The following is a 57,671-nucleotide window of genomic DNA, read 5'->3' as shown; positions in this document are numbered from 1 at the left end:
CACGGTGTAGTACTTGAAAGGGTGGACGCTTAAAAATGGAATATGTTGTTGCATTCGTTGTTGGTGGAACTATTTGTATTATTGGTCAATTATTAATGGATCTTTTTAAGCTAACACCAGCGCATGTAATGAGTAGTTTCGTAGTTGCTGGTGCTGTATTAGACGTATTTGGCCTGTACGATCGATTAATTGATTTTGCTGGAGCGGGGGCTACTGTTCCAATTACAAGCTTTGGACATTCACTACTACATGGAGCTATGGAACAAGCCGAAAAACATGGCTTTATTGGAATAGGTATCGGAATTTTTGAGTTAACATCCGCAGGTATTTCAGCTGCAATTCTGTTTGCATTTATTGTCGCACTTATTTTTCAACCGAAAGGATAATCTTATATGGGAAAACGAAGGGTCATACTCGTAACAGATGGAGATGAATATGCAAAAAAAACAATTCAATACGTTGCGAAATTTTATGGGGGACGATGTATTTCGAGCTCATTCGGTAATCCGACGAAGTTATGTGGAGAAGAAATCGTTACGTTAATCCATCAAGCTCCATATGACCCTGTGTTTGTTATGTTTGATGATAGTGGTTTTTTAGGTGAGGGATTTGGTGAAAAAGCGTTGAAATATGTCGCTAATGATCCTTCTATTGAAGTGTTAGGTATTATAGCTGTTGCATCAAAAACACATGATTCAGAGTGGGCTAAAGTTGATATAACGGTAGATAGATTTGGAGAAGTAAGTCCTTATGGTGTAGATAAAAGTGGTATACAAGAAATGGATATTGGAAGAATAAATGGTGATACAATTTACTGTTTAGATGAATTAAATGTTCCGATTATCGTTGGAGTTGGAGATATTGGAAAAATGGCTCGAATTGATGATGTGAAGAATGGGGCACCAGTAACGAAAAAGGCAGTAGAAATTATTCTAGAGAGGAGTGGCTACGATGTCTCAAAATGGAACAAACATGAAGCCGATATCACCGACACTTTCTGAAAATGAGCAGTTTTTTAAAGAACGAGTAGGTCTTGGTGACAGCTTTGACTTAGGCATGCGTAAAATACATATTTTAAATAAAGAAATAAATATTTATTATGTAAATGGGCTGTGTGATACACAATTTATTATTGAGATAATGGAATCGTTACTTCATCTCAACGATGTGGAACGTAAGTCTTCAAAAGTTCCAGCATTAATAGAGAATCGATTAGTTCATCAACAAGTTGAAAATATAGAAAAATTAGATGAAGCTATCGATCAAGTATTAAGTGGCCTAATTGTCATTTTTGTTGAGGGTGAAGACACAGCTTTTGTTGTAGATACACGTTCTTATCCAGGTCGTAATCCTGAAGAACCGGACACAGAAAAGGTTGTTCGTGGAGCTAGGGACGGTTATGTTGAAAATATTATCGTTAACACAGCGTTAACTAGACGTAGAATTAGAGATGAGCGACTCCGTAATGAAATTTTACAAATAGGCGAGCGTTCCAAAACAGATATTTGTATTTCGTACATAAAAGATATTGCGGATCCGGATTTAATTGATATAGTCCGTAAAGAAATAAAGGCCATTGATATTGATGGAATTACGATGGCGGATAAAACGGTAGAAGAATTTCTTGTTAAACAGGGGTACAATCCATTCCCGTTAGTTAGATATACAGAGAGACCGGATATCGCTGCTACTCACTTATTAGAAGGACATGTATTAATTATGGTAGATACTTCACCGAGTGTTATTATTACTCCTACTACTTTTTTTCATCATGTTCAACACGTTGAAGAGTATCGTCAATCACCAACAGTCGGTACATTTGTTCGTTGGGTAAGGTTTTTAGGTATTTTAGCATCGATCTTTTTGCTACCTTTTTGGTTCTTACTTGTATTAGAACCAACACTCTTACCAGACCCATTAGCATTTATAGGACCTTCTGAACAATCGAACATCCCAATTATTGTACAAATTTTTGCAGCAGATATAGGTATTGAATTTTTGCGAATGGCAGCAATTCATACCCCGACCGCACTATCAACCGCAATGGGTTTAATTGCAGCCGTATTAATTGGTCAAATTGCTATAGATGTTGGACTATTTGTACCTGAAGTTATTTTATATGTATCATTAGCTGCTGTTGGATCGTTTACAACACCTAGCTATGAATTAAGTGTAGCCAATAAAATTGCAAGACTCGTTTTATTAATATTAGTAGCTATATTCCATACTGTAGGATTTGTAGTCGGTTCAACTATATTTATAATTATTTTAGCTGGTATAAGATCACTAAACACACCATACTTATGGCCGTTTATTCCGTTTAGCCCTAAAGCGTTAATGATGATATTAGTAAGAAGAGCAGTCCCTGGCTCAAAAGTTAGACCAAATATCACTCATCCCCGTAATCGCCAACGCCAAACATAATTGGTGAGAATAGACCTTGATACATGTGCTTTAGTATGATAAATTTATTTTAATTTAAAAAGAACAAGCGTGATAATACTCTAATTAGTAGAATAGGGGAATAAAGTATGTTTTTTCATGGTACTAGTACAGTAAACAATCAAGGTCATTTAGTTATTGGTGGAGTTGATACAATTGAACTCGCTAAACAATATGGAACGCCTCTATATGTTTATGATGTCGAGCTTATTCGTTCAAGAGCGCGCCAATTCCGTAATACATTTCAAAATTTAGGAGTTAAAGCACAAGTAGCTTATGCGAGTAAAGCTTTTTCATCCATTGCAATGGTTCAATTAGCTGCAGAAGAAAATTTATCATTAGATGTTGTTTCTAATGGGGAACTATACACAGCTTTACAAGCAGGTTTTCCTGTTGAACGCATTCATTTCCACGGGAATAATAAAAGTTATGAAGAGTTAGTAATGGCTGTAGAAAATAAAATAGGGTGTGTAGTAGTGGATAATTTTTATGAACTTTCCTTACTACAAACAATTTGTCGGGAACATTCTTATTCCATGCCTATATTGTTACGAGTGACGCCTGGAATCGAGGCGCACACTCATGATTATATTTTAACTGGGCAGGAAGATTCTAAGTTTGGATTCGATATCCAGAGCGGACAGGCATTCGAAGCGATGAAGCAAGCTGAAGAAGCAGAAAACTTAGAACTATTAGGGATTCATTGTCATATCGGTTCGCAAATTTTTGAAACTACTGGATTTAAGCTTGCTGCTGAAAAACTGTTCGCAACATTGAAAGAGTGGAAAGAGCTAACAGGTTTTATGGCAAGTGTTGTAAATCTTGGTGGTGGATTTGGCATCCGTTATACAAGTGAAGATGACCCAATCCCTGTTTCTGTTTATGTAGAAGAAATAATTGCTGATGTACAGCAACATGTAAAAAATTTCAATTTGGAAATGCCTGAAATCTGGATTGAACCTGGACGTTCTCTTGTAGGAGATGCTGGGACAACTATTTATTCTGTAGGTTCAAAAAAAGAAATTCCTAACGTTCGAAATTACTTGTCCATTGATGGTGGTATGAGTGATAATATACGCCCAGCATTGTACCAAGCGAAGTATGAGGGAGTTCTAGCTAACAGAGTAAAGGATGAAGTGGAAGAAACAGTTTCCATTGCAGGTAAATGCTGTGAATCAGGTGATATGCTAATTTGGGACTTACCTTTACCGAGAGCGAATCATGAAGACTATTTGGCTGTATTTTGTACAGGAGCTTACGGTTATGCGATGGCGAATAATTACAATAGAATTACAAAGCCAGCAGTAGTTTTTGTGGAAAATGGCAATGCTCAACTAGTTGTGAAACGTGAAACGTTAGAAGACTTAACCCGTTTAGACTTACCTTTAAAATAAGTGCAAAAAGCCTCATTCATGATTAATGGATGAGGCTTTATTGTCGTTTGGGAAATTATACAAGTGGAAAGTTGTGGGTAACTACTAACTTTGAGTTGCTACGTCTAGCTCCTTTGGAAAAGGCCCTCGAGACATAAGTCAGTCACTTCCGGTGGACAAAGAGCGTCCACCTGCAGCGCCGCACCTTTCTTGTCGGGCCAGAGCGAGCCGCCTCCGCTTTTGTGTCTAGCTTTGGCGCTTAGGCCCTATCAAACTTCCTGTTCCGTCCGTACGATAAGTCAACATCGGCTCCTCCGTCGCCGTGTTTCCTTTATCACAACCGTAACAGTCCAGTTTGTACGGGCCTGAACGAAGCGCCTCCGCTTTTGTTCTGTGCGTTAAATCTAAAACCTGCGCTTTTGGAACGTCTAGCTTCGGGCGCTAGCGGCTCGAGGTCACAAGTCAATCCGTCCAGAAGGCCTTCTAGCCGGCTCGCCTTGTGCTTGTCGCCGCTGAACGAGCGCCCTCCGCATTTGTTTAACGTCGATGTTCGTATAAATCAATGGCACCTAAAACGATGTGTGCTAAACCGAAACCAAATATAGTATTTGCAACCATTTTGTTAGACCCTCGTCTCTGCTTTAAGGCATAACCAGTAGCTGTTACTGCTGAACCTAACACAGTCGGAATTAAACCTTCGCGAACATTCATCATAGAAAGCCCTCCACATCGAAGTTAGTTGGTGTAGAAGCCACCAATACTTAATATCTCCCCATATTCATCACCTATGTATCAAAATCGTTTAAGAATGTTGGATTATCATACTCAAATATAGTAAAATAAGACCGTTACGTACTTAAAAAGAAATTTAGGAGGCTTATACATATGAAAAAAGCTAGTATTTTAATGGAAAATGGTGAAACGATTAAAATTGATCTTTTCCCAAATGAGGCACCAAAAACTGTCGAAAATTTTGAAAAGCTTGCAAAGGAAGGCTATTATGATGGATTAACATTTCACCGTGTAATTCCTGGTTTCGTTTCTCAAGGTGGTTGCCCACATGGTACTGGTACAGGTGGTCCTGGTTATACTATTCCTTGTGAGACAGAAGGGAACCCTCATAAACACGCACCAGGTTCATTATCTATGGCGCATGCTGGAAAAAATACAGGTGGAAGTCAATTTTTCATCGTACATGAATCTCAACCTCATTTAGATGGAGTGCATACTGTTTTCGGTCAAGTGACAGAAGGTTTAGAAACAGCACTTAAAATGAGAAATGGCGATGTAATGAAAGAAGTTAAAGTTTGGGACGAGGAATAAAGCTTTAACCATTTTCGGAGGTAAAATAGTGCAAAGAGCAAATTGGATATTGTTTTGGACTCTTCTTCTATTAGGACTTGGATGGGGATTTATTTACTGGTTATTTATTGTGTAACAAAAAAGGCGGCTTTGAGTCGCTTTTTTGTTTACATAAAAATATCAGAAATAATTGTTTTAATAAACTATTTTGAAAAGATTTTTTTAAACAGGACTAATTTGTTTTCATTTCAAAGTAATTTATGCTAATATAATAATAATTTCATATTAATATCCTTCGGGGGTGGGTGGAAATCCCTACCGGCGGTGATGAAACCTATTTGTTTCTTAGTCCGTGACCCGATTTTTTCTTGAAAAAATTGGTGGATCTGGTGAAAATCCAGAGCCGACAGTTAAAGTCTGGATGGGAGAAGGATGATGGACATTTCAGTTAAGTGAAAAAAATAGCACTTTAACTGATCTATTAGTCATGGACATTTTTATCTCTCTCAACATTTCGCCCTCTTGGATTTTATTCCAAGAGGGCTTTATTTTTTTAAAAAAATAGGTGGTGTTCTGATGAACGATGTACATTATATGAAGCTTGCCATATCTTTAGCTTCATCAGCGAAAGGGCAAACATCACCAAATCCTATTGTAGGTTCCGTCGTTGTAAAAAATGGTGAAATTGTTGGATTTGGTGCTCATTTAAAAGCAGGAGAGCCGCATGCAGAAGTACACGCATTAAAAATGGCAGGTGATAAAGCGGAAGGTGCGACTGTATATGTAACGTTAGAGCCTTGTAGCCATTACGGTAAAACGCCTCCATGTGCTGAACTATTAATCGAAAAAAAAGTTAGTCGCGTTGTGATTGCGAGTGTAGATCCTAACCCACTTGTAGCAGGTAAAGGGATTAAAATGTTGAAGGACGCTGGGATTATTGTTGAAGCAGGTGTCGAGGAAGAGAGTGCTCTTGCCTTAAATGAAGTATTCTTTCACTATATCCAAACAAACCGTCCCTTCGTCACATTAAAAACTGGCGTAAGTTTAGATGGTAAAACGGCGACTGTTACCGGTGAAAGTAAATGGATTACAAGTCCAGAAGCAAGATTAGATGCTCACGAGTACCGTCACCAGCATGATGCTATTTTAGTAGGAGTTGGGACAGTTAAAGGGGATGACCCGAGTTTAACAACCCGTCTACCTGCTGGTGGTAAAAATCCAATTAGGATTATACTGGATAATCATTTGAATACTCCTCTAAGCGCTAAAGTTGTTAATGATAAGGAAGCACCTACGTGGATAGTGACAAGTAACAATGTTGCAAAAGAGAAATTAGAACTTTTTCAAAACAAGCCAGTTGAAATTATTTCGTTGCCTACCGAGAAGGTTGAAATAGGCTTGCTACTCGAGGAGCTTGGGTCTCGGAAAATAACTTCCCTGTTCGTAGAAGGGGGAGCAACGGTAAATGGTAGCTTTGTTCAAGCGAATGCCGTAAATCAATTTGTAGCATATATAGCACCAAAACTTATTGGCGGTAAGTTGGCACCAACTTCTGTTGGGGGACTAGGAATAGAGTCAATGGACGATATTGTTCAATTACAAATAAATGAAGTAAAACAAATTGGATCAGATGTAAAGATAGTTGCCGTACCGCTTCGTAATAAGGAGGTCTAACTTATGTTTACTGGAATAATTGAAGAGATAGGCACAATTAAAAAAATGACCCGCGGTCAAGAAGCGATCGTCCTTTCCATAGAGGCGAAAAAAATACTAGAAGATGTCCAACTAGGAGACAGTATTAGTGTAAACGGTGTATGTTTAACAGTAACTTCTTTCCAAACGAACGAATTTACTGTAGATGTAATGCCAGAAACAGTTCGTGCAACATCACTACAAAAACTAGGAAATGGTTCAAAGGTTAACTTAGAAAGGGCCATGCAAGCAAAAGGCCGTTTCGGTGGACATTTTGTAAGTGGGCATGTCGATGGTTTAGGAACAATTATAAAAAAAGAACCTGTTTCTAATGCCGTATATTACACAATTGAAGTCAATGAAAATTTGCATTCATACATGATGTTAAAAGGGTCCGTAACGGTTGATGGAACGAGCTTGACGATATTTGATGTTGGAACTAACACATTTACGATATCATTGATTCCACATACGTTAAGTGAAACAATTATTGGTGCAAAAGGTAAGGGAGATATCGTTAATATAGAGTGCGATATGCTCGCAAAATATATAGAACATTTTCTTCATAATAGAAATAGTTATAACGTACGAAAAAGCAATATAACTACTTCGTTTTTAGAGGAGCACGGCTATAAATAGGAGGTTCGTATGTATGAGTGAAAATTTCCATTCTATTGAAGAGGCATTAGAAGATTTAAAAAATGGAAAAGTTATCATCGTAGTAGATGATGAAGACCGTGAAAATGAAGGTGATTTTGTGTCTCTGGCAGAGTACACAACACCAGAAGTTATTAACTTTATGGCTACGCACGGTCGTGGATTAATCTGTGTTCCAGTATCAGAAGAAATAGCGGAAAAGTTAAATTTAGTACCGATGGTGACTCATAATACAGATCCGCACGGGACAGCATTTACTGTTAGTATTGATCATAAAACAACAACAACTGGAATTAGCGCGTTTGAACGATCTACCACCGTGTTAGAAATTCTTTCACCAGAGGCAAAAGCTTCTGATTTTAAACGTCCCGGTCATATATTTCCATTAGTAGCTAAAAGTGGTGGAGTTCTTCGACGTGCTGGTCATACGGAAGCTGCCGTAGATTTAGCGCTATTATGTGGTAGCCAACCTGCTGGAGTTATTTGTGAAATCATGAATGAAGATGGTACGATGGCTAGAGTACCTGAGTTACAAAAGATTTCTAAAGCATACGATTTGAAAATGATCACGATTAAAGATTTAATCCAATATCGCAATCAAAAAGATAAATTAATTAAAAGAGAAGTAGAAATAAATTTACCTACCGAGTTTGGTGATTTCAAAGCAATCGGGTACTCCAACATTATTGACGGTAAAGAGCATGTAGCGCTAGTAAAAGGTGAAATTAGTGCAGATGAACCTACTATGGTGCGTGTTCACTCTGAATGCTTAACTGGTGATGTTTTCGGTTCAAACCGTTGTGATTGTGGCCCTCAATTGCATGCAGCACTTTCACAAATTGAAAAAGAAGGAAAAGGAATTCTTCTTTATATGAGGCAAGAAGGAAGAGGCATCGGCTTATTAAATAAACTGCGTGCTTACAAATTGCAAGAAGAAGGATACGACACAGTTGAAGCGAATGAAAAACTAGGGTTCGCTCCGGACCTTCGTGATTATGGTATTGGAGCCCAAATATTACGAGACTTAGGTGTAGTGAAAATGAATTTATTAACTAACAACCCTCGTAAAATAACGGGATTAAAAGGATACGGGTTAGAAGTTGTAGAAAGAATACCAATTCAAATCCAAACTAACAACGATAATGAAAATTACTTGAAAACGAAGCATAGCAAACTAGGTCATATGCTTCATTTTTAAACATGGTATTTGAAAGATGTACTAGTAAATAAATTAAAATTTAATAACTATTTGGAGGAATATAAAATGAGTAAAATTTTTGAAGGAAATGTAGTAGGATCAGGCTTAAAAATTGCGATCGTTGTAGGGAGATTCAATGAGTTTATTACGGGCAAGTTATTAGACGGTGCTCAAGATGCTTTAAAAAGACACGGAGTAGCACAAGAAGATGTAGATGTTGCTTGGGTACCTGGAGCATTCGAAATCCCTTTAGTAGCAAAAAAATTAGCAGATTCTAAAAAATATGATGCGGTAATTACGCTCGGTACTGTCATTCGTGGTGCTACTCCTCACTTTGATTTCGTATGTAATGAAACTGCAAAAGGAGTTGCCGCTGCATCATTACAATCTGGTATACCAGTAATCTTTGGTGTCATTACGACAGAAACTATTGAACAAGCGATTGAGAGAGCTGGTACGAAAGCTGGAAATAAAGGATGGGAAGCTGCTGCATCTGCAATTGAGATGGCTAATTTATTAAGACAAATATAGTAAATTGTTAAAAAGGGTATACAATACCTCTTTAATTGGTTAAAATGTATATTTAGTAGTGTACATGTAAAATAATATGGCATATACTATAACCAATAACTGGATATTCACATAAAATGGAAGCTAACCAATAAAGAGGGATATTTTATGTTAATTAAATATAAGAAAACATATGAAAAAATTGCAATGGGGCTAATGTCTTTTATGCCAACAGAAAAAGACTTGAAGCAGCTTCAGCAAACAATGAAAGAATATGAAGAAAATGATGATTGGCAACTCTATCTTTGGAAAGAAGAGGATGTTATCGGTGTTATTGGCACGGTAGATAAAGAAGATATAATGGAAATACAGCATATTAGTGTTAACCCATCACACCGACATCAAGGTATAGGCAAAAAAATGGTTCATGCCCTTAAAGAGGCATGCCCTTTGAAACAAGTAAAAGCAAATGAGCACACAGCAGCTTTTATCGAACGTTGTGACTTAGATTAATAAGTAGGAATAAAACAGATTAGGTGTATAGTAAAAAGGTTCCTTTCCATCGGAGAGGAACCTTTTCTTTCTTAACTATTGTTTTTTCGTTTGTTTAATTCTTCTTTCCTAGTTTCTATCACATCTGAACGATCTCTTAAAGTATGCTTATTTACTAAAAATTCGTTTGATAAATCGCTTGCTCTACCCCAACTAAGGTTTTGTTTTTCCGCCATCTCGTTACAAATTTGCAATAAATTATCGTCTTTAATAGGTAAGTTAATGCTCTCGTATTGAATTTTATTTTCTATTTTTTGTAAATGTTCTCGTAAAGTTTCTATTAATAGCTTACTGTCGAGCCCGAGTTTTTCTATTTCTTTGCTTTTCTTTGATAAGTTTATAATAGCATTATTCATCATTTTTTTTGCCCCATTAAAGTTTCCGCGGCGGTGATGGTACAAAGAAACTGCAATTTGAATTAATCCCACCCAATGATCATCTCTACTATGATTTGGTTGCTCTTTCCAAAATTCTTCAAGTACTTCGTGACATTCGAAATAATCTCTTAAACAATGAAAGTAAAAAAGATATTCAGTATAATCTTTTGGATACAACTTGTTCATCTCCCTTTACATATAAAAATGGAATTTAGTGGATAAGAATACAGGTTATTCAGTACATATCCTTATATTATGTATACTTTATTTTACCATAACGGAATAATTACTATAAAATATGAATGGAATTGTTTATACTAATGTTTAGCGTACTAAGAAGACAAGGATGACAATGATGATAGAATATAATGTAAAAATTGATGCGTTTGAAGGCCCATTAGATTTATTATTACATTTAATAAATCGACTAGAAATAGATATATATGATATTCCTGTTGCGAAAATTACAGAACAATATTTACTATACATCCATGCGATGAAGGAATTACAGCTGGATGTAGCTAGTGAATATTTAGTTATGGCTGCAACATTGTTAGAAATAAAAAGTAAAATGCTTCTTCCGAAAAAAGAGGAAGAATTATTTGATAACGGCGAAGAGTTTACGGACTATGAAGAAGATCCTCGTGATGAGCTAATGAATAAACTAATTGAGTATAGAAAATATAAAGAAGCTGCGGAGGAGTTGAAGGAATTAGAGCAAGAACGGAATTATTATTATACAAAACCACCGAGTGATTTAAGCGAATTTACAAAATCAATAAGTACCGACGATATTAAACTAGATGTGTCTCTATACGATATGCTAGGTGCATTTCAAAAGCTATTAAAAAGAAAGAAATTGCAAAAACCGTTACAAACTAGAGTGACAAGACAGGAAATTCCAATAGAAAGACGTATGAGTGAATTACTTAATAACTTAAAGCGTGTTAAAGGAAAAACACATTTTTTTGATTTATTTCCTGAACCGAATAAAGAATACATCGTCGTTACTTTTTTAGCGATATTAGAATTGTTGAAAAAGAACGAGATTATTTTAGAACAACAAAATAACTTTGAAGATATTTATGTTTCGTACAATGAAAGAGGAAGTGGAATAATTGGAACTTATTAATTGGAAAGCGATATTAGAAGGCTTATTATTTGCTGCGGGAGATGAAGGACTTACGCTAAAACAAATAATGACTGTGTTAGAAGTGGATGAAGTAGTTGCTCAAAATATCATTCTAGAATTAAAGGATGAATATGAGAAGGAAAACAGAGGAATCCATTTAACAGTGTTGGCTGGAACGTATCAATTGACAACTAAAAAAGACCATGCCCCATATTTAAAAAGGTTAGTGGAAACACCTTCATCTACAAGTTTATCGCAAGCTGCTTTAGAAACGTTAGCAATTATCGCGTATAAACAACCTATAACTAGAGCTGAAATTGAAGATCTACGTGGGGTGAAAACGGAACGTCCGTTACAAACATTAGTTGCGAAAGCATTAATTAAAGAAGTAGGACGTTCAGAAGGAACTGGTAGAGCAATCCTCTACGGTACTACAAAGGAATTTTTAGAACATTTTGGACTAAAGGATTTGAAAGAATTACCAGAATTAAAATCACTGTCTGAAGAGGATGCAGAAATAGAAGCAGATCTTTTCTTCGAGAAGTTTCAAGAAACTTTCGATTCATGATTAAACTTATTGAAAATTATGATAAAATGATTATAATGTAAGATTTGACATAAGTTTAGGAGTGAAAACATGATTATTAAGGAATGTCGAGGTTTTGAATTAGAAAAAGCTAAGCCAAACACATCTGAAGATTTTTTTAATCAATCCGAGATAACGTTTATAGAAAACGGAACAGAAAAGAAGTTTAACGTATTGTATGTTCGTTATTTTGAAGAATCATTTTCACAAATCCTCTCTTTAGGGTATGAAAATAACCCTCTGTTTAAAGTTGGTGATAGAGAGGTCGAATTAAAAGATATTGTAGCTTTAACATGTTTAATTAAAAACCCTAGCTTTAAAGAGAGAAAAAGATTGTATATTAATACGAAGGAAGATTTTGCATCCTATTTTGAACAAGTTAATGTTCAAAAATTAAAAGAAGTGATAGAAGCAATTGAATTAAACGGTTCTTATACTGTTAAGTCTCCGTTATATTTTATTAATGAAGCAGTTTCATAATAAAAAAAGATTCATAGAAAGTATATTACATAAGTAAATATTACTATTATACTGTTTTGGAGGGTTTATATAAATGGCGAACTCGATAGTTAAGTCTCAAACACAACAGGTGGAGCGTTTCTTAATGGAAACAGTAGAAAACTTAAACACATTTTTAAATAATACAACAGTTCCTACGTTGCTAAAAGAAACGGAAGCTTCTCAACCATATGTGGAACTACTTTTGGCAAATATGAGACGTCTTGCTGTGTTTTGTGATGAAGGGCATCAAGCGTGTCGGGTCATAATAAAAGAAAATCCGTTTCGTAAGGCTGCAGCTGAAAAGATTTTATACTCGATTTATCATCAATGTATTGAAGAGTTCTTCTCTCCGAAAAATGATGCTTGGTACGAGGATAGTCGTGCTGCCTATACTGGAAAGAATGCGATAAAATTTCATGAAGCACCACCTGAATCAATCCAAAAGCTAGTACAAACATTAGAAAGTGGATTTCAAGCGATAAGAGAGGAATTAGAATACTACGAAACCGACTATCGAACAAAAATGATACAGAGTCAATAAATGCTAAAACACTTCTGCAGATTTGGGTAGAAGTGTTTTTTTACAGTTAAATAGATATTGATAGGTAGTATTGCTAAATGCAATCGTTTAATTAAATGGAATACATCTACGCTTTTGTAACGAGGCGAGGCTTTTTATTGTGCATGTAAAGATAGTTATGTAGTTATTAAAGGAGTGTTAGATTTATGGATAGACTGAAACAAATGGAAAAAGTGGAGGTAGTGGAACAACTTAGTGTACTATTTTTTTTCGTTTTCATATTAGCTCTGAATTGGTACATAATTAAAAAAATGAAAGGTAAAAAGCAGTTCATATTATCTGGGGTGGCAATAATGCTATTATTAACTCCATTCATATATTTTTCATCAGCCATTACAATTGGAGTACTAGTGGGAGACGGATTTGCAGGTGGTGCAGGAGGCCTTTTATTTGGCTTAATTACTTTCATTAACGGGGCTGCATACCTTGTTAAAGGATTAATACAAAAAACGTAAAAACTTTTTAGCAATAAATTAATTTATGAATAGCTTACCAATTTTCAACACTTAGAGCCTAGCCAATGCATAGTATATCGAGATGATGTTATTGGGAGGGGTAGCGTTGGATAAACAAATCCAAGAAACATATTTTCAATACCTAGATGATATTAAAGACTGGTGCAAAGAAATATTATTTACGAACGATGCAGCTAGAACGTGGTGGAGATCCGAAACCGAAAGATTATTAGACACCGTTCAAGAGCTACAGTATAAAGACATGATTTTCAGTGATGATATAGCATTAATCGAACATAAAGTAGAAGAAATTACGAATCAACTTCAATTAAATGTACAAGAAAGAAGAAGAAGTGACCAAGTACCAATAGGCGGACATAAATTGCCACCACTACCGTACAGCTATAACGCATTAGAACCTTATATTTCTAGAGAGATAATGGAACTTCATCATACAAAACACCATAAAAGCTATGTTGATGGTTTAAATAAAGCGGAATTAAAAATGAAAGAAGCCAGAGAAACAAATGATTTTGAATTAATAAAGCACTGGGAAAGAGAAGCTGCCTTCCATGGATCTGGACATTATTTACACACAATGTTTTGGGATAATATGTCCCCTAGAGGTGGAGGTCAACCGAGTGGCCCATTAATGAGAAAGATTACCGAGGATTTTGGTAGTTTTGAAAAGTTTAAAAAACATTTCACCGAAGCTGCTGACAAAGTGGAAGGCGTAGGTTGGGCTATTTTAGTGTGGGCACCAAGGCCAAAAAGATTAGAAATATTACAAACTGAAAAACAACAACTATTTACCCAGTGGGACACAATACCATTACTAGGCTTAGATGTATGGGAACATGCATACTACCTACAATATAAGGCTGATCGAAAGGATTATATTAATAATTGGTGGAATATCGTTAATTGGAAAGATGTGGAGAGACGATATCAAGAAGCATCAAAAATACGTTGGTAAAAAGAAGGGGTTACTTGACTCCTTCTTTTTTTGTCGCTCCTAATAGGTTAACCTATACTATTCTCTTTGCTTTCACCTAATGGAATATTACATTATTCCTCTATGTTTTGTGTAAAAAATGTTCATATTGGGACATGTTATGCATAAACTTTGCTAGTAAGAAGACATTTCCTGTGGTGCGAAGCTAACAAAGTTTTGTTGTTTTAAACGAAAGGTAATTGAAGTGATCAACATACAATCTGTGCTTCCATTAGAGAACATACGTAAGGACGGGGGAACCAATATGTTTGTAGCAAAACATAAGCTCATCATTTCTATTATTTTATGCTTTTTTATAGCAAGTTATATACTTGCGGGGGTTAAAAATGTACAGGCTAATCCAATTGGGGTAAGCGCAAGAAATGCGGTGCTAATAGAACAAGAGAGTGGGAGAATTATTTTTGAAAAGGATGCTCATGATAAACAACGAATTGCCAGTATTACAAAAGTAATGACTGCGATCCTTGCTATTGAATCCGGAAAATTAGATGAAATGGTCACTGTCAGTAATAAAGCTTCAGGAACAGAAGGATCTTCGCTCTATTTACAAGTTGGGGAAAAAATGAAACTGGAAGATTTAGTATATGGACTTATGTTACGCTCTGGTAATGATGCTGCGGTTGCGATAGCAGAACATGTAGGTGGAAGTTTGGAAGGTTTTGTTTTCTTAATGAATGAGAAGGCAGCGGAGATTGGAATGAGAAATACAGAGTTTGCTAATCCACACGGTTTAGATGATCATGAAAATCATTATTCAACAGCGTATGATATGGCGTTATTAACCCGGTATGCAATGAATAGTGAAGAATTCCAACAAATAAGTGGAACTAAAGTACATCGTGCCCCTGGACCGCCGGGTGAAAGGTGGGACCGTAGTTGGACGAATAAACATCGTTTAGTTACTGGCATGTATAGTTACGCAACAGGTGGTAAGACAGGTTTTACGAAAAGAGCAAAAAGAACGTTAATAACGACAGCATCTAAAGATAACATGAATTTAATTGCGGTTACTCTTCACGGGCCAGATGATTGGAACGATCATATTTACATGTTTAATCGAGCATTCCAAGACTATGAACTATACAATCTACTATCGAAAGGTACACTGAAAACGGTTAAAGAACCGTTTTATAAAAACAAAGTTAAAATCAATCGGGATGTTTTATATCCTCTTACGTCTAAAGAACGAGAACATTTGAAATTAAATATATCGTTATTAAAACCTGAAGATACTTGGGAAAATCATGAAAATATTCCTAACATTGTTGGGGAAGTATCTATCGTTGTAGGAGATGAATTACTAGCAGAAGTGCCAATTTATATCGATAAGTCCAAATATAATAATGAGAGCTTTTGGTCAAAGTTCAAAAATATATTCACTATTTTCGTAGGAGCAAACTACTATGATTAATATTATTTGGGTGCTAATGACCGTAGTTGGTATTGTTTTTGCAATGTTTAATGGAACGATGGCTCAAGTGAATGAAGCTGTTTTTCAAGGAGCAAAAGAAGCGGTTACGATTTGTATTGGTTTCATTAGTATTCTTGTTTTTTGGCTAGGATTAATGAGAATTGCCCAAGATGCTGGGTTATTAGAAAAATTGGCATTACTCTTTAAGCCGATAGTCAAAAGGCTATTTCCAGAAGTGCCGAGTGATCATCCGGCTATGGGCTATATGCTTTCAAATATGATAGCGAACCTTTTTGGTTTAGGGAATGCAGCGACGCCGATGGGAATAAAGGCGATGGAGCAACTAAAAGTACTGAACGGTGGAAGTGTTGAAGCGAGTCGTTCGATGATAACATTTTTAGTAATTAATACGTCAAGCTTAACGTTAATACCTACCACTGTAATTGCTATTCGCATGACATACGATTCTGCAGCACCAACTGAAATAGTAGGTACAACGTTATTAGCAACACTATGTTCAACGTTAGCGGCAATCGGAATTGATCGCTTCTTTTATTATCGACGTTCAAAAAAAGGGGTGAAATAAATGGAAGTCATTTCGGTCATCTCTTTATGGTTAATACCAGGAATTATCGGTTTTATTCTTTTATATGGAACGTATAAAAAAGTTCCAACGTATGAATCATTCGTTGAAGGTGGTAAAGAAGGGATAAAAATTGCTGTATCTATCATTCCTTTTTTAGTTGGAATGCTTGTCGCTATCTCCATCTTCCGAGCATCTGGTGCGTTGGACTTTTTAATCGATATTCTTAGACCGGCGTTACAAGCGATTGGAATTCCTGCTGAAATTGTGCCGCTTGCGCTTATACGTCCAATCTCTGGAACAGCTGCTCTAGGTATGACAACAGATTTGATTGCAACCTATGGACCCGACTCTTTTATAGGTAGACTAGCTTCGACGCTACAAGGGAGTACAGACACTACCTTCTATGTACTAACTGTTTATTTCGGAGCCGTAGGTATTAAAAAGATGGGTGATGCCTTAAAAGTTGGATTATTAGCTGATATTGTTGGGATCGTCGTAGCAATAATTGTCGTAACAATATTTTTCGGAGTATTGTGATAAACCTTAGATAAAACACTAACGTTCTTCGTTAGTGTTTTTTGTCATATACCAGAATTTATAATATATAGAAGTGTGTTGTTATGTTCATCTCTGTTGCGTTTGCCATATTTAACTGCCCTTTTCACCTAATTTTATTCACCCATGGGCATGAAATTAGTTGATTATGTTTTCAAAATAATATAAGAATATTAGTTTAGAATCGTGAGTGGAACGGAGCGGAAGGTGCGAGACTCCAGCGGGAGGAAGAGGGAAGGCCGAGACCCCACAGGCGCAGCCTAGGAGGCTTGGCTCCCTCCCCGCGGAAAGCGAGTACCTGCAGCGAAGTGAAACGGACTAACTTAATCGTGTAAGCTAACTTTAGTATAATCAATCTATGGTGCCTATAATTTAATGTATTATAAAGGTGAAATAAAACACCTAACTTATAAAATATCTAAAAAGTATGTTACTTTCCATAATAGTTATAGTACGTTATAATAAAATATTGTGAAAAATGGCTATCATATAAGTAGGTAACTTAACCGATTAGGTTATGGAATATAATGAGGTGAAATAATGGAACGTTTACAAAAAGTTATTGCCCATTCGGGAATAGCGTCTAGAAGAAAAGCGGAACAATTAATTCAAGAAGGAAAAGTAACAGTTAACGGGAAAGTAGTTTCCGAACTAGGAGTAAAAGTAAATCGAAATGATAAAGTAGAAGTTGAAGGTATACCAGTACATAGAGAAGAACCAGTATACTACCTACTATATAAGCCGAGAGGTGTTATTTCGAGTGTAAGTGATGACAAAGGGAGGAAGGTAGTTACAGACTTTTTTCCTTTCATTGAGGAAAGAATTTACCCTGTAGGCCGTCTAGACTATGATACATCCGGGTTATTAATAATGACAAATGATGGAGAGTTTGCCAATAGTTTAATGCACCCTAAATATGAAGTAGATAAACTGTATATCGCAAAGGTAAAAGGTATACCTACCCGCGAAGCAATAAAAAAGTTAGAAAGAGGAATAGTCCTTGAAGACGGAAAAACTGCTCCAGCAGTTGTGAAATTAGTTTCTATGGATAAGAAAAAGCAAACAGCTATATATGAAATGACCATTCGTGAAGGAAGAAATCGTCAAGTACGACGTATGTTCGAAGCAATAGGTCATCCTGTGTTAAAACTAAGAAGAGAACGGTATGCACATTTAACATTACAAGGTTTACAACCAGGCGAATACCGAGAATTAACACCTCATGAAGTTAAACAACTTAGAGTATTAGCTACGACGAAACAAAAAAGATAATGAATTTTAACCCTTGTTCAAAAAAGCGCTTTGATTGACATACTTGCTTTGCTTATATAGTGTAAAAGGTAAGGTGGGGCAATGCTTCCCACCTTGATTTTGTTTAATCTGTCATAAAGAATTCATAATCTATCCACTATGTAAAAAGTGATAAATGTTATAATAGCGTAGAAAATTATAAGGATAGGAGATTTTTGAAGAATGAATAAGAAAAATAGATTTTTTATGCGTTCAACTATTCTAGTTCTCCTGTTAGCGGCATTAACTTATACAATTTACACTAACTTTTTTCATACGAGAGCGTTAGTTAATGTTGGGGATACAGCTCCTGATTTTGCATTAAAAGATTTAGAAGGAAATACTTTTCAGCTTTCAGACTATAGAGGGAAAGGAGTATTTCTAAATTTTTGGGGAACTTGGTGTCCACCATGTGAAAAAGAAATGCCCTACATGGAGAATCAATATCAATTCTATCAAGATAAAGGAGTGGAAATAATCGCCGTGAACATTCAAGAAACGGATGTTGCAGTGCGAAGTTTCCGCGATCGTTATGGGTTAACATTTCCTATTCCTATTGATAAAACAGGACAAGTGAGACAAGCATACGGTATAAAACCAATTCCTACTACTTTTCTTATTGATGAAAATGGTGAAGTTGTGAAAATTATTACAACTGGCATGACTGAAAGAATGGTGCAAGAGAGTATGGAGTTAATCTTACCGAACAATCAATAAGGAGAAATTCATATGAATGAAATGAAATGTGAGTGTGGACATGTAAATCCACACGGTACAATTTTATGTGAAGCTTGTGGAAAACCGACAGAAAATGAAAAAACTAAAACTAAACTTTTAGACATGACTTACGAAGGAAGTGCTAGAAGGTCCCAAACTTATAATAAAACGATTGTTGATAAAATTTGGAACTTTTTCTCTTCTGTAAAAGTTGGAGTTTGGTTAATTGTTATTACTTTAATAGCTTCATCATTCGGAACCATTTTCCCACAAGAAATGTACATACCGCCAACGATGGCTGCAAGTGAATATTACGAAATGGAACACGGTTTTTTCGGTAAATTGTATTATACGTTAGGATTTCACAATTTATATAGTTCATGGTGGTACTTAATACTTGTAGCATCTATTGGAATTTCCTTAGTCATTTGTAGTTTAGACCGTGTTATTCCACTGTATAAAGCTTTAAAAAATCAAAGAGTAACGAGGCATGATAGTTTTTTAACTAGACAACGTGTTTTCGGTAAAACTACTGTTGAAATTCATGATGATGAGATTGCTATAGTTAAAGAAGGGTTAAAAAAACGAGGATATAATATTCGTGAAGAAAACGGTAACATATTAGCAGAAAAAGGCCGTTTCTCGAGATGGGGTCCTTATGTCAACCATATTGGATTAATTATTTTTTTAGCCGCAGCAATATTAAGATCCGTCCCTGGAATGTACCTTGATGAAGTATTGTGGGTAAGAGAAGGTGAATTATTATCGATTCCTGGTACAGACGGTCAGTATTATTTAGAAAATGAAAGTTTCTTACTGGAAGTTTATGATTCGGAATCTACGGATGAAGTGTTCAATCAAGCAATTGAACGTGCCGGAAATGGTATGCTAGTTTCCAATTATCAAACAAATGCAGTATTATATGAAAGAGTAGGGGACATTGTTCACGGTGCTGAACCGGAATTAAGTGTAGTAAAAGAACATGCCATTAGAGTTAACGAACCATTAAAACATGATTCTTTCGGAATATACCAAGTAGACTTTAAATTAAATGAATTTAAAACGATGTCATTTAATCTATTGAATAAAGAAACAAATGAAAATTTTGGAACAATTACAGTAGATTTAACAAAACCTGAAACATTATATGATTTAGGTGACGGTTATTCTGTCCAAATCGTAAACTATTTTCCTGACTTCTTTTTAAACGAAGGGGAACCAGGAACTAGAACAAGAGTGCCGAATAATCCAGCATTCGTATTCCGAATGATAACTCCAGATAAACCAAAGGGAGAAATAAGCTTAGTCGCAATTCAGCAAAATTTAGAACCAGAAGGTAATAACGAATATCGCATGGCTTTTGCAGGATTAGAAACTAGAAATGCAGCTGGACTTACCGTTCGTGTTGATCATACACTTTGGATTTTTGGTCTAGGCGGAACTATATTTATGATTGGTGTTATTCAAGGGATGTATTGGAATCACCGCCGTGTATGGGTAAAACGAAATGGGAATGAAGTGTGGCTTGCCGCACATACGAATAAAAACTGGTTTGGTCTGAAGAAAGATATTTCTAAGGCGTTGGAGCATTCAAAAATTTCAATACCTATTGACCAAACAGAAGAAGAAAAGAATTCAGAAAATGATAAAACTTAATTTAAAAGGGTGATTACTATGGCACAGTTAAGTGGTAACTTGCTATATGCAGCATTTCTTCTATATCTGATAGGTACCGCTTTCTTCGGTGGAGCTTTAAAATCGAAAGAAGGAAGCAAATGGTCAAAATTAGCCATTTCTATTACGATTGTGGGATTTGTTGCTCATTTAGGATATTTTATAACAAGATGGATTGCTGGAGGACATGCTCCTGTTAGTAACTTATATGAATTTACTACATTTTTTGGGATGACGATTGTTCTTGCATTCATCGTACTTTACTTTATTTATAAAACAAGTACATTAGGATTATTTGCATTACCAATTGCTTTAATACTAATTGCATTTGCAAGTATGTTTCCGTCCGATATAACTCCATTAATTCCAGCATTGCAATCTCATTGGTTACCGATTCACGTTATTACAACGAGTTTAGGAATTGCAATACTAGGAATGAGCTTCGTAGCTGGACTAATTTATTTAATAAAAGTAGTGGATTACAGTAAAAAAGGAAAAAAACCTTTTTGGCTTGAATTTTCATTATTTACGCTTGTTGTATTTATTGGTTTTGTTGTTATTACGGTTATTTTTAGTTCGATGGATTATGAAGCAAACTTCAAATATATTGATAAACGTGGAGCAGAGGCAACGGTTGAATACGTGCTTCCTCCGTTAGTTGGTCCAAACCAAGGGGAATTACTTACAGAAGATAGAATGAACCCTCTTGTAAGTTTACCAGCTATTATTCATACACAAAAATTGAATACAGTTATTTGGTCTATTATTACAGGAGCTATTTTATATGTACTTATAAGATTATTATTTAGAAAACCTCTAGGAGTTTTACTAAAACCAGCAGTAAGAAGAGTAAACCTTGATGTTGCAGACGAAATTGGTTATCGCTCTGTTGCTATAGGTTTCCCAGTTTTTACACTAGGCGGATTAATCTTTGCTATGATTTGGGCTCAAATTGCATGGACTAGATTTTGGGGTTGGGACCCGAAGGAAGTTTGGGCATTGATCACATGGCTATTTTATGCAGCATATCTACACTTACGTATTGGAAAAGGCTGGCACGGAGAAAAATCGGCTTGGCTTGCCTTAGTTGGATTTGCTATTATTATGTTTAACTTAATTGGAGTAAACTTAATTATTGCCGGACTACACTCTTACGCGATGTAGATTAAACTGATTAGATGAATAATTTCATAAGCCTTCACATCATATGTGGAGGCTTACATTAATATAAGGATAATTTACTCAAGCACTGACTTTGCTAGACGTTGTGAAGAAATATTAGATACAATAGGAAAGAGTACTTAATGATACGGAACTAGTATGAAAATTAGGAGGATGGAAAGATGGAACAAGAGTATAAAATATTAGTAGTCGATGATGAAGAACGAATTCGTCGACTTTTGAAAATGTATCTAGAAAGAGAAAATTATGTAATCGAAGAAGCAGATAATGGTGAGGACGCATTATCGTTAGCTTTAGAGAATGATTATGACGTTATATTACTAGACCTTATGATGCCAGGAATGGACGGCATGGAAGTTTGTAAAGAATTGCGAGAGAAAAAAGCAACACCAGTAATTATGTTAACTGCTAAAGGAGAAGAAGCAAATCGTGTTCAAGGTTTTGAAGTTGGTACGGACGATTATATCGTTAAACCGTTCAGCCCACGTGAGGTAGTGCTTAGAGTTAAAGCGCTTTTACGCCGCGCGTCATCAACAAGCTTTTTAAATACAGAAACATCTTCAAAAGATATTATTGTATACCCTCATTTAACAATAGATAATGATGCACATAGAGTAAGTGCTGACGGAAAAGATGTTAACTTAACCCCTAAAGAGTACGAGCTTTTATATTTTTTAGCAAAATCACCGGACAAAGTTTTTGATCGAGAGCAACTATTAAAGGAAGTTTGGCAATATGAGTTCTTTGGTGATTTACGTACAGTAGATACTCATGTAAAGAGGTTAAGAGAAAAATTAAATAAAGTATCCGAACATGCAGCAAAAATGATTGTTACAGTTTGGGGTGTAGGTTATAAGTTTGAGGCTGGCAATGAGTCATGATTTGGAAAAGTGTTGTAGGTAAGCTTTGGCTTACCATTTTACTTCTTTTTACGTTTGTATTATTTATTTTAACAATATTGTTATTAGAGTTTTTCGAGAACTACCATGTAAATGAGGCGGAAAGAGAATTAACACAGTTAGGTAGAAAAATATCGATGATTGTAGAGGAACATGAAGATTTTGAACTGGCAAAATCAATTGCTTGGCAACTTGCGGATGATGTTTCTCGAGTAATTATTTTTTCAGACAAGGATCATTACTGGCATTCCCCAACAGATGAGACAGATGCTGTTTTACCTAGCGAATTTTTCCGAGAAGATGAGGAACTTTCCCAAGTTTTCCTTGATCATACAATTGTAACGAAAAAATCATACTCACCCGATTTAGATTCTGAATCAGAAGCTTTTGGAGAAATGATGATTGTTGGTACCCCACTTCATATTGATGGTGTAGAAGATGGCGCAGTTTATATGTACCAATCGTTAACAGCGATTAAAGAAACGACGAACCAAACAACACAACTTATTTTAATATCCGCGGGGATTGCTATTTTCCTTACAACCATTTTTGCGTTTTTCTTAATATCAAGAGTAACCTCGCCATTAAGGAAAATGAGGGAGGCTGCTTTTGAAGTAGCGAGAGGTAAGTTTGACACGAAAGTTCCGATCTTAACGTATGATGAAATCGGTGAACTTGCGATGGCGTTTAATCAAATGGGAAGACAATTAAAGTTTAACTTAAATGCACTTAATCAAGAAAAAGAACATTTGGCAAACATATTAAGTAGTATGGCAGATGGAGTAATAACGCTAAATCGTGATGGGACAATATTAATAACGAATCCGCCTGCTGAACGTTTCTTGCAAGCATGGTTTTACCAAGAAGGTAGTGATACGCGGGAACAATTACCTCATGAAATAAAAGAGATGTTTCAACGGGTCGTCAACTTTGAAAGAGAGCAAAGTATGGAACTTACCTACCAGGGGAGAACTTGGGTAATCGTCATGAGTCCTTTATATAATAATACCCACGTGCGTGGTGCAGTAGCTGTCATTCGTGATATGACGGAAGAAAGACGTTTAGATAAATTAAGAGAAGGATTTATCGCTAACGTTTCTCACGAGTTACGTACGCCAATTTCAATGCTTCAAGGATATAGTGAAGCAATAGTGGATGATATTGCTGGTAGCGAAGAAGAAAAGAAAGAACTTGCCTCCGTTATTTATGATGAGTCACTTCGTATGGGGAGGTTAGTAAATGACCTACTTGATTTAGCTAGATTAGAGTCTGGACATAGCACCGTGAACAGGGAACAAGTTGAAGTGGAAGAGTTTTTTGATAAAATGATTCGAAAGTTTCATGGTCTTGCTAAAGAGAAAATGGTAGATCTTCATTCAGAAATAATTGGGGACACGCTAGTTGATTTTGATGTAGATAAAATGGAACAAGTTTTTACTAACTTAATTGATAATGCACTACGTCACACAGATTCAGGTGGTAGTATCACGATTCGAGTTGAGCTTGGAGAGCTTGGAATGAAAGTAGATGTACAAGATACTGGACAAGGCATACCAGAAGAAGATATACCATTTGTATTTGAACGCTTCTATAAAGCGGACAAGGCTAGAACTAGAGGTAGATCTGGAACAGGTTTAGGATTGTCGATTGTTAAAAATATAATAGAGTCACATAACGGCTCAATAGGTGTACATTCTAAACTAAATGAGGGAACGACATTTTCTCTCGTTATTCCACGAACTGTGCAATAATTTGTTAAGTTGTACCGAATAATCTTGTTTATTATGAAACAATTTTTCTTGTCATTTTATACTTCTTTGTGTAAGATGGTACTGTATTCATAAACTTAATAATTATAAGTAAATTGGTGTCACACTGTGGCTTAAAAGGGAATTTGGTGCGAATCCAAAACTGTCCCCGCAACTGTAAATGTGGACGAAATGAGGTAACCACTGTATGTATGGAATGAGAGTTCGTCATACGGGAAGGCTCAAAGTAGGAAGAAGCATAAGTCAGTAGACCTGCCAATGAACTTACAAGTTTCGAAGCTTCGGGGTATGAGTAGCTGAAACGACAATATGGTATTGAACCTGCTGCAGAAGGTGAATTCCTCATTGTTGTCGTTTTATAGCTCATCCTTTAAGGATGAGCTATTTATTTTTTTTCATAATATATAAAAGGATGGGAATTACGTGATGAAAAAAATTTGGATTAGTTTATTAGTTGCAATATCTCTTATTGTGACGGGGTGTGCAGCAGACAACACAAATAATACAAATAACAACGCAAATGCTGGAGTAGAACAAAATGAAGAAGTAAACAAAGTAACGATTAAATTAGTAAAAGATAACGGGGAAGAAGTAATAAGTGAAGAGGCATTGCAGTTTGAAGAAGGAGAAACACTGATAGATGTAATGCATGAGCACTTTGAATTAACAACAGACGACAGTGGTGCATTTATTGTAGGAATTAACGGTATTGAATCGGATTACGAGAATAATTACTTTTGGATTTATACAGCAAATAATGAAGAAGTCTTAGTTGGCGCAAACGAATATGTGTTAAAAGATGGCGATGTTATTGAATTTAACTATTCAAAGTATGAAGGCTAATGAGCACAAGAAAAATTGCTTTATTAGGCTTATTAATAGCGTTATGTGTAGTAGGTAGAATGGTGTTTTCCTCGGTTCCTAATGTACAGCCTGTTACAGCAATCATTATTATTTGCTGCCTTTTGATGGGGCCTCAAAACGGTATCATACTTGCTGCTGGAACAGCATTTGTTTCTAACTTATTTTTAGGTAGTGGTACTTGGACGTTACTTCAAATAATTGCGTGGTCCATAATTGGAGTACTTTCAGGTCTCATTGGGATGAAATTTAAGAAATTGCCCATATGGTTACTTGCAACGTACGCTGGATTTTGCGGCATGCTCTTTGGTTTGATCATGTCGCTAGAACGCCTGATTATAGGTAAATTGTTTTGGCCGTATTACTTAGCGGGATTACCGTTTGACTTTAATCATGCAATTGGAAATATCGTATTCTTTATAGTGTTATATCCTATTCTATCCCCGATCATAAAAAGAGAAGCTTCGTTTATGGTGCAATCGTATAATAAACAGTAGATATAATTAGAAATTAGTTATATAGTATATATAAAAAGAAGTCATATATTATGGCTTCTTTTTTAAATTTTTAAAAAGCCAAACTATTGCTCTTTTAAAATATCTTATTAAAGCCTTCTTAAGTTTTCCAAAAAGTACTAAAAAAAATCTAGTCATTCGTAATATTTTGTAATATATTTGTAATGTAACTTTGTACGAAAAGTTTCGACTAATGTATTGAACGGAGGGTTTAGAATGCATGCCGTTTTTCAAGAGCTCTATGAAAAATATCACCAAGACGTCTATCAATTTTTATTTTATATGGTGAAAAATAAAGAACAAGCGGAAGACCTCGTTCAAGAAGTTTATATAAAAGTTCTACGCTCATACGACCGATTTGAAGGGAAAAGTAGTGAAAAAACATGGCTATTTTCGATAGCTAAACATGTAGCTATTGATTCATTTCGAAAACAAAAGGGATGGAAAAACAAACTTCTTGAAACGTTTGATTGGAATAAGCAACAAGTGAAAGATGTTGCACCATTACCGGAAGAAGTAGCTGTGAAAAATGAACAGGTTCAATTGTTGTATCGTTGCTTAGATAAATGTAAGATGGATCACCGAATTGTTCTTATTCTCCGTTACATTCAAGCTCTCTCTATTCAAGAAACTGCGCAAGTGTTAGGTTGGTCTGAAAGTAAAGTAAAAACAACTCAGCACCGTGCGGTTAAAGCCTTAAAAGCCCATATGGAAGAATTAGAGGAGAAAGGGGGAAATAGTAATGCATCGTAAAACGGACGATGAGCAAATGGAGAAGTTATTTAATCAATTACCAAAAATGACGGATGAGCGTTCAGCGGAAGAGATATATGCAAATATTCAGCAAAAGGTAGAAACTTCACCGAAACGTCGTATTAACTGGATGCCTAGCGTAGCTTTAATTGCGGCGATTCTCCTTTTTGCAATCATTTCTCCTTTCACGTTTCAAAAAATGGATAGTAATAGTAACAGTGCCTTTGATGCCCCTCAAGATAGAGGAGGATCAATGGAGATGTATGCTGATGATAGTAGTGCTGATATCGCTGTAGAGGAAGAATCGTTTAATGTAACGGACTATAAAGAAAATAGTGAAAACGAATCTTTTGACGTTCAATCAACGAATGATTTTCCGAATTATGTAGTAACGACTGTTAGTCAGTCAGAAGAATATGTAATTACTTTGGCCGTTTCCGCTGAGTTAGAAGGAACCGATGATCCACTAACATTACCGCTTTCTTTTGTTGTTCAAAAAAATAATAGAACGTATATAGAAGCATTTAACGAATTACGACAAGAATTAGGAAATTTAATTGATTTACCTTCATTTGGACTGATGAATACAATGTTAAATGATAATATTACTTTCTCTCAAGGTACGGCTACTGACGGTAATGATAGAGTCATTATGGAGATGAATGCAGGACATCGGGCATACTCTTCTACACAGATGAACGCTTTTTTCCAAGAGGTACAAGAAACGTTTAGATGGCACAACTTTACTGAAGTAGAATATTTAAATGAGGGTAAAGCTGGAGTTGAAATAGGTAACGATGTTAAAGAATTTGATTTGATTGATACGTTTAAGCGAGTAGCATATTTTAAATTTCAAAGAAATGATGATGTTAGCAAAAGCTTGTTAGTCGCCTCAAAAGAAGAATTTCAGTCTATGCAAGAGGCGGTAGAGGCGATGAGCCAAATACCGAATATTAATTACGTATTTCCATCGATTCCAGCTAGTATGAGAGTAGACCAAGTGATAACCAATGATGAAGAAATGGTAACTATTTCTTTTGATAATAGCCTTGCATTAGAAAATACAGAAGAACATTCAACAGCTCTCCAAGCATTAATGTTAACGGCGAGAGACTTTGGATTCGAGCAAATACAATTTAATTATCCTAACGCTGATATGATTGGTTCGATTCGTTTAAATGTTCCACTTTCGGTACCATTAGCTGCAAATCCTATGAACTAAAAAAAGTAGCAAACCAACCTTGGTTTGCTACTTTTTTATTCCTACATTTTACGATTATGGAAATCATTGTGTTGTAAAAGTAGTATTTTTGACACAATTAAACGAAAGCCTGTCATATTTTAGACCAAGCGTACATATCATCTAACAACTTTCTTTATTGTAGGAGGACATTATGAATAATTTAATAGAACGCTTGGCGGTCGTCATAGTAATGGCACTTTGTATCTTTCTATTGTTTATCGGTGGAACAAGTGTGAAAGCAGAAACAGAACATAATGTACTTAGAGATATAAAGACTTGGCAGTGGCCCTTACAATTAGACGAGGGTAGGTTTACTGATTACTTTGGTACAAGAGGTGGAACACATAAAGGAGTGGATATTGCTGCTCCTACTGGTACCGCTATAATGGCCGCTAATGATGGGATCGTGTATTTTTCAGGCTATAGAGGTTCATATGGTAATGTTATTATGGTGAAACATGAAAACGGATTAGAAACATTATATGCTCATTTGCATAAAAGATTTGTTGTTGAAGGGACTGAAGTAAAAAAAGGTGAAATAATTGGAACGGTTGGCTCTACAGGCAATTCAACAGGACCTCATTTGCATTTTGAGTTACATAACGGAGAATGGAACAGCAGTAGAACGAATGCGGTAAACCCGTTGGATTATTTTGTATTAGAGCAAGAAACAGATGAAAGGGAAAGAAAGATATTATTCTCACCATGGACGATGCAAGATAAGAAATTAATAGAATTTGAGGAAGTAAAACAGCAAAAAATTAAAAAAACAATTACCATTAAGAAAAATGATACACTTTGGGATATTGCACAAGTCGAGCAAGTTACAGTTGCTTCCATTATGGAATGGAATGATCTAAAGAGCGACCTTATCTTTCCTGGACAAGAAATCTTTATTTATGATGAGGATACTTATGTGGTACAAAGCGGAGAAACAATAGAAGATATTGCGGATTCATTGGATGTAGAGGTAGACTTTCTAGTTACTTTAAATGATTTATCACATGAATTCCTTTATCCAAATCAAATATTGAAAATAAAATAAACATAAAATAAATAGCTCAAGTCTTCTTCCTTCCTATTTTAGCATTATTATAGTATATTAGTATTGTATTTTAAAATATAATACGATTCATCTTCGGGGCAGGGTGTAATTCCCGACCGGCGGTGTTGAGTTAATGTTGTTAACTCTTAGTCCGTGAGCCTGTAAAAGGGCTGATTTGGTGAGATTCCAAAACCGACAGTATAGTCTGGATGGGAGAAGATGGAGGTTCAAAGCGTGCAAAAAGAAATGCTTGTACGTCTATTTGAGTTCGTCTCCCATTTATTTTCACAATAAATGGGTTTTTATTTTGGAGAAAAAATGGAATGTAAATGATACTCAGGTGCTTTGAACTTCCTTTTCAATCGAGATGGGTCTTGATGAGAGGGAGAGAAACAACGTGAAGAGAGAAAAATCAGTAAAGAAGTTTGTCTTAATTGGAATGTTAAGTGGAATTGCTTACGTGTTAATGTTTTTAAGTTTTCCGATTCCACCGCTACCAGCATATTTGTCTGTAGATTTTAGTGATATTCCGGCTATAATTGCTTCATTTATTTTCGGCCCAGTTGCCGGTATTACTGTTATTGCAATAAAAAATCTTTTAAACTATTTAGCGCAAGGAAGTATGACGGGTATTCCAATTGGACAATTCGCTAATTTTACTGCAGGAGTATTATTTGTGTTACCGACATATTTTGTATTTAATAAGGTACGGTCAATGAAAGGGTTGGCGGTAGGACTTGTAGCTGGAACATTCTCAATGGCTGTTTTTATGAGTATTCTAAACTACTTTGTCTTTTTACCTGCATACACTATTTTTATGGGGTGGCCAGCTGAACCTTCCTCCATTGTTATCCAATCAATTGTATATGGAGTACTGCCATTTAACATTATTAAAGGCATACTAGTAGGAGTTATTTTTGCTTTACTATATAAAAAATTATCTCACTGGCTAACGAAAGAGATGTATGTTAAACCTGTTTCATCTTAAGAAATGCAGGATTGACCAATAATTCAATAAATCATAAAACAGTGGGAAAACGAATCGTTTCTCCACTGTTTTGTTTGTATTCTTTTCATAAACCACAATCTAATCTATACTCATAGAAAATTTTACACTTACTACTAATTGAATTTTTAAATCATTATAAGGGTAGGGAACAAAAAAGTCCTAAAAGTCAGTTTCTACTGACTTTTAGGACATTCCCGTTTACTTATACTATTCAAATTTTAACGCGTCACCATCAAATGGCTCATCAGCAATTTTAATAGAATCAGTAGGACAACCTTCAAATGCGTCCATCATATCTTCTTCCAATACTTCTGGAATTTCAACAATTCCTTGGTTATCGTCTAATGTTACGAATGCAATGCCTTCATCGTCGTAATCATAAATGTCTGGAGCAGCAGCGCCACAAGCACCACATGCGATACAAGTTTCTTTGTCTACAATTGTGTATTTTGCCATGAAAAATAAACCTCCCAAAGTTTTCACTGTATAATGGATCCAAATAATATTTGGAAACGTATTCTCATAAACATTGTAAAACTCTTTTATAAACTTTTCAATAGAAAAGTATTGAGAATGCTTATCAAATAAGGGTTTTTGCTAATTAATACCGGTACAACCATACAACTACGTCCAAAAAAGATTATTTTTTTGATAGAATGGTGTTATAGGAAATGAAATTATAATCCGACTTATTGGATAAAGGTGTTGAAATTTTCAATATGAATACTTTTTTATTTGTTATTTTATATTGTATCCATCGTTTTCATGGAGAAAGATCTATCTCTGCTATATATCATTTACTAAAAGGAAAAAAATCTTCCCAAACAATTCAAGATGCCAAACTATATACTTTGTATCCGTTATTTGGTATTTTTCCAACAATTGCAAGAGAAGATCTTCAAGAAGCAGTTAACTATCTCCTATATCATAATTTTATTAATCAAAGTGAAGAACGTTACAGTGTTACGGAAAAAGGTGTGAACATTTTAAATGAGTGGATAAAAGCCAATCCGCTACCACATTCTTTAAACGGCTGGGAATATCGTGATAAATGGATGATCTTTTGGAAGCGATATACGCTAATTACACAAACGATATCAAATTTAATTCGCGGGAACGGAAATTTTATTCCTATTCAATATGATTTTGAAATTCAATTATTTGTAAAACAATTTTTAAAAATGTGGAGTAAGGAAGAATTAGCTCAAAAACTAAAAGTTGAAACAGAATTAATATTAAAAAATCAACCACAATTACAAGCTAATTTATTTGTTATACAATTATCGGGTTATAGTACTGCAGGAAATACAATTCAACAAGCAGCTAGAAAGTGGAATATAGACTCAATTTGGGCTTCAATCCTTTTTCAAGCTTGTATACATTCTATTTTACATACACTAAAGGCTGAACCAAGTAAATTTCCTGTGCTATCAAGTATATGTAACGATCTTATTTCACCAATGACACAATTAACAAAAACTACACAAACAACGATGCAACTTATTCAAAAAAATTATACAATTGAAGAAATCGCGGTAATACGAAATTTAAAAGAGAGTACTATTGAAGATCATATCGTTGAAATTACAATGAATTTCCCAGAATTCTCGATCGCTCCGTTTATAAACGAAGAACAAGTGAGGGAAATACAAGAAAAAATGTATCATCTACGTACAAAGCAACTTAAGAAGATAAAAGAAGCGATTAACAAAGATGATATTTCATATTTCCAAATAAGATTGGTTTTAAGCAGAATGGGTGATAATGTTGAACTTACTAGAACTAGTAAAAGATAAAGTTGGATACGCTAACTTTCGTCCAGGTCAAGAAGCAATAATAAAGGACGTGGTCTCAGAAAACGATGTTCTTGCACTGCTACCTACTGGTGGTGGAAAATCTTTATGCTATCAACTACCTGGTTTTATTTTGGACGGTACTATTATAATCGTTTCTCCACTATTAAGCCTTATGGAAGATCAAGTTCAACAAATGAGATCAAATGGTCTCAAGGATGTAATTGCAATTAATTCATTTTTAACTTTTCAAGAAAGAGAAAGGTTATTAAAGCATTCTTTAAATGTTAAGTATATTTTTATTTCTCCAGAAATGCTACAATCCACGTTATGGCAAAAAAAATTACTTCAATTAAAAATTGCTCTTTTTGTAGTAGATGAGGCTCATTGTGTGTCGCAATGGGGTCATGATTTTCGAACAGATTATTTAAAGCTTGGGTTAATCCGTGAGCAATTAGGCAGTCCACCTTGTTTAGCTCTTACTGCAACCGCTACGGAGGAAGTAATAAAAGATATAAAACATATACTACAGTTACAAAACCCAAAGGAACATATATATTCAGTTGATCGCCCTAACATAGCTATTCAAGTAGAAGCGTGCGAAAATGAATCTCATAAAGATAGTCAATTGTTAAACTATTGTCAAACTTTACAAGGGCCAGGCATCATTTATTTTTCGAGTAGAACAAAAGCGGAAGAAATGGCATTATTTCTTCAAGAAAATGGTATTGATGGTGTAGAGTTTTATCATGCTGGCATCCCACAAGAACAAAGAATATTAATTCAGCAACAATTTTTGTTAGGAAACATATCGATAATATGTAGTACGAGTGCTTTTGGGATGGGAGTGAATAAGCAAAATATTCGTTTTGTTATCCATTATCATATACCAACACAAATGGAATCGTATGTTCAGGAGATTGGTAGAGCCGGAAGGGATGGTGAAAAAAGTATTGCAATTCTTCTTCATACGGAAGAAGATCAATACTTGCCGCAATTAATCATTCAAAATGAACTACCTGATGAGGCGACTGTACAATTTGTTTTGAAGCAAATCTTTACATTATGGGGAAGCATTTCAACATTAACGAAAGACATGGAAACATTTTTTGTAGAAGAAATGAATATTAAAGAAGTTTATTGGCGCTTTCTTGCTTATCATATTACAAGTTTTATTGAAGTGGAAGGAACAATCGGTAAAGATAATGGACTAAAACTTCTTGAAAGCTTGAAAAAAAAGATTGACGGAAGAAACATTTTAAAACAAAATAAACTAAATTATTTCTTATCCTGGATTCGACAAATAGAGTGTAGAAGAAAAGCATTACTCGAATATTTTCAAGATAGCTCACATTTTGCTGCTACTCCATGCTGTGATATTTGTGGAATAAACATTACCGATTATAAGATTCAAGAAAAGGAAAAGAGTGAAAAACAAACTTTTAATTGGCGTGATAGACTAACGTACTTATTTGAAAAGGAAACTCAAAATGAATAACAAACAAGCTGAATTAGTTAAACAAATGACAGACAAAGAGCTAATCAAACATTTATACTTTTCGCAATTTCTTTTTCTATTGATAGGAATTGTTTTAGCATTTTTCTTATTTGACGGATGGAGTGATTTTTTATCCATTTGGATAATAAATATATATGACATCTTTGTTATTGGTTCTATTATAGGGATAGCCGTTGTTTTCATTGATCTTTTTTTGATGAAGTATGTACCGAAGAGCTTATTTGACGATGGTGGCATAAATGAAAAAATGTTCCAACGGAGAAGTGTACCACACATTATTTTGTTAACGTTTATAATTGCAGTGGCAGAAGAATTTTTGTTTAGGGGTGTCATTCAAACACATTTTGGATTATTGTTTGCTAGTATTTTATTTGCGCTCTTACATGTTCGGTATTTAAAAGTTTGGTTGTTGTTAGTTTCTGTCGTAGTTTTAAGTTTTTTACTTGGATATGTGTATGAAATAACAGGAAGCCTTTTCGTTACGATTTGGGCCCATTTTATTATCGATTTATTACTGGCGTTAAAAATTCGAAGCGATTATATAAAGAATAAATTAAATAATAATGGGGGTGGTTCTAATGGATAAGAAAAAGGAAACGAAGGATCAAGCTTCAGAGTTACGAGATAAGGCAAAAATAAAAAAGGCATATCCACCTCGAAGTAAGGTTCATGCTGATAAGAAGAAAAAAACAAAATGGAAAATACATTATCCTATCGTCAGATTAGTTTTTATTTCATTTTTATTAATACCAATTGTAATACTTGCGGTTACACAGCAACAAAAAGGGAATTCCATCCTTTCTAAAATACTTCCAACGGAAAATCGAATGGCAGAACAAATTCAAATTAGTAAGCCAACGAGCCAACCTTCACAAGAAGATAAAAAGGATGAAGAAAAGGATGAGGAAGTTGTTATAGTAGATAAACAGACTGATAGTTCGATAAGCAATCCGAAAGACAGTGGAAACAACTCGAATAATAATACGAAAGATCCGAAATCTGAAGCAGAGCCGAAAAAAGAAGAAAAGGTTATTGACCGACAAAAAATTGAAGACAATGTAGAAATTAAATATCACACTGTTGAAAAAGAAGAAACTTTATATCGTATTTCGATGAAATATTATAACGGCAGACATGGAGAAAAAATTATCCGAGATTATAATGGACTAATTAATAACGATATAAAAGAAGGCCAAGTGTTAAAAATACCAATTAAAAAAGAGTAGGTACTAAAATAGGTGGGACGTTCCCACCTATTTTTTGTGCTTCGTTTAGGAAATTATAAAAGTGGAAAGCTGTGGATAACTACTAACTTTGTGTTGCTACGTCTAGCTCCGGCGGCTTGGCCCTCGAGACATAAGTCAGTCACTTCCGGTGGACAAAGAGCGTCCACCTGCAGCGCCGCACCTTTCTTGTCGGGCCAGAACGAGCCGCCTCCGCTTTTGTGTCTAGCTCCGGCGCTTAGGCCCTATCAAACTTCCCTTATCCGAAGTACGATAAGTCAACACCGGCTCCTCCGTCGCCGTGTTTCCTATATCACAACCGTAACAGTCCAGTTTGTACGGGCCTGAACGAAGCGCCTGCGCTTTTGTTCTTTTAATCTTGTTTTCAGAGGAGACATCCATGCGAGTGAATTTTGCAAAAAAGTGAAAATGAAAAATAGACTTCTGTTTTGAACAGGATTAAGATTCTGCATTTCAATATTTAGAACAGAAGTAAGTGAAACGGACTAACTATAAAACGCATAATCTCAATCAATGTTTAAAGAAATGCCATTACTGAAATTCGGTATTGTTATCATAAAAATTGGACAGGCGAATAAATTTTAAGTAGAGGAATAATGAAAGAAAGTAGGTAATAATATGGAGCCTGTTATTCAAAATTTAAATGATTATACAGATAAAGCAACAAAACAAACATTACAACTATTAGTGGACAAAAAGCGAAAATTTGAGAAGTTTAAAAAAAGAGAATTGATGTGGCGAAGTGCTACATTATTGAGTGTTGGACTATTTATAGTATATATTTATTATTTTGTTATAAGCGGCGTTAGTAGCTACTCCATTGCTTTTTCTTATTTCTTTGATAGAGAAATTCATTTTTATATTGTCATGTTTATCGGTTTTCAAATTGGGATGGTGAAATATTTATTATATAAAAAGGACAAGGCCGAAAAAGAATATCAAGATCTACGAAAAGAAACGGTAAAAAGAAGTGATGATTACTGGAAGCAGAAAGAAGAATGGAAAAGCCGTCACGAAGTATTTGAAATGATGAAGAAAGAGTTTGATATAAATTTATATCATGAATCAAAATGAAGTAATCATCGCCTACCTAATCAATACATATAGTGGAAGGTAGGGGTGATATACTTTGTTGAAAAAAAATAGTGTAAAGCTTATAATTGCAACAATATGTGGTTACATTTACATAGGGGCAGTACCGCGAAATGATGAACTAACAGAAATTTTAACACAGTTTATATTTAGCCCTTCCAAACTGTTAACAATCTTACTATGCTTTTTAATTAGTTTCACTTTTTATGCAAATATCATATTCGAAATAGTTAATAAGTTACCATTTTTAGGAATAAAAAACAGAAAGTTAGACCTTTTATTATTTCGGATTATAAGTATATTATGTATTGTATTTTTGTTTATTATTGGATTTTGGGAAACAGTATTTATTGTCTGTTTTACTTACTTTTATTTTTATTTAATGGTAAAAGATAGTAGAAAACGTGCCGGAGGAGAAGTGTAATTGTATTTTTGGATAATCGGAATTCTAATATGTTTAATGATTGTAGGTATAGTTTTACTAGTATATATGTATAGATTAGCACATGAAAATAACGTAATATTCAATAGCTTTTCCTTTGTAAATTATCCTTCTTCGTTTCGTCCGCTCCAACTGTTTTTTATTTCAGATATACATAAGAGAGTGATAGATGATAAATTAATTGTGCAAGTAAAAGCTCCTGTTGATGCGGTAATTATAGGTGGAGATTTATTAGAAAAAGGAGTTCCATTTTCAAGGGTGGAGGAAAATGTGAAAAATCTACAAAAAATTGGTCCTGTATACTTCGTTTGGGGAAATAATGATTACGAAGTAGACTACCATTATTTAGATTCGTTACTACTCTCACTTAATGTAAAGATTTTAGATAATACAGCAATAAATTTTGAATCAGAAAACGGTGAAATAATATCAATATTAGGTGTCGATGATCTCTCTCAAGAACGAGATCGACTTAATGTAGCATTAAAGGAAGCTGAAAAAAATTCATTCAAGCTATTAATAGCCCACGAACCGCCGATTGTGTCAAAATTCACAACGAAAGAAAATATTTCTTTAGTGTTAGCAGGCCATACACATGGTGGGCAAATTAGGTTGTTTGGTTACGGGCCATATGAATTAGGTAAAGTTCACCATTTGGAGCACACTACATTACTCGTAAGTAACGGTTACGGAACAACAGGAGTACCGTTAAGGCTGGGAGCAAAATCAGAAACACATCTAATAACAATTAAAGGCACGGATTAGAAAAGGGGCATATGTCTCTTTTTTTGTTATATAAAAACAGAAATCCAAACTTTTTATGAAGAGGAACACACTAACTACACATTATCAATAGAAGAACCCAACCATACTAATCCATTTAAATAACAACTACTTATTACCAGGAAAAGAAATGACTATCTAGCCAAACGGAGTGTACCTTGTACAATTTATTTGAAACTAGAACCAACATAGCGGTTATTTCATAAACTGTAGAAAGCACGGCATTGTGGATGTTGGGAGGAGTCATTCATGCGGCTGGAACGAATTAACCAAAACAAAATTAAGATATTCCTCACTTTAGACGATCTAACCGATCGAGGTTTAACTAAAGAGGATATGAGGCATGATACGCATAAAGTTCATCAGCTGTTTAGAGATATGATCGATGAGGCAAGTGAAGAATTAGGGTTTCATGTTAGCGGATCGTTAGCAGTTGAAGTTTATTCATTACAGGCTCAAGGGATGGTAATAATCGTTACAGCTAATGAAGAAATGGAAGATGAAGAATTTAATGACGACTATATTGAAATGCAAGTAACTGTTGATGAAACTATCGAGATACTATATGAATTCCAAACAGTGGAAGATATAATTCAACTAGCTAAACGAATATATCCCCTAAAAATAGTTGATGGTGCTTTTTATAATTATAATAATCTCTATTATTTATTGTTGAATCAAGAGCATGTAAGTCATGTTGATATGGATACAGTGATAGCAGTACTTTCTGAATACGGAGAACCGTCAATGATTACTATTCATCGTATTCAAGAGTACGGAAAAGAAATAATGGGTAGTAATGCCTTAAGCCAACTAAATAAATATTTTCATACTTAACAGCTTCCTCTCTAGAGAAAGCTGTTTTTACATAAAAGGTGGATACTTTTACAAATTTATATACCTTTACGTTAAAGAAAATCATTTTTCAAATCATACTTTTATTATAATTAGATTTATGCCAATTATTAAAAAATAACGATAAAAATAAGTTTTATTATTAAGGGAAATATAATAAAAAGGAGCCTTTTTGTAAAGGCTTACAATTTTAAAGAAAATGTTATCTTCTATCTTGCATAAAAAATTAGAAGGTGTATACTATGTCATGAAAGCACTACAAATATAATAATTACTTTAAAGGGAACAATCTAGGAGGTTTACTAATGGTGGCCGAAAATAGCAGCGAAAAAACAGAAAAACAAGATACGAAGCTTGATGTTTTAAAATCTACACAAGTTGTGATACATAAAGCTTTAGAAAAATTGGGATATCCTGAGGAAGTTTATGAACTTTTAAAAGAACCTTTACGTATGATCACAGTTAAAATACCTGTTCGTATGGATGACGGATCTGTGAAAATTTTCACCGGGTATCGTGCTCAACATAATGACGCTGTTGGTCCGACAAAAGGTGGAATTCGCTTCCACCCGAACGTTACTGAAAAAGAAGTAAAAGCTTTATCAATTTGGATGAGTTTAAAATGTGGAATCGTTGATTTACCTTATGGTGGGGGTAAAGGTGGTATTATTTGTGACCCTCGTGAAATGTCTTTTCGTGAATTAGAAAGATTAAGTCGTGGATATGTTCGAGCAATTAGCCAAGTAGTAGGTCCAACAAAAGATATCCCTGCACCAGACGTATTTACAAATTCTCAAATTATGGCTTGGATGATGGATGAATATAGCCGTATTGATGAATTTAACTCACCAGGATTTATTACTGGGAAACCGTTAGTACTTGGTGGCTCTCACGGTCGTGAATCTGCAACTGCTAAAGGTGTAACGATTTGTATTCGCGAAGCTGCGAAAAAACGTGGTATCAATTTAGAAGGAGCGCGTGTTGTAGTTCAAGGCTTTGGGAATGCGGGTAGCTTCTTATCGAAATTCATGCACGATGCAGGTGCTAAAGTTATTGGTATTTCTGATGCATACGGTGCCCTACATGATCCGAACGGTTTAGATATCGACTATTTATTAGATCGTCGTGACAGCTTTGGAACTGTAACGAAGTTGTTTAATAATACCATTACAAATAAAGAATTGCTAGAATTAGATTGTGATATTTTAGTACCAGCAGCAATTGAAAATCAAATCACGGAAGAAAATGCTCATAATATTCGTGCTAAAATTGTAGTAGAAGCTGCTAATGGTCCTACAACGAATGAAGCAACTCAAATACTAACTGATCGTGGCATTCTATTAGTTCCAGACGTATTAGCTAGTGCAGGCGGTGTAACCGTTTCCTATTTTGAATGGGTACAGAATAACCAAGGTTACTATTGGTCAGAAGAAGAAGTCGAGGAAAAGTTAGAAAAAGTAATGGTAAAATCATTTAATGCAGTATACGATACAGCGCAAAATCGACGTGTTGATATGAGGCTTTCAGCGTACATGGTTGGAGCAAGAAAAATGGCAGAGGCATCAAGATTCAGAGGATGGATATAAAAAATTTGCATACAAAAAGAACATCCCCTATCATGATTGGTAGGGGTTTTTTATGCATTAAGTAAAATACTGTAGCTTCAAAGCGAAAAGTTGTATAAAAAGGGAAGGTATATAAAAAGTCCCTTATGTTAGGAGTGAGAAGTTTGAATAAAGAAATGGTGATTATAATCGGGGGAGGTCCGTGTGGTTTAGCAGCCGCCATTGCTCTGCAAAAAGAGGGGATTCAACCGTTAGTAATTGAAAAAGGTAATATTGTGAATGCAATCTACAACTATCCTACACACCAAACCTTTTTCAGCACTAGTGAAAAATTAGAAATTGGCGATGTAGCCTTTATTACAGAAAATAGAAAACCAGTTCGAAATCAGGCACTTACTTACTATCGAGAAGTGGTAAGGCGAAAAGATATTCGAGTTCATCCTTTTGAACGTGTACTTACTGTGAAAAAAGTCTCTTCACAAACGTTTCAAGTAGAAACAACGAAAGGACTATACGAAAGTAAATATGTAATTATAGCTACTGGTTATTATGACAATCCAAACCTTTTAAATATAGAAGGTGAAGAGCTTGAAAAAGTATCTCATTATTTTAAAGAAGCGCATCCTTATTTTGACCGAGATGTTGTTGTTATTGGTGGGAAAAACTCAAGTGTTGACGCTAGTTTAGAACTAGTTAAAGCTGGGGCTAGGGTTACTGTTATTTATAGAGGTAGTGAATATTCTCCGAGCGTAAAACCGTGGATACTTCCAGAGTTTGATTCACTAGTTAAGAATGGTACAATTTCTATGAAATTTAACTCGCATGTAGTGAAAATAACGGAAACGGAAGTTGTATATGAAGGTGAAAAAGGTGAAAGAGCTACAATTAAAAATGACTTTGTTTTTGCAATGATAGGTTATCATCCTGACCATAGCTTTCTAACGAAAATGGGTGTTCAAATTGAGGAGGAAACTGGAAGACCTCATTTCAATGTACATACGATGGAAACGAATGTTCAAGGAATATTTATTGCTGGTGTAATTGCTGCTGGAAATAATGCGAATGAGATATTTATTGAAAATGGTAGATTTCACGGTGATATGATTGCAAAACATATTGCAAGTGAAGAGAGGTAGACAAGGGAACAGTTAACTGTTCCCTTTTTAAGTTAATACTTATTTTAAAAATGATTCTTGTAAATATACTGGTTCGTTCGTAGTTTGTAGGGCAACTAATAATTTTAAACGTGCTTTTTGGCCATTTAGTCCGTTAGAGAATATGACTCCAAGTTCTTTTAACTGCTTTCCGCCTCCATCATATCCGTACGTATCTTGAACAATGCCGTTAAAACATCTTGAGACTAATACGATTGGTATCTTTTCTTTTAACAATTCTTTAATACCTTCCAATGTGGCTGGTGGCATGTTACCTTGTCCTAGTGCTTCGATTACTAAACCATCAACGTTCTTAAAGGCATTAAAAACGGATGAGTCCATACCTGAATATGCTTTTAACAAAGTAACGTTTTTATTTACAGAATCGATTTCGTATTTATCACTTCTAATTGGTCGATGATGAAAAGCGATTCCTCTTTTCGTTACAATACCAACGGGACCATACTGAGGACTTTGAAAAGTAGCGATATTACTTGTATGGGTTTTCGTAGCATTTTTAGCAGTATGAATTTCATCATTTAATACAACTAAAACTCCCATCCCTTTTGCTTCAGCAGAGGATGCAACTCTAATAGATGAAAGTAAATTATATGGACCATCAGAGCCAATCTCGTTACTGGACCTCATAGCTCCAGTTAATACAATAGGTATGTCCGATTTTACTGTTAAATCAAGAAAAAAAGCTGTTTCTTCTAGCGTATCCGTTCCGTGCGTAATAACAACCCCATCAATTTGCTCTTCCTGAACTTGCTCGTCTATGTACTTTGAGAGTTGTAGCATATGCGAAGGTGTAATATGTGGTGAAGGCAAATGAAATAATTCACTCTCTTTAATTGTTATATTTTCATCTTGGATAACTGGAAATGCTAATAAAGGGTTTGTTGAAGTAGGTGTCACTGTACCAGTTATTTCGTCCTCTTGCATTGAAATTGTTCCACCAGTGTGTATTAATAATATTTTCTTCTGCATTGAACTCACCTTATGTCATAATATTTTTTTAAAAAAGAATTTTTAACTGTTTTCATACATACAATAACATGTTACGATTAAAAAAAATAGATAAAAATGAGGCAGTTATATGATCGCAATCATTTCGGCTGGTTTTGCTCCAGGGATAGCCTTATTAACATATTTTTATTTAAAAGACCGATTTCAAACGGAACCTATAAGTAATGTTATTAAACTTTTCTTCGTTGGGGCAATTTTAGTTTTTCCACTTATGTTCATCCAATATGTTATTTCCATCGAAATAGAAATCACATCCTCGATAATACAAGCCTTTTTCGTAACAGCAATGTTAGAAGAATTTTTTAAGTGGTTCTTTATTATTTACATCATTTATCATCACATCCATTTTGACGAACATTATGACGGTATAATATATGGTATGGCATTATCCCTTGGGTTTGCAACTGCAGAAAATATTCTATATTTATTAGCAAATGGTATTGAATTTGCTTTAGGTCGAGCGCTTCTACCGGTATCAAGTCATGCACTATTTGGGATTATTATGGGGTATTACTTAGGTTGTGCAAAATTCGCGATAGAAAAGAAAAGAACCATCGTTTATCTTGCTCTTGCTTTGTTTATTCCAATCGTACTACATGGTCTTTATGATTATATATTAATGTCAGGGAAGCAGTGGGGTTTTTACATGCTACCATTTATGATATTTTTATGGTGGCTTGGGCTTAAAAAAGTAAGAGTTGCAAGAAAAAGTTATACTATTTGACACTTCTATTAACAAGAAGTGTTTTTATTTTGTCCTTTTTTATAAACATAAAAGTAAACCATATAAAATGCCATTTAAACAAATAGACACTAATACTTTTACTATGTTTCAAGCAATTTCAAAAAAAGGATAATTTATAAAAACTGTACATCAATGTATAAAATACCAACTTCTACAAAAAATACTTTTAACTTATTGTTTATAGAAGAAAAAGGAGGAAATGAAAGTGAAACGTATAGCAATATTTTCATGCCTGTTCCTTTTCGGTTTAAGTTTCATTTCGTTTAACGCTAGTGAGGTTGAAGCGTTTTCTGAACAAATCATTCAGAGGGGAGCGAGAGGAGACGATGTAATCGAATTACAAGCTCGTCTTCAATATAACGGCTTTTATCACGGAACAATTGATGGAGTTTATGGGTGGTCAACGTATTGGTCAGTTAAAAACTTTCAACAAGAATTTGGTTTAGATGATGTAGATGGTTTAGTAGGGCCGAAAACAAAGGAAATGCTCACTCGTGCTACAAAGTATCATAAAGATTGGGTACATGAACAATTACGTACCGGTAAAAGGTTTACACACTACGGAGGAATGGCTTTAGATAAACAAGTAGATCCGACAGCAGAAGAAATTGAACAAGCTAAAAGAAGCGCCCAAGCACAGTGGCAAAAAGATAAGCCACAAACTACACAAGAACAAGCACCGGAAGGACAGCAACAACAACAGCAAGAGCAACAACAGCAACAACAGCAACAACAGCAACAACAGCAACAACAGCAACAACAGCAACAACAGCAACAACAGCAACAACAGCAACAACAGCAACAACAGCAACAACAGCAACAACAGCAGCAACAGCAGCAACAGCAACAACCTGAACAAGAGCAAGAACCTGAAACACCAACAGAAGAAACTCCAATGGCTACTAACATGCCAGGCGGTTTTTCCGAAAATGATATTCAATTAATGGCAAATGCAGTATATGGTGAAGCAAGAGGAGAGCCTTATGAAGGACAAATAGCTGTTGCGGCAGTTATTTTAAACCGACTTAACAGTCCAACATTTCCTAATACAGTATCTGGTGTTATTTTTGAACCATTAGCTTTTACAGCAGTTGCAGATGGACAAATTTGGTTAACACCTAACGAAACAGCCAGAAGAGCAGTGCTTGATGCGATAAATGGTATGGACCCTTCTGAAGGAGCAACGTATTATTTTAACCCAGATACAGCTACAAGTGGTTGGATTTGGGGACGTCCGCAAATTAAGAGAATCGGAAAACATGTTTTCTGTAACTAAAGAGGGTGGTGTCTAAATGTTACGACTAGTAATAATAGCTGTATTGGCTATTGCAGTAGTTGGTACTGGATATTGGGGTTATCAAGAGCATCAAGATAAAAATGCTGTATTAATTAACGCAGAGAATAACTATCAAAGAGCTTTCCATGATTTAGTGTACCATGTCGATTTATTACACGATAAAATTGGCACAACGTTAGCTATGAGTTCTCGAGATCAATTATCTCCTTCTTTAGCAGAAGTGTGGAGAATAAGTTCTGAAGCGCAAAATGATGTAGGTCAATTACCGTTAGCGTTATTACCTTTTAATAAAACAGAAGAATTTCTTCATCAAATTGGTGATTATAGTTATGAGGTAGCCGTTAGAGATTTAAATGATAGTCCTTTATCAAGTGACGAATATGATACTTTAGAAAAACTATATACGAGAGCAGCTGAAATACAGTCGGAGCTCCGTAAAGTGCAAAATATGGTTATCAACAACAATTTGCGCTGGATGGACGTAGAGCTCGCGTTATCTGCACAAAATCAACCGCATGACAATACTATTATTAATGGTTTTAAAACAGTAGAACAAAATGTTTCAAGTTATGAAGAAGCGGAATTTGGACCTACCTTTACTTCTATGAAGCAAACAGAAGATAGTTATCAGTACCTAGAAGGAGAAACGATAACGGAAGAAGAAGCAAAGGAAGTAGCAAGAGAGTTTCTAAGTTTAAATGGGAATGAACAAATAAAAGTAACAGAGAATGGTGAAGGATCTAATGTCGGATTTTATAGTTTAACCATCATTGATGAGACAGAAAAGGATACGTACATTGATATAACGAAAAAAGGCGGATATCCTATATACGTTATTCAAAATAGGGAAATTCCGTCGGCAAATATTAGTTTAAAAGAAGCTTCAGATAAAGCGGAACAGTTTTTAGAAGAGCACGATTTTAATGGATTTACACTCTATGAAAGTGCAGAATATGATAATACTGGAGCATTTACTTTCGTAAACGAAGTAGAAGGAGTAAAAATTTATCCAGATGCTATTCGTATGAAAGTGAGTTTAGATGATGGAAGTATTGTTGGATTTTCAGCTAAGGACTATTTAATGTCACATCGTACAAGAGATATTCCAGATGCGAGTATCAGCAAGGAAGAAGCAAGACAACAAATAAACGAAAGAGTTAATATTATGGAAGATGGTCTGGCGATCATAACTAGTGATTTAGGCGAAGAAGTACTTTGCTATGAATTTTATGGAACGATTAATAATGACACGTATCAAATTTTTATTAATGCTGATAATGGAAGAGAAGAAAGTGTTGTAAAAATGAAAAATGCTGAACAAGCATACGATATGTAAACTGTTGGGGGGGCCTACTAGCCTCCCTTTTATATTTTTTCGACTCTTATCAAGATAGAAATTTTTTTAACAATGGAGAGATGCTATTTTTTGTACAGAGGTATACATGTATCTGTTATTCTAACTGCTACTTATTGTTGATTATACTACTTGCATAATTTGGTATATGCGTGTTTAATTATAATTATAGGAAAAACGAACTATATAATGAGGTTGCTCTGTTTACTGGGAAGGAATGATGATCTTAATGTTTAAAGAGGGAATGGTGCTAACTTTAACTGTTAAAAAAGATAGGGAAATAGATGAACATAGATGCAAAATTCAAATAGTTAAAGCGGAAGAACTTCTTGTAGATTACCCTATACATATGAAAACTGGAAAAACAGCTTTTTTACTGAACGGAACAAAAATGGAAGTTTCCTATGTTGCGGAAGATGGAAACGTTTATGAATTTCCATCCACTGTTGTAGGTAGAGTGAAACAAAATATTCCATTAATTAAAATAACGCGCCCTGAAGTTCAAATATTTAAAAAAATTCAACGTCGAGAATATGTTAGAATTGAGAATAGTGTAGATGTAGCGATACATCCACAGCAATTAGCACCGTTTGTAGCTACAACACATGATATAAGTGCCGGGGGCTGCTCAATTAATATTCCTCTTGGGAAAAAGTTACTAGGAGATTCCAACATTACAATATGGTTTACCTTTACGATGAATTCTGGAGAAATCATTCATTTGAAAATAGAAGGAACTGTAATAAGAGTGTTTGATGGTGTTGATGAGAAAAGGAAAAGAGCTTCTATTCAATTTTTAAATATGAAAGAGTCTGATAGAGATATTATAATTAAGTATTGCTTTGAACAACAAATTAATAGTAAAAGAAAATCACTTTATTAGAATATTTTTTCCATTTTCACTCATACTACCATTGTAGAGGGGTGAAAAAATTGGAAAAGGTAGAGTCCATTTTTATTAAACTTGCTATTATTCAATTTTTATTTTTAATCATATCTCAAGCATTTATTTTATATACAGATGTAGCTCCATATATGACGAAGGTTGTACAGTATGAAGGTGTATATAACAATGAGTTAATGGAGGCATTAGAAACATTCGACCAAATGGACTTAATTATGTTAAAATGACTTTTAAGGCAGGGAAACCTGCCTTTTCGCATGTCTTTTAATATTAAATTTTACATACTAATGATGTTCAACTCAGGAGGTATAAATGATGAAGAAAACAATATCGATTGCCATTGATGGTCCAGCAGCAGCAGGTAAAAGTACAGTTGCAAAAATTGTTGCAGATAGGCTTGGGTATATTTACATTGATACAGGGGCAATGTATCGCGCTATAACATTTGAAGCAATACGTAGAGGGGTAGAGCTGAATTCTCATTCAGCGCTTGAAGATGTACTAAAAACAGTGAAGGTTGACTTAAGATTAGCTGAAGATAACACACAACATGTGTTTATAAATGATGAAGATATTACAGAACCAATACGTACACATGAAGTTACAAATTCTGTTTCAATCGTTGCAAAGCATAAAAACGTCCGGGAAGCCATGGTAGCTCGTCAACAGAGTATGGCGGCTAACGGAGGAGTAGTGATGGATGGCAGAGATATTGGTACCCACGTTTTACCGAATGCCGAAGTAAAAGTCTTCTTACTAGCGTCTGTAGAAGAGCGAGCAATTAGAAGACATAATGAAAATATAAAAAAGGGTTTTGACTCTAATTTGGAGAATTTAAAAGAAGAGATTGCGAAAAGAGATAAACTAGACTCTGAAAGAGAAATAGCACCACTAAAAAAAGCTGAAGATGCAATTGAAATTGATACAACCTCTTTAACAATTGTGGAAGTGGTTGAAAAAATAATGAATCTTGTTACAGAAAGGGCGCTTTAATATGGGAACAGCTTTTTATTCATTTGCTAGAGGTTTAGTAGCAACTGTTTTTACTCCATTATATCGGGTAAAAGTTGTTGGGAAAGAAAACATTCCAAAGGAAGGTGGAGTTCTAATTTGCTCAAACCACATACATAATTTTGATCCTCCAATAGTTGGAATATCTTGCCCAAGGCCAATAAGATTTATGGCAAAAGAAGAAATTTTTCGAGTACCGGTATTCGGTAAAGTTATTAAAAATTTAAATGCATTTCCTGTTAAACGCGGGATGAGTGATCGGGAAGCGTTACGGACAGGCTTAAAAGTACTAAAAGACGGGGAAGTACTTGGTCTTTTTCCTGAAGGTACACGCAGTAAAACAGGAAAATTAGGAAAAGGGTTAGCTGGGGCAGGCTTTTTCGCTTTGCGAACTGATGCGGCAGTAGTACCTTGTGCCATCGTAGGTGAATACAAACCTTTTAAACAAATAAAAGTCTTTTATGGAAAACCGTTAAAAATGGATGAGTTGAGAAAAAATAAAGTTTCTGCAGAAGAAACTACAGATTTTATAATGAATGAAATTAGTCAACTTATAGAGAAAAATTTATAAAGAGCAAACCTTAACACTTGACAAAATAGTTAATTTATTAGAATTTAGTAGAAGAGAGAGAAAATTTTTAAAGTATGTTTTTGTAAAAAAATAACATTAATATTGTGAATGTGTTACATTCAGAAGCATTTATTAATATGCATTTAAAAAAATGTTATAGTAAGTAATATAGAAAGACTTACTTTAAAATGACATTCGTTGTAATGGTAAGTTATCATTACATACATATGAAAGCATGGAGTGTGTATTAAGGAGGGCATTGGAATGGCAGAAGACATGAATCAAGTAGAAGTAAAAGCTTTAGAGGTTGGAGAAAAAGTTGCAGGTGTTGTAACAAAAGTTGAGGAAAAACAGGTTTTAGTAAGTGTAGAAGGTAGTAAATTAGATGGAATTATCCCGATTAGTGAACTTTCTAGCCTTCATGTAGAAAAAGCATCAGATGTTGTAAACGAAGGTGATGGGTTACAACTTGTTGTGACGAAAGTAGAAGACGAACTATTAGTTCTTTCTAAAAAAGCTGTAGACTCTGAAAAAGCATGGGCTGACTTACAACAAAAGTTTGAAACAGGTGAAGTTTTTGAAGCCGAAGTAAAAGATGTTGTTAAAGGTGGACTTGTAGTTGATATTGGTGTTAGAGGATTTGTTCCTGCATCACTAGTAGAAAACTTCTTTGTAGAAGACTTTTCAGAATATAACGGAAGAACATTAACTTTTAAAGTTGTAGAGTTAGATAAAGAAAAAAATAGAGTCATTTTATCTCATCGTGCTGTAGTTGAGGAAGAACAGAAAAATAAAAAAGCAGAACTATTAAATTCTATCGTAGTTGGTGAAACGTTAGAAGGTACAGTTCAACGTATTACTGATTTTGGGGCTTTCGTTGATTTAGGAGGAATGGATGGTTTAGTTCATATTTCTCAACTATCACATGATCACGTCGAGAAAACATCCGATGTTGTATCAGAAGGTCAAAAAGTAACGGTTAAAGTTCTATCAGTGGATAAGGACAATGAGCGAATTTCACTTTCCATTAAAGAAACATTACCAGGACCTTGGAGTCGTGTTGCCCAAGAATTATCAAAAGGCTCCATTACGGAAGGTGTTGTAAAACGTCTAGTTTCATTTGGTGCGTTTGTAGAAGTACTTCCTGGAGTGGAAGGTTTAGTTCATATTTCTCAAATATCTAATAAACATATTGGTACGCCGCATGAAGTATTATCTGAAGGTGACACAGTAAAAGTAAAAGTTTTAGATATTAATACAGATGAACAACGAATTTCCTTAAGTATTCGTGAATTAGAAGCTCCTCCAGTTGAGGAAGATTATTCACAATATCAATCATCAGAAGAGTCATCAGGTTTCCAATTAAGCGAAATGATTGGTGACCAATTAAATAAACTTAAAAAATAAAAATAAACGGGGCAGTGATTTTTACTGTCCCGTTTTTAGCTTTTTCATAATATATATCTATCAATCTCAATTTAACTTGTTTAGTTCTAGAACTATTGTTTAATAATCAGTGAATAAAGTTGTAAGAGTGGAAATTTATATACTAGGGGAGGGGTATTGTGAGTAGAGCTGAAAGGAAAGCGGATCATATTCGTCATGCACTAGTAACTGGTCAAATGAGAGAACATGGCTTTGAAGATGTTATGTTCGTTCATCAAAGTTTACCGAATACGAGTATTAAAAACATCAATTTAGAGACTAATATTGGAACTATGAACGTAAAAACACCTATGTTTATTAATGCGATGACGGGTGGTGGTGGCGATAAAACTTACGCTATTAATAAACAGTTAGCGTCAGTAGCTAACGAATGTGGTTTGCCTATAGCGTTAGGTTCTCAAATGTCGGCAATAAAAGATCAGTCTGAAGTGAATACATATAAAGTTGTTCGTGAAGTAAATCGTAACGGTATAATCTTTGCGAATTTAGGTAGTGAAGCAACAAGTGAACAAGCATTACGTGCAGTTGATATGGTTGGAGCAAATGCTTTGCAAATTCATTTAAATGTTATTCAGGAACTAGTGATGCCTGAAGGTGATCGAAATTTCATCAATGCAATTAAAAGAATTGAAGAAATAGTAAAAGTGTTACAAGTTCCTGTTATTGTAAAAGAAACAGGATTCGGAATAAGTAAAGAAGCGGCCACTCTTTTAAAGGAAGTAGGAGTATCTATAATTGATGTAAGTGGGTTTGGAGGTACTAATTTTTCAAAAATTGAAAATGAAAGAAGACAACATCCAATGTCCTACTTTAATGATTGGGGTATTACAACTGCTGCAGCTATTGCAGAGGTAAAGCACGGAGCTCCTACTACTTCTATTATAAGTTCTGGGGGAATTCAATCTGCGATGGATATTGCAAAAAGTATTGCGCTCGGCGCTTCAGCTGTAGGTATGGCCGGGTTTCTATTAAGTGTTTTGATGAATGATGGAGAAGAGCAACTCTTGAATGAAATTAAATTAATACATGAAGACTTAACATATATAATGGTTGCCTTAGGTGCAGAGACGATTCCAGATCTCCAAAAAAGTAAAATAGTTATTAAAGGAAATACACACCATTGGTTAAATGAACGAGGAATTTCAACAAAAAAATATAGTAGTTAAAAGAGGTGGATATTATATAACCACCTCTTCTTATTTATTGGAAATAACTTTTAAAACAGTTATGACCCCGAGCTGAACAATCAGAAAAACGGAGTGTTTTGTTTAGACACGATTGTTTTTTCGTGATTGTTCAGGGCTTTCCATTCTGGTGGCCCCTGGATAGGTTAATGCTTGATCACGATCAGATTCTGTTTTTCGTGCTGCTTTAAGTTTTCTCTCTTGTCTGTCTTTACCCATACAAATCCCCTTTCTTCTTATATTTTTTACTAATCCCCCATATTATTTGAAAGCCGCTAAAAAAACATACAGAATTACACTTCCTCAATATAAGAAGTCGAACCAACAGTAACAACAATTTCAATCTAGGAAAGTCTTATTTTAATGACTAACTTTCCAGAAAAAGAGACATAATGTTAAAAGGGAAAGGAATGGAGGATTTCGTTTGGAAGGGCAATATTTTTATTTTGTTGGTTGGCTAAGTTGGGTTATTGTTACTTTCTTTTTCTCTGATAGAAAAAGGAGATTTCAATTATCTTGTATTGTGTTACTCGTGTTAAGTACCTCAACTATATATGCATCATTTTTAGGTTTTTCATGGAATGGAGCTTTTCTCATATTAGTAGTTGCTACGTTTGTATATTTAGTAGGTACATTAAAAAAGAGGTTATTGACTCATTATTTTTCAATTTCTACTGTGTCATTAGCATATGTTTGTTTCTCTATTTTTGAGATTTTTGATCCAGTTTGGGTTATATTTCCTCGTCACTGGATGTTAGGATTTATTTTGCTTTACATTTGTCTTATCGTTTTTAAAAAGAAAAATGAACGTTACGTATATTTACTTGCTGGTATCATACAAGGCGAAATTATAACAATTGTGTTGTTCCGTAAGATTTTTTCTTATTCTGTAATCGGTGACTATTTTTTTTGGGATATCGTTGCGGTTAGTATTGCTGGTTTATCCTTATGGTTGTTCTTCGAGCAATTAACAATTTATTTAGACACATTTATTCAAAAACATGTAAAGGAGAAACAAGGATGAATGAATATACGTACCCTATTGCTTTTGGAGTAATGATAGGGCTTGCTGCACGAATTTATATGTTGAAGACCGATTACCGGCAATACCCCACCTATTTGCACGGGAAAATTATACATTTATCATTAGCATTTATTGCTGCTGGATTAGGAACTATTGCAGTCCCTGCTATTATGGAGGAAGAATTTTCAGCCATTACGTTTTTAGCCCTTGCAGCATCTCAGTTCAGAGATGTGCGAAATATGGAGCGAAATACTTTAACAGAGTTAGACGAGTTTGAACTTGTTCCAAGAGGAAATACATATATTGAAGGGATAGCTATTGCGTTCGAAGGTAGGAACTATCTAGTAATGTTATCTAGTTTTTTGGCAACACTTACGTATTTAATTTGGAATGTATGGGTTGGAACAATTGTCGGAATTGCAGTTATACTAATTTCTCATCGTTTAATGACAGGTGGAAAGTTGAAAGACATTGTAGATATTGAATATGTAGAACCTCATTTCGATGGAGCGGGGCTATATGTAGATAACATTTATATCATGAATATCGGATTACCAGAAAGACAACAAGAAGTTTTACGATATGGAATGGGATTCGTCTTAAAGCCTAAAACCTTTGATGCTAGAATTACTTTAGCAAACTTAGGTCAACGACAAGCAATTCTCCATGACATGTCAACAGCTTTAGGTGTATATCGTGATTCGGGTACTCCTGCTCTAGTTCCGTTAGCAAAAAGAGACTTAGATGATGGAAGGGTAGGTATATTCGTTTTACCACAAGAACATGATGTAAATGTAGCGTTGTCTATTCTAGAAGAAGTGCCAACCCTTGAAAATGCGATAAGAATGCCAACGAAATATCGCAAGAAAAAGGTGAAAAAATGGATTTAGAAAAATATATATTAGCCGTAATTACAACTGATCCTACTAAAATAACCGGGGGACCACCCATTTTTACTTGCAAGACGAAAGAAGAAATGGAATTTGTAACCGCCAATCTTGAAGCTATTTTAGATGGAATTGCCCATGGACTAGGAGAAGATATGTACATAATTGTTAAGCATTGATAAAACATTGATGAATACAAAAAATAATGATAAGATATTCTAGTTAGACCCTTCTAGTATGAAGGGTTTTCTTTAGCTTATAGGAAGTATTAAATTACGAACTATATAATAATGTTACAGACTTACACAGTGTTTTTTTATTTTTTAAATGAAAAAGTACATTTTTTGTAACTAACTATTTATAATTAGGCAATTTTATTAATGAGACTAATAAAAATAGTAACTCTTTACATAATACATAAAGACAGGTAAGAAAGGATGAACGGTATGCAAAAACCAACAGTAGCAATCGTCGGAAGACCAAATGTTGGAAAGTCAACGATTTTTAACCGAGTAGTAGGAGAAAGAGTATCCATTGTAGAAGATATACCAGGAGTAACGAGAGACAGAATATACAGTTCGGGTGAATGGTTAAATAGTAACTTTCATATTATCGATACTGGTGGAATTGAAATTGGGGATGCTCCTTTCCTTGAAGAGATTCGCCAACAAGCGGAGATTGCAATTGATGAAGCCGACGTTATTATTTTCATGACAAATGGTAGAGAAGGCGTTACAGCAGCAGATGAGCAAGTTGCTAAAATTTTATATAAGTCTAAAAAACCTGTTGTTCTAGCTGTTAATAAAGTAGACAACCCTGAGATGAGAGATTCTATTTACGACTTTTATGCATTAGGATTCGGTGAGCCGTTCCCTATTTCGGGTTCCCACGGGTTAGGCTTAGGGGATATGTTAGATGAAGTAGTGAAACACTTCCCTGAAATGAATGAAGAAGATTATGATGAGGAAGTAATTAAATTTTCACTAATTGGCAGACCTAACGTCGGTAAATCCTCTTTAGTTAATGCAATTTTAGGGGAAGAAAGAGTAATTGTCAGTAATATTGCTGGAACAACTAGAGATGCGATTGATACGCCTTATAAAATAGGGGATCAAGAGTATGTCATTATTGATACTGCTGGGATGAGAAAAAAAGGAAAAGTTTATGAAACAACGGAAAAATATAGTGTACTACGTGCGTTAAGAGCGATAGAACGATCAGATGTTGTATTAGTAGTAATAAATGCTGAAGAAGGAATTATTGAGCAGGATAAGAAGATTGCTGGATATGCCCATGAAGCAGGCCGTGCTGTCGTAATTGTTGTAAATAAGTGGGATGCTGTAGAAAAAGATGAGAAAACAATGAAGGAGTTTGAACAAAAGATAAGAGTTCATTTCGCTTTCCTTGATTATGCTCCGATTGTATTTTTATCTGCAAAAACAAAAAAGAGAGTCCAAACATTATTACCAAAAATTAATTTAGCAAGTGAAAACCATTCATTACGCGTTGTTACGACTGTACTGAACGATGTCATTATGGATGCAGTTGCGATGAATCCGACCCCTACTGACAAAGGGACAAGGTTAAAAATTTATTATGCAACTCAAGTTGCGGTTAAACCACCTACATTCGTTATTTTTGTAAATGAACCTGAATTACTTCACTTTAGTTATGAGCGATTTTTAGAAAATCGTATTCGTGATGCATTTGGATTCGAAGGTACTCCAATAAAAATTATTGCAAGAGCTAGAAAATAATGGGGAGGGATGATGGTGAAGAAAGTTGCAGTTTTAGGAGCAGGAAGTTGGGGGACAGCTTTAGCGCTCGTATTAGCTGATAATGGACATAAAGTTATTTTATGGGGACATAAGCAAGAACAAGTAGATGCAATAAATAAAACTCATCAGAATGAAAAATATTTACCAGGTGTCCATTTACCAGTTAACATAACGGCTACAGCAGAATTGCAAACTGCTTTAGAGGAAATAGACTTTGTTGTATTAGCTGTGCCAACAAAAGCGATGAGAGATGTTTGTGGACAGTTAAGCAAATTCATGACAACACCTACAATTTTTGTTCATGTAAGTAAAGGGATTGAACCTGATACACATTTAAGAGTGTCAGAAGTAATAGAAGAGGAAATACCGCAATCATTAAGAAAAGCGGTAGTCGTTTTATCGGGACCTAGTCATGCAGAAGAAGTTAGCTTACGTCAACCTACGACAGTTACAGCTGCGTCTACTAACATGGAAGCAGCTGAACGTGTGCAAGATTTATTCATTAACAATAATTTTCGCGTATACACAAACAGTGACGTTGTAGGTGTAGAAATTGGTGGTTCGCTTAAAAACATTATTGCCCTAGCTGCTGGTATTACAGACGGTCTAGGTTATGGTGATAATGCCAAAGCAGCTCTAATAACAAGAGGTCTTGCTGAGATAGCACGTCTAGGTAGCTCCTTAGGGGCAAATCCACTTACGTTTTTAGGTTTAACGGGAATGGGCGATCTTATCGTTACGTGTACTAGCGTGCATAGTAGGAATTGGAGAGCGGGTAATATGCTCGGCAAAGGGAAAAGGCTTGAAGAAGTATTAGAAAGTATGGGCATGGTAGTAGAGGGTGTACGGACAACGAAAGCGGCCTATCAGTTGTCAAACAAATTAAATGTAAAGATGCCTTTAACAGATGCGTTGTACGGTGTTTTATTCCATGATGTGGATCCGAAAGTAGCTGTGGACGAGCTCATGAGTCGAGGGAAAACGGCTGAGCTAGATGATTTGTCTCAAATATTAGCTGGTGGGGAAAAATAGAAAACTAGTTATCGAAACAAACACCTTTTTTTCTAGTTTGCATAGTTTAGTAAGAAGGAGCTTTAACTATTACTTATGCAAACATCCCCTTCTAGGGCGAATATTGTTTTTCTTCGTCCCGTCAAATTTCTAGTTTGATTTGGCCCATTCTCTTTCATCCCATTATGGAACTTAACTAAAATAGTACAAATGTATATTTTTTATTTGTTGATTCTTTATTTACAGGGATATAGGCATATGGCCATGCATTAAGTTATATGTAGCATAAGATGTAAATGAGGTAAATCAATGGTTGAGCTGTGGGATTGGTTGTATTATTTAGTCAGTTACTGAAGTAAATTGCCCCATTTACTTCAGTTTTTTTTATTTTTAGGAACTTATATAAAATGAGATAGTTTGTGGGTAAATTTTAACATGTGTTGTTACGTCTAGCTAGCTACTTTTGAAAAGACCCTCCAGAGATAAGTCAGAGGTGGATAAAGAGCGTCCTTCGGCAGCACCTCCCTTATCGTTGTCGGGCCAGAGTGAGCCGCTAACGCTTTTGAGTCAAGCTTCGGTCGAAAAAAGCCTTGGCTCAAACTTCGCTTTAGAGTTAGTTCGTTTCTCTTTGTTTCAGGAACTTTTTATTATTGGTTATTTTTGGTGTATAATAAAATTTAGCTTATAAGAGAGATACACTATTTCAAAGTTTTGTAATTACAATTTACTTTGTGATATTACAACGTCTAGCTCCTTTGGAAAAGACCGAACGAAGCGCCTACGCTTTTCTAGCTGTCTAGCTCCGGCGGCTAGGTCCGGCTCAAACTTCACTTTTCCTCCGTACGATAAGTCATCATCGACTCGAAGAACGCTCGTCGTGATTCCTTTATCTCCTGCGGAAAAGCTCCAGTTTGATTGGACCTGATCGAGCCGCCTGCGCTTTTCTTATTGTCTAGCTCCGGCGCTTAGGCCCTATCAAACTTCCCGTTCCGTCCGTACGATAAGTCAACATCAGCTCTCTGTCGTTCGCTGTGTTTCCTTTATCTCCTACCGGAACAGTCCAGTTTGTACGGGCCTGAGCGAAGCGCCTGCGCTTTTCTTCTTAATTATGAATATTTTTTGAATTGTTATTGGACAAGTGTAGTTAAATAACGGATGAATTAGTGTTGTACACTCCTTGTTTATGCTATAATGTTTGTCGGAAAAGGAGCGATTTATATGACAGATGGACTTATGAAAATGTGGATATCTTTTGTAGGAATGGGTTTTATGATTATTTCTGTTCTTTTAGTCTATTTTACTAGATTTAAGTTGAAGAATAGAATTGTAAAAGGTATTTTAAATACAATTTCATTTATTTTAATTTTGTTAGCTGGAATAATAATATTTTTTGTTGTGTTTAGCGGTCCAGTACCGGAATAGCACAGTTCTAGAGGAGGAACTTCATGTTATTTCGTAAAAAATGGTTAATGATACTATTTATCGGTTCTACAATTATCTTATCAGGATGTTTATATCCGCAGGAAAATTTAAAACAAAATCAAGTTCCGTATATAGACCAATTAGCATCGGTACAAACAGCGGTGGAACAGTATCGTGAAGTGAGCGGAGGACTTCTTCCGATTAAAGATCGAGACATGGATACACCAATTTACCAAAAATATCCGATAGATTTTAATAAACTGTCTCCAAGATACATGCAAGAACCTCCAGGTAATGCATTTGAAAGCGGGGGTGTTTATCAGTATGTCCTTGTTGATGTGGAGGAGAACCCAACGGTTAAGCTAATTGATTTACGTATTGCAGAAACAATTAGAGAGCTTAACCTGATGATTAACCTTTACATGAGATCGAATCAATATCCACCGATGAAAGAAGTATTAAGCACTGATGCACTACGTATCGATTATGATAAACTAGGAATTGATAGTGAGCCCTATATTGTGAGTCCTTTTACAGGCAACAACTTGCCGTTAATATTAAATACGGATGGACACGTCATTATTGATTACTCTATGGATTTATATACGTATTTACAAGAATATGAACATTCATTTGAACCTGGTGATGATATACGAGATATTCTAGTAGAAAACTCCGTATTTGTTCCGGCTTATTCAGTACCTTATACTATTAATGAAAAAAATGAACCAATATTTTTAAATTAGTCATGAACTCTTATTTAGTGAATACATTCTAAATAAGAGTTTTTTTATTTTTGAAGATGTTGGCTTTTGGACTTTAAGGAAGTGATGTTTGAAGCGCATGATGAAAGCTTTCATCTTTCCTTCAAAATAAAAATTATAGGGATGGGTAAATTTTTATAGAAGAGTAGTCATATTTAAGTAGGACAACATCATACACATATTAATGTCCTAGATTACATTCTTACTAGAAAATTTATCCCAAGTTAAAGGTCGGGAGGGAATACGTTGGAAAAAGTAGATATTTTCAAAGATATCGCTGAACGTACAGGTGGCGATATATACTTAGGAGTAGTCGGTGCAGTTCGTACAGGAAAGTCGACATTTATTAAAAGATTTATGGAGTTAGTGGTACTTCCTAATATCGGAAGTGAAGCTGATAAAGCAAGAGCTCAAGACGAGCTACCACAAAGTGCTGCTGGTAAAACAATTATGACAACTGAACCAAAATTTGTACCAAATCAAGCAGTTAAAGTTGCAGTTGATGAGGGGCTCGATGTAAATATACGTCTTGTTGATTGTGTTGGTTATACAGTTCCAGGCGCAAAAGGATATGAAGATGAGAATGGTCCAAGAATGATTAATACACCTTGGTATGAGGAACCAATTCCATTTCATGAGGCTGCTGAAATAGGGACAAGAAAAGTAATTCAAGAACATTCTACAATTGGAGTAGTTATAGCAACAGATGGCACAATTGGAGAGATTCCAAGAAGAGATTATCTAGAGGCAGAAGAAAGAGTAGTTGAAGAGCTTAAAGAGGTTGGTAAGCCATTTATTATGGTTATCAATACAGTACAACCTCATCATCCAGATACTGAAACATTACGTAAACAACTTTCAGAAAAATATGATATTCCAGTAATTGCGATGAGCGTAGAAAGTATGAGAGAGTCTG

Annotated in this window: 64 protein-coding genes and 3 riboswitches (2 of these 67 running past the window's edge); of the genes, 59 read left to right on the top strand and 5 right to left on the bottom strand. The window is 35.0% G+C overall.

What is annotated here, in order from left to right:
- The 5 genes from spoVAD to lysA all read left to right on the top strand — a co-directional run.
- Nucleotides 1-33: the 3' end of a stage V sporulation protein AD gene (gene spoVAD, locus O1A01_RS16695; protein ID WP_066421741.1), read on the top strand. Its footprint begins 978 nt before the window's first position; the window shows 33 of its 1,011 coding nt (coding positions 979-1,011); the start codon falls outside the window, past its left edge; the stop codon is at nucleotides 31-33.
- Nucleotides 34-35: 2 nt separating this feature from the next.
- Nucleotides 36-386: a stage V sporulation protein AE gene (gene spoVAE, locus O1A01_RS16690; RefSeq protein WP_066421743.1), complete on the top strand. Its 351-nt coding sequence runs from the start codon at nucleotides 36-38 to the stop codon at nucleotides 384-386.
- Nucleotides 387-392: 6 nt separating this feature from the next.
- On the top strand, nucleotides 393-1,001 hold the full coding sequence (locus O1A01_RS16685; protein WP_270064514.1) for a stage V sporulation protein SpoVABEA: 609 nt from the start codon (nucleotides 393-395) through the stop codon (nucleotides 999-1,001).
- Nucleotides 952-2,424, top strand: a complete 1,473-nt coding sequence (locus O1A01_RS16680) for a spore germination protein (RefSeq protein WP_270064513.1) — start codon at nucleotides 952-954, stop codon at nucleotides 2,422-2,424. The genes O1A01_RS16685 and O1A01_RS16680 overlap by 50 nt, the downstream gene beginning before the upstream one ends.
- Before the next feature lie 107 nt (nucleotides 2,425-2,531).
- Nucleotides 2,532-3,836: a diaminopimelate decarboxylase gene (gene lysA / locus O1A01_RS16675; RefSeq protein ID WP_066421756.1), complete on the top strand. Its 1,305-nt coding sequence runs from the start codon at nucleotides 2,532-2,534 to the stop codon at nucleotides 3,834-3,836.
- A gap of 516 nt (nucleotides 3,837-4,352) precedes the next feature.
- On the opposite strand, the gene O1A01_RS16670 is transcribed toward lysA, so the two are convergent.
- Entirely contained in the window at nucleotides 4,353-4,526 is a 174-nt protein-coding gene (locus O1A01_RS16670; protein WP_270066429.1) for an asparagine synthase, read from the bottom strand.
- A gap of 174 nt (nucleotides 4,527-4,700) precedes the next feature.
- Between O1A01_RS16670 and O1A01_RS16665 the strand changes: the two genes are divergently transcribed.
- From O1A01_RS16665 to O1A01_RS16640, 6 genes are all read left to right on the top strand, one after another.
- Nucleotides 4,701-5,138: a peptidylprolyl isomerase gene (locus O1A01_RS16665; RefSeq protein WP_066418631.1), complete on the top strand. Its 438-nt coding sequence runs from the start codon at nucleotides 4,701-4,703 to the stop codon at nucleotides 5,136-5,138.
- A 266-nt stretch (nucleotides 5,139-5,404) separates the two neighbouring features.
- Nucleotides 5,405-5,554: riboswitch (FMN riboswitch) on the top strand.
- A gap of 139 nt (nucleotides 5,555-5,693) precedes the next feature.
- A complete protein-coding gene (ribD, locus tag O1A01_RS16660; RefSeq protein WP_270064512.1) occupies nucleotides 5,694-6,791 on the top strand; it encodes a bifunctional diaminohydroxyphosphoribosylaminopyrimidine deaminase/5-amino-6-(5-phosphoribosylamino)uracil reductase RibD in 1,098 nt (365 codons plus the stop codon).
- Nucleotides 6,792-6,794: 3 nt separating this feature from the next.
- Nucleotides 6,795-7,448, top strand: coding sequence for a riboflavin synthase (gene ribE / locus O1A01_RS16655; RefSeq protein ID WP_270064511.1), 654 nt, complete (start codon nucleotides 6,795-6,797; stop codon nucleotides 7,446-7,448).
- A 13-nt stretch (nucleotides 7,449-7,461) separates the two neighbouring features.
- A complete protein-coding gene (locus tag O1A01_RS16650) occupies nucleotides 7,462-8,664 on the top strand; it encodes a bifunctional 3,4-dihydroxy-2-butanone-4-phosphate synthase/GTP cyclohydrolase II (RefSeq protein WP_066418617.1) in 1,203 nt (400 codons plus the stop codon).
- Nucleotides 8,665-8,730: 66 nt separating this feature from the next.
- Complete coding sequence (gene ribH, locus O1A01_RS16645; protein WP_066418615.1) at nucleotides 8,731-9,195, top strand: 6,7-dimethyl-8-ribityllumazine synthase; 465 nt, start codon at nucleotides 8,731-8,733, stop codon at nucleotides 9,193-9,195.
- Nucleotides 9,196-9,342: 147 nt separating this feature from the next.
- Nucleotides 9,343-9,687 carry a GNAT family N-acetyltransferase gene (locus O1A01_RS16640; protein ID WP_066418609.1) on the top strand — a complete coding sequence of 115 codons (345 nt, stop codon included), beginning with the start codon at nucleotides 9,343-9,345 and terminating at the stop codon, nucleotides 9,685-9,687.
- A gap of 71 nt (nucleotides 9,688-9,758) precedes the next feature.
- Here the strand turns inward: O1A01_RS16640 and O1A01_RS16635 are convergent, their stop codons facing one another.
- The gene (locus tag O1A01_RS16635; protein WP_066418607.1) at nucleotides 9,759-10,280 is read right to left on the bottom strand and encodes a DUF309 domain-containing protein; all 522 of its coding nucleotides are present in this window, start codon (nucleotides 10,278-10,280) and stop codon (nucleotides 9,759-9,761) included.
- 178 nt (nucleotides 10,281-10,458) lie between these two features.
- On the opposite strand from O1A01_RS16635, the gene O1A01_RS16630 reads away from it, so the two are divergent.
- From O1A01_RS16630 to O1A01_RS16530, 21 genes are all read left to right on the top strand, one after another.
- Nucleotides 10,459-11,235, top strand: a complete 777-nt coding sequence (locus tag O1A01_RS16630) for a segregation/condensation protein A (RefSeq protein ID WP_066418605.1) — start codon at nucleotides 10,459-10,461, stop codon at nucleotides 11,233-11,235.
- Nucleotides 11,222-11,803 carry an SMC-Scp complex subunit ScpB gene (scpB, locus tag O1A01_RS16625; protein ID WP_066418603.1) on the top strand — a complete coding sequence of 194 codons (582 nt, stop codon included), beginning with the start codon at nucleotides 11,222-11,224 and terminating at the stop codon, nucleotides 11,801-11,803. The genes O1A01_RS16630 and scpB overlap by 14 nt, the downstream gene beginning before the upstream one ends.
- Nucleotides 11,804-11,872: 69 nt before the next feature.
- Nucleotides 11,873-12,301 carry a hypothetical protein gene (locus O1A01_RS16620; RefSeq protein ID WP_066418601.1) on the top strand — a complete coding sequence of 143 codons (429 nt, stop codon included), beginning with the start codon at nucleotides 11,873-11,875 and terminating at the stop codon, nucleotides 12,299-12,301.
- A gap of 73 nt (nucleotides 12,302-12,374) precedes the next feature.
- Nucleotides 12,375-12,863 (top strand): YpuI family protein, encoded by a 489-nt coding sequence (locus O1A01_RS16615; RefSeq protein ID WP_174522383.1) that lies wholly within the window; start codon nucleotides 12,375-12,377, stop codon nucleotides 12,861-12,863.
- A gap of 185 nt (nucleotides 12,864-13,048) precedes the next feature.
- Nucleotides 13,049-13,357, top strand: a complete 309-nt coding sequence (locus tag O1A01_RS16610) for a hypothetical protein (RefSeq protein WP_270064510.1) — start codon at nucleotides 13,049-13,051, stop codon at nucleotides 13,355-13,357.
- 85 nt (nucleotides 13,358-13,442) lie between these two features.
- Nucleotides 13,443-14,333, top strand: coding sequence for a superoxide dismutase (locus tag O1A01_RS16605; protein ID WP_443081814.1), 891 nt, complete (start codon nucleotides 13,443-13,445; stop codon nucleotides 14,331-14,333).
- 283 nt (nucleotides 14,334-14,616) lie between these two features.
- A complete protein-coding gene (locus O1A01_RS16600; protein ID WP_270064509.1) occupies nucleotides 14,617-15,783 on the top strand; it encodes a D-alanyl-D-alanine carboxypeptidase family protein in 1,167 nt (388 codons plus the stop codon).
- Nucleotides 15,776-16,369 (top strand): nucleoside recognition domain-containing protein, encoded by a 594-nt coding sequence (locus tag O1A01_RS16595; RefSeq protein ID WP_066418589.1) that lies wholly within the window; start codon nucleotides 15,776-15,778, stop codon nucleotides 16,367-16,369. Before O1A01_RS16600 ends, O1A01_RS16595 begins: the two co-directional genes overlap by 8 nt.
- Nucleotides 16,370-16,906, top strand: a complete 537-nt coding sequence (locus O1A01_RS16590; protein WP_066418588.1) for a spore maturation protein — start codon at nucleotides 16,370-16,372, stop codon at nucleotides 16,904-16,906.
- A gap of 558 nt (nucleotides 16,907-17,464) precedes the next feature.
- On the top strand, nucleotides 17,465-18,196 hold the full coding sequence (gene rluB / locus O1A01_RS16585; protein WP_066418584.1) for a 23S rRNA pseudouridine(2605) synthase RluB: 732 nt from the start codon (nucleotides 17,465-17,467) through the stop codon (nucleotides 18,194-18,196).
- A 201-nt stretch (nucleotides 18,197-18,397) separates the two neighbouring features.
- Entirely contained in the window at nucleotides 18,398-18,931 is a 534-nt protein-coding gene (gene resA / locus O1A01_RS16580) for a thiol-disulfide oxidoreductase ResA (RefSeq protein ID WP_066418581.1), read from the top strand.
- Between the two features lie 12 nt (nucleotides 18,932-18,943).
- The gene (gene resB / locus O1A01_RS16575) at nucleotides 18,944-20,587 is read left to right on the top strand and encodes a cytochrome c biogenesis protein ResB (protein ID WP_270064508.1); all 1,644 of its coding nucleotides are present in this window, start codon (nucleotides 18,944-18,946) and stop codon (nucleotides 20,585-20,587) included.
- 18 nt (nucleotides 20,588-20,605) lie between these two features.
- On the top strand, nucleotides 20,606-21,769 hold the full coding sequence (gene ccsB, locus O1A01_RS16570) for a c-type cytochrome biogenesis protein CcsB (RefSeq protein WP_066418574.1): 1,164 nt from the start codon (nucleotides 20,606-20,608) through the stop codon (nucleotides 21,767-21,769).
- Nucleotides 21,770-21,948: 179 nt separating this feature from the next.
- On the top strand, nucleotides 21,949-22,668 hold the full coding sequence (locus O1A01_RS16565) for a response regulator transcription factor (RefSeq protein ID WP_066418572.1): 720 nt from the start codon (nucleotides 21,949-21,951) through the stop codon (nucleotides 22,666-22,668).
- Complete coding sequence (locus O1A01_RS16560) at nucleotides 22,665-24,437, top strand: ATP-binding protein (RefSeq protein WP_066418570.1); 1,773 nt, start codon at nucleotides 22,665-22,667, stop codon at nucleotides 24,435-24,437. Before O1A01_RS16565 ends, O1A01_RS16560 begins: the two co-directional genes overlap by 4 nt.
- Before the next feature lie 97 nt (nucleotides 24,438-24,534).
- Nucleotides 24,535-24,729: riboswitch (cobalamin riboswitch) on the top strand.
- Between the two features lie 152 nt (nucleotides 24,730-24,881).
- Entirely contained in the window at nucleotides 24,882-25,298 is a 417-nt protein-coding gene (locus tag O1A01_RS16555) for a DUF4430 domain-containing protein (protein ID WP_270066428.1), read from the top strand.
- Nucleotides 25,298-25,813 carry an ECF transporter S component gene (locus O1A01_RS16550; protein WP_066418563.1) on the top strand — a complete coding sequence of 172 codons (516 nt, stop codon included), beginning with the start codon at nucleotides 25,298-25,300 and terminating at the stop codon, nucleotides 25,811-25,813. The genes O1A01_RS16555 and O1A01_RS16550 overlap by 1 nt, the downstream gene beginning before the upstream one ends.
- A 234-nt stretch (nucleotides 25,814-26,047) precedes the next feature.
- A complete protein-coding gene (gene sigX / locus O1A01_RS16545; protein WP_066418562.1) occupies nucleotides 26,048-26,584 on the top strand; it encodes an RNA polymerase sigma factor SigX in 537 nt (178 codons plus the stop codon).
- Nucleotides 26,574-27,806 carry a GerMN domain-containing protein gene (locus O1A01_RS16540; RefSeq protein WP_270064507.1) on the top strand — a complete coding sequence of 411 codons (1,233 nt, stop codon included), beginning with the start codon at nucleotides 26,574-26,576 and terminating at the stop codon, nucleotides 27,804-27,806. The genes sigX and O1A01_RS16540 overlap by 11 nt, the downstream gene beginning before the upstream one ends.
- Nucleotides 27,807-27,978: 172 nt before the next feature.
- A complete protein-coding gene (locus O1A01_RS16535; RefSeq protein WP_270064506.1) occupies nucleotides 27,979-28,872 on the top strand; it encodes a M23 family metallopeptidase in 894 nt (297 codons plus the stop codon).
- An 85-nt stretch (nucleotides 28,873-28,957) separates the two neighbouring features.
- Nucleotides 28,958-29,097, top strand: a riboswitch (FMN riboswitch).
- 172 nt (nucleotides 29,098-29,269) lie between these two features.
- Nucleotides 29,270-29,860: an ECF transporter S component gene (locus O1A01_RS16530; RefSeq protein WP_268874281.1), complete on the top strand. Its 591-nt coding sequence runs from the start codon at nucleotides 29,270-29,272 to the stop codon at nucleotides 29,858-29,860.
- A 228-nt stretch (nucleotides 29,861-30,088) separates the two neighbouring features.
- Here O1A01_RS16530 and O1A01_RS16525 read toward each other — a convergent pair whose 3' ends face one another.
- Nucleotides 30,089-30,337: a ferredoxin gene (locus O1A01_RS16525; RefSeq protein WP_066418550.1), complete on the bottom strand. Its 249-nt coding sequence runs from the start codon at nucleotides 30,335-30,337 to the stop codon at nucleotides 30,089-30,091.
- Nucleotides 30,338-30,600: 263 nt separating this feature from the next.
- Here O1A01_RS16525 and O1A01_RS16520 point away from each other — a divergent pair, with 263 nt between their 5' ends.
- The 10 genes from O1A01_RS16520 (at nucleotide 30,601) to O1A01_RS16475 (ending at nucleotide 40,310) form a co-directional block, all read left to right on the top strand.
- Nucleotides 30,601-31,677: a YpbB family protein gene (locus O1A01_RS16520; protein WP_270064505.1), complete on the top strand. Its 1,077-nt coding sequence runs from the start codon at nucleotides 30,601-30,603 to the stop codon at nucleotides 31,675-31,677.
- On the top strand, nucleotides 31,646-33,172 hold the full coding sequence (locus tag O1A01_RS16515) for a RecQ family ATP-dependent DNA helicase (protein WP_270064504.1): 1,527 nt from the start codon (nucleotides 31,646-31,648) through the stop codon (nucleotides 33,170-33,172). The genes O1A01_RS16520 and O1A01_RS16515 overlap by 32 nt, the downstream gene beginning before the upstream one ends.
- A complete protein-coding gene (locus O1A01_RS16510; RefSeq protein ID WP_270064503.1) occupies nucleotides 33,165-33,779 on the top strand; it encodes a CPBP family intramembrane glutamic endopeptidase in 615 nt (204 codons plus the stop codon). Before O1A01_RS16515 ends, O1A01_RS16510 begins: the two co-directional genes overlap by 8 nt.
- Nucleotides 33,772-34,419: a LysM peptidoglycan-binding domain-containing protein gene (locus O1A01_RS16505; protein ID WP_066418543.1), complete on the top strand. Its 648-nt coding sequence runs from the start codon at nucleotides 33,772-33,774 to the stop codon at nucleotides 34,417-34,419. Before O1A01_RS16510 ends, O1A01_RS16505 begins: the two co-directional genes overlap by 8 nt.
- Before the next feature lie 636 nt (nucleotides 34,420-35,055).
- Complete coding sequence (locus O1A01_RS16500; RefSeq protein WP_066420211.1) at nucleotides 35,056-35,511, top strand: DUF2663 family protein; 456 nt, start codon at nucleotides 35,056-35,058, stop codon at nucleotides 35,509-35,511.
- A gap of 55 nt (nucleotides 35,512-35,566) precedes the next feature.
- A complete protein-coding gene (locus O1A01_RS16495; protein ID WP_066420209.1) occupies nucleotides 35,567-35,953 on the top strand; it encodes a hypothetical protein in 387 nt (128 codons plus the stop codon).
- Nucleotides 35,954-36,736 (top strand): metallophosphoesterase, encoded by a 783-nt coding sequence (locus tag O1A01_RS16490; RefSeq protein ID WP_305791248.1) that lies wholly within the window; start codon nucleotides 35,954-35,956, stop codon nucleotides 36,734-36,736.
- A 267-nt stretch (nucleotides 36,737-37,003) separates the two neighbouring features.
- Nucleotides 37,004-37,591 (top strand): genetic competence negative regulator, encoded by a 588-nt coding sequence (locus tag O1A01_RS16485; RefSeq protein ID WP_066420207.1) that lies wholly within the window; start codon nucleotides 37,004-37,006, stop codon nucleotides 37,589-37,591.
- 323 nt (nucleotides 37,592-37,914) lie between these two features.
- Nucleotides 37,915-39,195, top strand: coding sequence for a Glu/Leu/Phe/Val family dehydrogenase (locus O1A01_RS16480; protein WP_066420206.1), 1,281 nt, complete (start codon nucleotides 37,915-37,917; stop codon nucleotides 39,193-39,195).
- A gap of 143 nt (nucleotides 39,196-39,338) precedes the next feature.
- Complete coding sequence (locus O1A01_RS16475; protein WP_066420204.1) at nucleotides 39,339-40,310, top strand: YpdA family putative bacillithiol disulfide reductase; 972 nt, start codon at nucleotides 39,339-39,341, stop codon at nucleotides 40,308-40,310.
- A gap of 39 nt (nucleotides 40,311-40,349) precedes the next feature.
- On the opposite strand, the gene O1A01_RS16470 is transcribed toward O1A01_RS16475, so the two are convergent.
- Nucleotides 40,350-41,318, bottom strand: a complete 969-nt coding sequence (locus O1A01_RS16470) for an asparaginase (protein WP_270064502.1) — start codon at nucleotides 41,316-41,318, stop codon at nucleotides 40,350-40,352.
- A gap of 109 nt (nucleotides 41,319-41,427) precedes the next feature.
- On the opposite strand from O1A01_RS16470, the gene prsW reads away from it, so the two are divergent.
- From prsW to fni, 9 genes are all read left to right on the top strand, one after another.
- On the top strand, nucleotides 41,428-42,081 hold the full coding sequence (gene prsW, locus O1A01_RS16465) for a glutamic-type intramembrane protease PrsW (RefSeq protein WP_066420200.1): 654 nt from the start codon (nucleotides 41,428-41,430) through the stop codon (nucleotides 42,079-42,081).
- 220 nt (nucleotides 42,082-42,301) lie between these two features.
- Nucleotides 42,302-43,378, top strand: a complete 1,077-nt coding sequence (sleB, locus tag O1A01_RS16460; protein ID WP_443081789.1) for a spore cortex-lytic enzyme — start codon at nucleotides 42,302-42,304, stop codon at nucleotides 43,376-43,378.
- 16 nt (nucleotides 43,379-43,394) lie between these two features.
- Complete coding sequence (gene ypeB / locus O1A01_RS16455; RefSeq protein ID WP_066420197.1) at nucleotides 43,395-44,735, top strand: germination protein YpeB; 1,341 nt, start codon at nucleotides 43,395-43,397, stop codon at nucleotides 44,733-44,735.
- Nucleotides 44,736-44,970: 235 nt separating this feature from the next.
- The gene (locus tag O1A01_RS16450) at nucleotides 44,971-45,636 is read left to right on the top strand and encodes a flagellar brake protein (RefSeq protein WP_270064501.1); all 666 of its coding nucleotides are present in this window, start codon (nucleotides 44,971-44,973) and stop codon (nucleotides 45,634-45,636) included.
- A 50-nt stretch (nucleotides 45,637-45,686) separates the two neighbouring features.
- Complete coding sequence (locus tag O1A01_RS16445) at nucleotides 45,687-45,884, top strand: YpfB family protein (protein WP_066420195.1); 198 nt, start codon at nucleotides 45,687-45,689, stop codon at nucleotides 45,882-45,884.
- A gap of 88 nt (nucleotides 45,885-45,972) precedes the next feature.
- Nucleotides 45,973-46,650, top strand: a complete 678-nt coding sequence (gene cmk / locus O1A01_RS16440) for a (d)CMP kinase (protein ID WP_066420194.1) — start codon at nucleotides 45,973-45,975, stop codon at nucleotides 46,648-46,650.
- Between the two features lies 1 nt (nucleotide 46,651).
- The gene (locus O1A01_RS16435) at nucleotides 46,652-47,239 is read left to right on the top strand and encodes a lysophospholipid acyltransferase family protein (RefSeq protein ID WP_066420192.1); all 588 of its coding nucleotides are present in this window, start codon (nucleotides 46,652-46,654) and stop codon (nucleotides 47,237-47,239) included.
- Between the two features lie 264 nt (nucleotides 47,240-47,503).
- Nucleotides 47,504-48,646 (top strand): 30S ribosomal protein S1, encoded by a 1,143-nt coding sequence (gene rpsA / locus O1A01_RS16430; protein WP_270064500.1) that lies wholly within the window; start codon nucleotides 47,504-47,506, stop codon nucleotides 48,644-48,646.
- A 158-nt stretch (nucleotides 48,647-48,804) separates the two neighbouring features.
- Nucleotides 48,805-49,851: a type 2 isopentenyl-diphosphate Delta-isomerase gene (gene fni, locus O1A01_RS16425; protein WP_270064499.1), complete on the top strand. Its 1,047-nt coding sequence runs from the start codon at nucleotides 48,805-48,807 to the stop codon at nucleotides 49,849-49,851.
- 102 nt (nucleotides 49,852-49,953) lie between these two features.
- Here the strand turns inward: fni and O1A01_RS16420 are convergent, their stop codons facing one another.
- Nucleotides 49,954-50,088 (bottom strand): YpzI family protein, encoded by a 135-nt coding sequence (locus tag O1A01_RS16420; protein ID WP_270064498.1) that lies wholly within the window; start codon nucleotides 50,086-50,088, stop codon nucleotides 49,954-49,956.
- 205 nt (nucleotides 50,089-50,293) lie between these two features.
- On the opposite strand from O1A01_RS16420, the gene O1A01_RS16415 reads away from it, so the two are divergent.
- The 8 genes from O1A01_RS16415 to spoIVA all read left to right on the top strand — a co-directional run.
- A complete protein-coding gene (locus tag O1A01_RS16415; RefSeq protein ID WP_066420186.1) occupies nucleotides 50,294-50,893 on the top strand; it encodes a YphA family membrane protein in 600 nt (199 codons plus the stop codon).
- Nucleotides 50,890-51,783 carry a YIEGIA family protein gene (locus tag O1A01_RS16410; RefSeq protein WP_066420185.1) on the top strand — a complete coding sequence of 298 codons (894 nt, stop codon included), beginning with the start codon at nucleotides 50,890-50,892 and terminating at the stop codon, nucleotides 51,781-51,783. The genes O1A01_RS16415 and O1A01_RS16410 overlap by 4 nt, the downstream gene beginning before the upstream one ends.
- Nucleotides 51,774-51,959 carry a capping complex subunit for YIEGIA gene (locus O1A01_RS16405; protein WP_066420184.1) on the top strand — a complete coding sequence of 62 codons (186 nt, stop codon included), beginning with the start codon at nucleotides 51,774-51,776 and terminating at the stop codon, nucleotides 51,957-51,959. The genes O1A01_RS16410 and O1A01_RS16405 overlap by 10 nt, the downstream gene beginning before the upstream one ends.
- Nucleotides 51,960-52,226: 267 nt before the next feature.
- Entirely contained in the window at nucleotides 52,227-53,537 is a 1,311-nt protein-coding gene (der, locus tag O1A01_RS16400; protein WP_066420182.1) for a ribosome biogenesis GTPase Der, read from the top strand.
- A gap of 12 nt (nucleotides 53,538-53,549) precedes the next feature.
- A complete protein-coding gene (locus O1A01_RS16395) occupies nucleotides 53,550-54,590 on the top strand; it encodes an NAD(P)H-dependent glycerol-3-phosphate dehydrogenase (RefSeq protein ID WP_066420181.1) in 1,041 nt (346 codons plus the stop codon).
- A 1,197-nt stretch (nucleotides 54,591-55,787) separates the two neighbouring features.
- Nucleotides 55,788-55,991, top strand: coding sequence for a DUF2768 domain-containing protein (locus O1A01_RS16390; protein ID WP_066416895.1), 204 nt, complete (start codon nucleotides 55,788-55,790; stop codon nucleotides 55,989-55,991).
- A 23-nt stretch (nucleotides 55,992-56,014) separates the two neighbouring features.
- Nucleotides 56,015-56,737, top strand: coding sequence for a hypothetical protein (locus O1A01_RS16385; protein ID WP_066416890.1), 723 nt, complete (start codon nucleotides 56,015-56,017; stop codon nucleotides 56,735-56,737).
- Between the two features lie 264 nt (nucleotides 56,738-57,001).
- Nucleotides 57,002-57,671, top strand: the 5' portion of a protein-coding gene (gene spoIVA, locus O1A01_RS16380) for a stage IV sporulation protein A (RefSeq protein WP_066416888.1). 809 nt of this gene lie beyond the right edge of the window; the window shows 670 of its 1,479 coding nt (coding positions 1-670); the start codon lies at nucleotides 57,002-57,004; the stop codon falls past the right edge of the window.

Origin of the sequence: Sutcliffiella sp. NC1 (assembly GCF_027594365.1) — a bacterium.
Classification (GTDB): domain Bacteria; phylum Bacillota; class Bacilli; order Bacillales; family Bacillaceae_I; genus Sutcliffiella; species Sutcliffiella cohnii.
This window is presented reverse-complemented; position numbering and strand designations above follow the sequence as displayed.

Coding starts and splice junctions, on each gene's coding strand:
- spoVAE (WP_066421743.1), top strand. CDS start 36: ATGGAATATGTTGTTGCATTCGTTGTTGGTGGAACTATTTGTATTATT.
- O1A01_RS16685 (WP_270064514.1), top strand. CDS start 393: ATGGGAAAACGAAGGGTCATACTCGTAACAGATGGAGATGAATATGCA.
- O1A01_RS16680 (WP_270064513.1), top strand. CDS start 952: ATGTCTCAAAATGGAACAAACATGAAGCCGATATCACCGACACTTTCT.
- lysA (WP_066421756.1), top strand. CDS start 2,532: ATGTTTTTTCATGGTACTAGTACAGTAAACAATCAAGGTCATTTAGTT.
- O1A01_RS16670 (WP_270066429.1), bottom strand. CDS start 4,526: ATGAATGTTCGCGAAGGTTTAATTCCGACTGTGTTAGGTTCAGCAGTA.
- O1A01_RS16665 (WP_066418631.1), top strand. CDS start 4,701: ATGAAAAAAGCTAGTATTTTAATGGAAAATGGTGAAACGATTAAAATT.
- ribD (WP_270064512.1), top strand. CDS start 5,694: ATGAACGATGTACATTATATGAAGCTTGCCATATCTTTAGCTTCATCA.
- ribE (WP_270064511.1), top strand. CDS start 6,795: ATGTTTACTGGAATAATTGAAGAGATAGGCACAATTAAAAAAATGACC.
- O1A01_RS16650 (WP_066418617.1), top strand. CDS start 7,462: ATGAGTGAAAATTTCCATTCTATTGAAGAGGCATTAGAAGATTTAAAA.
- ribH (WP_066418615.1), top strand. CDS start 8,731: ATGAGTAAAATTTTTGAAGGAAATGTAGTAGGATCAGGCTTAAAAATT.
- O1A01_RS16640 (WP_066418609.1), top strand. CDS start 9,343: ATGTTAATTAAATATAAGAAAACATATGAAAAAATTGCAATGGGGCTA.
- O1A01_RS16630 (WP_066418605.1), top strand. CDS start 10,459: ATGATAGAATATAATGTAAAAATTGATGCGTTTGAAGGCCCATTAGAT.
- O1A01_RS16620 (WP_066418601.1), top strand. CDS start 11,873: ATGATTATTAAGGAATGTCGAGGTTTTGAATTAGAAAAAGCTAAGCCA.
- O1A01_RS16615 (WP_174522383.1), top strand. CDS start 12,375: ATGGCGAACTCGATAGTTAAGTCTCAAACACAACAGGTGGAGCGTTTC.
- O1A01_RS16610 (WP_270064510.1), top strand. CDS start 13,049: ATGGATAGACTGAAACAAATGGAAAAAGTGGAGGTAGTGGAACAACTT.
- O1A01_RS16605 (WP_443081814.1), top strand. CDS start 13,443: ATGTTATTGGGAGGGGTAGCGTTGGATAAACAAATCCAAGAAACATAT.
- O1A01_RS16600 (WP_270064509.1), top strand. CDS start 14,617: ATGTTTGTAGCAAAACATAAGCTCATCATTTCTATTATTTTATGCTTT.
- O1A01_RS16595 (WP_066418589.1), top strand. CDS start 15,776: ATGATTAATATTATTTGGGTGCTAATGACCGTAGTTGGTATTGTTTTT.
- O1A01_RS16590 (WP_066418588.1), top strand. CDS start 16,370: ATGGAAGTCATTTCGGTCATCTCTTTATGGTTAATACCAGGAATTATC.
- rluB (WP_066418584.1), top strand. CDS start 17,465: ATGGAACGTTTACAAAAAGTTATTGCCCATTCGGGAATAGCGTCTAGA.
- resA (WP_066418581.1), top strand. CDS start 18,398: ATGAATAAGAAAAATAGATTTTTTATGCGTTCAACTATTCTAGTTCTC.
- resB (WP_270064508.1), top strand. CDS start 18,944: ATGAATGAAATGAAATGTGAGTGTGGACATGTAAATCCACACGGTACA.
- ccsB (WP_066418574.1), top strand. CDS start 20,606: ATGGCACAGTTAAGTGGTAACTTGCTATATGCAGCATTTCTTCTATAT.
- O1A01_RS16565 (WP_066418572.1), top strand. CDS start 21,949: ATGGAACAAGAGTATAAAATATTAGTAGTCGATGATGAAGAACGAATT.
- O1A01_RS16560 (WP_066418570.1), top strand. CDS start 22,665: ATGATTTGGAAAAGTGTTGTAGGTAAGCTTTGGCTTACCATTTTACTT.
- O1A01_RS16555 (WP_270066428.1), top strand. CDS start 24,882: ATGAAAAAAATTTGGATTAGTTTATTAGTTGCAATATCTCTTATTGTG.
- O1A01_RS16550 (WP_066418563.1), top strand. CDS start 25,298: ATGAGCACAAGAAAAATTGCTTTATTAGGCTTATTAATAGCGTTATGT.
- sigX (WP_066418562.1), top strand. CDS start 26,048: ATGCATGCCGTTTTTCAAGAGCTCTATGAAAAATATCACCAAGACGTC.
- O1A01_RS16540 (WP_270064507.1), top strand. CDS start 26,574: ATGCATCGTAAAACGGACGATGAGCAAATGGAGAAGTTATTTAATCAA.
- O1A01_RS16535 (WP_270064506.1), top strand. CDS start 27,979: ATGAATAATTTAATAGAACGCTTGGCGGTCGTCATAGTAATGGCACTT.
- O1A01_RS16525 (WP_066418550.1), bottom strand. CDS start 30,337: ATGGCAAAATACACAATTGTAGACAAAGAAACTTGTATCGCATGTGGT.
- O1A01_RS16520 (WP_270064505.1), top strand. CDS start 30,601: ATGAATACTTTTTTATTTGTTATTTTATATTGTATCCATCGTTTTCAT.
- O1A01_RS16515 (WP_270064504.1), top strand. CDS start 31,646: ATGTTGAACTTACTAGAACTAGTAAAAGATAAAGTTGGATACGCTAAC.
- O1A01_RS16510 (WP_270064503.1), top strand. CDS start 33,165: ATGAATAACAAACAAGCTGAATTAGTTAAACAAATGACAGACAAAGAG.
- O1A01_RS16505 (WP_066418543.1), top strand. CDS start 33,772: ATGGATAAGAAAAAGGAAACGAAGGATCAAGCTTCAGAGTTACGAGAT.
- O1A01_RS16500 (WP_066420211.1), top strand. CDS start 35,056: ATGGAGCCTGTTATTCAAAATTTAAATGATTATACAGATAAAGCAACA.
- O1A01_RS16485 (WP_066420207.1), top strand. CDS start 37,004: ATGCGGCTGGAACGAATTAACCAAAACAAAATTAAGATATTCCTCACT.
- O1A01_RS16480 (WP_066420206.1), top strand. CDS start 37,915: ATGGTGGCCGAAAATAGCAGCGAAAAAACAGAAAAACAAGATACGAAG.
- O1A01_RS16470 (WP_270064502.1), bottom strand. CDS start 41,318: ATGCAGAAGAAAATATTATTAATACACACTGGTGGAACAATTTCAATG.
- prsW (WP_066420200.1), top strand. CDS start 41,428: ATGATCGCAATCATTTCGGCTGGTTTTGCTCCAGGGATAGCCTTATTA.
- sleB (WP_443081789.1), top strand. CDS start 42,302: ATGAAAGTGAAACGTATAGCAATATTTTCATGCCTGTTCCTTTTCGGT.
- ypeB (WP_066420197.1), top strand. CDS start 43,395: ATGTTACGACTAGTAATAATAGCTGTATTGGCTATTGCAGTAGTTGGT.
- O1A01_RS16450 (WP_270064501.1), top strand. CDS start 44,971: ATGATGATCTTAATGTTTAAAGAGGGAATGGTGCTAACTTTAACTGTT.
- cmk (WP_066420194.1), top strand. CDS start 45,973: ATGAAGAAAACAATATCGATTGCCATTGATGGTCCAGCAGCAGCAGGT.
- O1A01_RS16435 (WP_066420192.1), top strand. CDS start 46,652: ATGGGAACAGCTTTTTATTCATTTGCTAGAGGTTTAGTAGCAACTGTT.
- rpsA (WP_270064500.1), top strand. CDS start 47,504: ATGGCAGAAGACATGAATCAAGTAGAAGTAAAAGCTTTAGAGGTTGGA.
- O1A01_RS16420 (WP_270064498.1), bottom strand. CDS start 50,088: ATGGGTAAAGACAGACAAGAGAGAAAACTTAAAGCAGCACGAAAAACA.
- O1A01_RS16410 (WP_066420185.1), top strand. CDS start 50,890: ATGAATGAATATACGTACCCTATTGCTTTTGGAGTAATGATAGGGCTT.
- O1A01_RS16405 (WP_066420184.1), top strand. CDS start 51,774: ATGGATTTAGAAAAATATATATTAGCCGTAATTACAACTGATCCTACT.
- der (WP_066420182.1), top strand. CDS start 52,227: ATGCAAAAACCAACAGTAGCAATCGTCGGAAGACCAAATGTTGGAAAG.
- O1A01_RS16395 (WP_066420181.1), top strand. CDS start 53,550: ATGGTGAAGAAAGTTGCAGTTTTAGGAGCAGGAAGTTGGGGGACAGCT.
- O1A01_RS16390 (WP_066416895.1), top strand. CDS start 55,788: ATGACAGATGGACTTATGAAAATGTGGATATCTTTTGTAGGAATGGGT.
- O1A01_RS16385 (WP_066416890.1), top strand. CDS start 56,015: ATGTTATTTCGTAAAAAATGGTTAATGATACTATTTATCGGTTCTACA.